At 63.2% G+C, this 54127-nt stretch carries 61 protein-coding genes and 5 tRNA genes (2 of these 66 only partly in view); 58 read left to right on the top strand and 8 right to left on the bottom strand.

All coding sequences use genetic code 11. From position 1 onward, the window contains the following. Nucleotides 1-206 carry the 5' portion of a GNAT family N-acetyltransferase gene (locus C8J98_RS08280; RefSeq protein WP_107912727.1) on the bottom strand. The gene continues 391 nt to the left of window position 1, outside the view, so 206 of the gene's 597 nt are visible here — the first part of the coding sequence; the start codon lies at nt 204-206; its stop codon lies beyond the left edge, outside the window. A gap of 204 nt (nt 207-410) precedes the next feature. Here C8J98_RS08280 and C8J98_RS08275 point away from each other — a divergent pair, with 204 nt between their 5' ends. From C8J98_RS08275 to C8J98_RS08245, 7 genes are all read left to right on the top strand, one after another. Beyond that, nucleotides 411-1652 carry a sensor histidine kinase gene (locus C8J98_RS08275; protein WP_107913048.1) on the top strand — a complete coding sequence of 414 codons (1242 nt, stop codon included), beginning with the start codon at nt 411-413 and terminating at the stop codon, nt 1650-1652. Continuing rightward, the gene (locus tag C8J98_RS08270) at nt 1649-2290 is read left to right on the top strand and encodes a response regulator transcription factor (RefSeq protein ID WP_107912726.1); all 642 of its coding nucleotides are present in this window, start codon (nt 1649-1651) and stop codon (nt 2288-2290) included. The genes C8J98_RS08275 and C8J98_RS08270 overlap by 4 nt, the downstream gene beginning before the upstream one ends. Nucleotides 2291-2517: 227 nt before the next feature. Next, nucleotides 2518-3906: a polyketide cyclase gene (locus tag C8J98_RS08265; protein ID WP_107912725.1), complete on the top strand. Its 1389-nt coding sequence runs from the start codon at nt 2518-2520 to the stop codon at nt 3904-3906. Between the two features lie 209 nt (nt 3907-4115). Continuing rightward, nucleotides 4116-5051 carry an ABC transporter ATP-binding protein gene (locus C8J98_RS08260; protein ID WP_107912724.1) on the top strand — a complete coding sequence of 312 codons (936 nt, stop codon included), beginning with the start codon at nt 4116-4118 and terminating at the stop codon, nt 5049-5051. Next, on the top strand, nt 5048-5782 hold the full coding sequence (locus tag C8J98_RS08255; protein WP_107912723.1) for an ABC transporter permease subunit: 735 nt from the start codon (nt 5048-5050) through the stop codon (nt 5780-5782). Before C8J98_RS08260 ends, C8J98_RS08255 begins: the two co-directional genes overlap by 4 nt. Nucleotides 5783-5784: 2 nt before the next feature. After that, nucleotides 5785-7641, top strand: a complete 1857-nt coding sequence (locus C8J98_RS08250; RefSeq protein ID WP_107913047.1) for a Gldg family protein — start codon at nt 5785-5787, stop codon at nt 7639-7641. A 4-nt stretch (nt 7642-7645) separates the two neighbouring features. Next, on the top strand, nt 7646-8497 hold the full coding sequence (locus C8J98_RS08245) for a cytochrome c oxidase assembly protein (RefSeq protein WP_107912722.1): 852 nt from the start codon (nt 7646-7648) through the stop codon (nt 8495-8497). On the opposite strand, the gene ppk2 is transcribed toward C8J98_RS08245, so the two are convergent. The 3 genes from ppk2 to hemA form a co-directional block, all read right to left on the bottom strand. Then, the gene (gene ppk2 / locus C8J98_RS08240; protein WP_107912721.1) at nt 8491-9267 is read right to left on the bottom strand and encodes a polyphosphate kinase 2; all 777 of its coding nucleotides are present in this window, start codon (nt 9265-9267) and stop codon (nt 8491-8493) included. The two genes, C8J98_RS08245 and ppk2, sit on opposite strands and share 7 nt — an antisense overlap. 231 nt (nt 9268-9498) lie before the next feature. Further along, on the bottom strand, nt 9499-10581 hold the full coding sequence (prfA, locus tag C8J98_RS08235) for a peptide chain release factor 1 (protein WP_107912720.1): 1083 nt from the start codon (nt 10579-10581) through the stop codon (nt 9499-9501). 31 nt (nt 10582-10612) lie between these two features. Then, the gene (gene hemA, locus C8J98_RS08230) at nt 10613-11884 is read right to left on the bottom strand and encodes a glutamyl-tRNA reductase (protein ID WP_107912719.1); all 1272 of its coding nucleotides are present in this window, start codon (nt 11882-11884) and stop codon (nt 10613-10615) included. A gap of 254 nt (nt 11885-12138) precedes the next feature. On the opposite strand from hemA, the gene C8J98_RS08225 reads away from it, so the two are divergent. From C8J98_RS08225 to ychF, 8 genes are all read left to right on the top strand, one after another. Next, the gene (locus C8J98_RS08225; RefSeq protein WP_233260168.1) at nt 12139-13731 is read left to right on the top strand and encodes a tetratricopeptide repeat protein; all 1593 of its coding nucleotides are present in this window, start codon (nt 12139-12141) and stop codon (nt 13729-13731) included. Nucleotides 13732-13841: 110 nt separating this feature from the next. Beyond that, complete coding sequence (gene lolB, locus C8J98_RS08220) at nt 13842-14459, top strand: lipoprotein insertase outer membrane protein LolB (RefSeq protein ID WP_107912717.1); 618 nt, start codon at nt 13842-13844, stop codon at nt 14457-14459. A gap of 43 nt (nt 14460-14502) precedes the next feature. Beyond that, entirely contained in the window at nt 14503-15888 is a 1386-nt protein-coding gene (ispE, locus tag C8J98_RS08215) for a 4-(cytidine 5'-diphospho)-2-C-methyl-D-erythritol kinase (protein ID WP_107913046.1), read from the top strand. A 40-nt stretch (nt 15889-15928) separates the two neighbouring features. After that, a tRNA-Gln gene (locus C8J98_RS08210) sits at nt 15929-16005 on the top strand. 71 nt (nt 16006-16076) lie between these two features. Then, nucleotides 16077-17015 carry a ribose-phosphate diphosphokinase gene (locus tag C8J98_RS08205; RefSeq protein ID WP_107912716.1) on the top strand — a complete coding sequence of 313 codons (939 nt, stop codon included), beginning with the start codon at nt 16077-16079 and terminating at the stop codon, nt 17013-17015. A gap of 84 nt (nt 17016-17099) precedes the next feature. Further along, a complete protein-coding gene (locus C8J98_RS08200; protein WP_107912715.1) occupies nt 17100-17753 on the top strand; it encodes a 50S ribosomal protein L25/general stress protein Ctc in 654 nt (217 codons plus the stop codon). Nucleotides 17754-17857: 104 nt separating this feature from the next. Next, nucleotides 17858-18436, top strand: coding sequence for an aminoacyl-tRNA hydrolase (gene pth / locus C8J98_RS08195; RefSeq protein WP_107912714.1), 579 nt, complete (start codon nt 17858-17860; stop codon nt 18434-18436). Nucleotides 18437-18470: 34 nt separating this feature from the next. Next, nucleotides 18471-19562 (top strand): redox-regulated ATPase YchF, encoded by a 1092-nt coding sequence (ychF, locus tag C8J98_RS08190; RefSeq protein WP_107912713.1) that lies wholly within the window; start codon nt 18471-18473, stop codon nt 19560-19562. Between the two features lie 197 nt (nt 19563-19759). Here the strand turns inward: ychF and C8J98_RS08185 are convergent, their stop codons facing one another. Continuing rightward, nucleotides 19760-20068 carry a hypothetical protein gene (locus tag C8J98_RS08185; RefSeq protein WP_107912712.1) on the bottom strand — a complete coding sequence of 103 codons (309 nt, stop codon included), beginning with the start codon at nt 20066-20068 and terminating at the stop codon, nt 19760-19762. A 108-nt stretch (nt 20069-20176) separates the two neighbouring features. On the opposite strand from C8J98_RS08185, the gene C8J98_RS08180 reads away from it, so the two are divergent. Then, a complete protein-coding gene (locus C8J98_RS08180; RefSeq protein WP_107912711.1) occupies nt 20177-20644 on the top strand; it encodes a MarR family transcriptional regulator in 468 nt (155 codons plus the stop codon). Between the two features lie 14 nt (nt 20645-20658). Here C8J98_RS08180 and C8J98_RS08175 read toward each other — a convergent pair whose 3' ends face one another. From C8J98_RS08175 to C8J98_RS08165, 3 genes are read right to left on the bottom strand one after another with little or no spacing between them, the layout of a single operon-like run. Beyond that, a complete protein-coding gene (locus C8J98_RS08175; RefSeq protein ID WP_107912710.1) occupies nt 20659-21033 on the bottom strand; it encodes an STAS domain-containing protein in 375 nt (124 codons plus the stop codon). After that, a complete protein-coding gene (locus C8J98_RS08170; RefSeq protein ID WP_107912709.1) occupies nt 21030-21455 on the bottom strand; it encodes an ATP-binding protein in 426 nt (141 codons plus the stop codon). The genes C8J98_RS08175 and C8J98_RS08170 overlap by 4 nt, the downstream gene beginning before the upstream one ends. After that, nucleotides 21436-23349 (bottom strand): SpoIIE family protein phosphatase, encoded by a 1914-nt coding sequence (locus C8J98_RS08165; RefSeq protein ID WP_107912708.1) that lies wholly within the window; start codon nt 23347-23349, stop codon nt 21436-21438. Before C8J98_RS08165 ends, C8J98_RS08170 begins: the two co-directional genes overlap by 20 nt. 101 nt (nt 23350-23450) lie before the next feature. On the opposite strand from C8J98_RS08165, the gene C8J98_RS08160 reads away from it, so the two are divergent. The 42 genes from C8J98_RS08160 to rpsK all read left to right on the top strand — a co-directional run. Next, entirely contained in the window at nt 23451-23936 is a 486-nt protein-coding gene (locus C8J98_RS08160) for an acyl-CoA thioesterase (protein ID WP_107912707.1), read from the top strand. Between the two features lie 166 nt (nt 23937-24102). Beyond that, nucleotides 24103-24188 (top strand) — tRNA-Tyr (locus tag C8J98_RS08155). Nucleotides 24189-24205: 17 nt separating this feature from the next. Next, nucleotides 24206-24279: transfer RNA gene (locus C8J98_RS08150), tRNA-Gly, on the top strand. Between the two features lie 27 nt (nt 24280-24306). Then, nucleotides 24307-24382 (top strand) — tRNA-Thr (locus C8J98_RS08145). A 63-nt stretch (nt 24383-24445) separates the two neighbouring features. Next, nucleotides 24446-25636 (top strand): elongation factor Tu, encoded by a 1191-nt coding sequence (gene tuf, locus C8J98_RS08140; RefSeq protein WP_107912700.1) that lies wholly within the window; start codon nt 24446-24448, stop codon nt 25634-25636. 51 nt (nt 25637-25687) lie between these two features. Further along, a tRNA-Trp gene (locus tag C8J98_RS08135) sits at nt 25688-25763 on the top strand. Nucleotides 25764-25776: 13 nt separating this feature from the next. Next, nucleotides 25777-26172 (top strand): preprotein translocase subunit SecE, encoded by a 396-nt coding sequence (secE, locus tag C8J98_RS08130; protein WP_107912706.1) that lies wholly within the window; start codon nt 25777-25779, stop codon nt 26170-26172. Between the two features lie 8 nt (nt 26173-26180). Continuing rightward, the gene (nusG, locus tag C8J98_RS08125; RefSeq protein ID WP_046969513.1) at nt 26181-26741 is read left to right on the top strand and encodes a transcription termination/antitermination protein NusG; all 561 of its coding nucleotides are present in this window, start codon (nt 26181-26183) and stop codon (nt 26739-26741) included. Between the two features lie 202 nt (nt 26742-26943). After that, nucleotides 26944-27372: a 50S ribosomal protein L11 gene (gene rplK / locus C8J98_RS08120; protein WP_046969514.1), complete on the top strand. Its 429-nt coding sequence runs from the start codon at nt 26944-26946 to the stop codon at nt 27370-27372. A 3-nt stretch (nt 27373-27375) separates the two neighbouring features. Next, on the top strand, nt 27376-28083 hold the full coding sequence (gene rplA, locus C8J98_RS08115) for a 50S ribosomal protein L1 (protein WP_107912705.1): 708 nt from the start codon (nt 27376-27378) through the stop codon (nt 28081-28083). Nucleotides 28084-28427: 344 nt separating this feature from the next. Further along, nucleotides 28428-28958, top strand: a complete 531-nt coding sequence (rplJ, locus tag C8J98_RS08110) for a 50S ribosomal protein L10 (protein ID WP_107912704.1) — start codon at nt 28428-28430, stop codon at nt 28956-28958. Between the two features lie 47 nt (nt 28959-29005). Then, nucleotides 29006-29374 carry a 50S ribosomal protein L7/L12 gene (rplL, locus tag C8J98_RS08105; protein ID WP_107912703.1) on the top strand — a complete coding sequence of 123 codons (369 nt, stop codon included), beginning with the start codon at nt 29006-29008 and terminating at the stop codon, nt 29372-29374. A gap of 235 nt (nt 29375-29609) precedes the next feature. After that, nucleotides 29610-33779 carry a DNA-directed RNA polymerase subunit beta gene (gene rpoB / locus C8J98_RS08100; protein ID WP_063570530.1) on the top strand — a complete coding sequence of 1390 codons (4170 nt, stop codon included), beginning with the start codon at nt 29610-29612 and terminating at the stop codon, nt 33777-33779. A 25-nt stretch (nt 33780-33804) separates the two neighbouring features. Then, nucleotides 33805-38019, top strand: coding sequence for a DNA-directed RNA polymerase subunit beta' (gene rpoC, locus C8J98_RS08095; RefSeq protein ID WP_107912702.1), 4215 nt, complete (start codon nt 33805-33807; stop codon nt 38017-38019). Nucleotides 38020-38192: 173 nt separating this feature from the next. Further along, a complete protein-coding gene (rpsL, locus tag C8J98_RS08090) occupies nt 38193-38567 on the top strand; it encodes a 30S ribosomal protein S12 (RefSeq protein ID WP_046969520.1) in 375 nt (124 codons plus the stop codon). 16 nt (nt 38568-38583) lie between these two features. After that, nucleotides 38584-39051 carry a 30S ribosomal protein S7 gene (rpsG, locus tag C8J98_RS08085; RefSeq protein WP_046969521.1) on the top strand — a complete coding sequence of 156 codons (468 nt, stop codon included), beginning with the start codon at nt 38584-38586 and terminating at the stop codon, nt 39049-39051. Nucleotides 39052-39080: 29 nt separating this feature from the next. Further along, nucleotides 39081-41204, top strand: coding sequence for an elongation factor G (gene fusA / locus C8J98_RS08080; RefSeq protein ID WP_107912701.1), 2124 nt, complete (start codon nt 39081-39083; stop codon nt 41202-41204). A 51-nt stretch (nt 41205-41255) separates the two neighbouring features. Next, nucleotides 41256-42446, top strand: a complete 1191-nt coding sequence (gene tuf / locus C8J98_RS08075) for an elongation factor Tu (RefSeq protein WP_107912700.1) — start codon at nt 41256-41258, stop codon at nt 42444-42446. 566 nt (nt 42447-43012) lie between these two features. Beyond that, nucleotides 43013-43324, top strand: a complete 312-nt coding sequence (rpsJ, locus tag C8J98_RS08070; RefSeq protein ID WP_036140140.1) for a 30S ribosomal protein S10 — start codon at nt 43013-43015, stop codon at nt 43322-43324. A gap of 20 nt (nt 43325-43344) precedes the next feature. Continuing rightward, the gene (gene rplC / locus C8J98_RS08065) at nt 43345-43986 is read left to right on the top strand and encodes a 50S ribosomal protein L3 (RefSeq protein ID WP_107912699.1); all 642 of its coding nucleotides are present in this window, start codon (nt 43345-43347) and stop codon (nt 43984-43986) included. 11 nt (nt 43987-43997) lie between these two features. Continuing rightward, nucleotides 43998-44600 (top strand): 50S ribosomal protein L4, encoded by a 603-nt coding sequence (gene rplD / locus C8J98_RS08060; protein ID WP_107912698.1) that lies wholly within the window; start codon nt 43998-44000, stop codon nt 44598-44600. After that, complete coding sequence (rplW, locus tag C8J98_RS08055) at nt 44597-44890, top strand: 50S ribosomal protein L23 (RefSeq protein WP_046967254.1); 294 nt, start codon at nt 44597-44599, stop codon at nt 44888-44890. Before rplD ends, rplW begins: the two co-directional genes overlap by 4 nt. A gap of 18 nt (nt 44891-44908) precedes the next feature. Further along, nucleotides 44909-45730, top strand: coding sequence for a 50S ribosomal protein L2 (gene rplB, locus C8J98_RS08050; RefSeq protein WP_046967253.1), 822 nt, complete (start codon nt 44909-44911; stop codon nt 45728-45730). 13 nt (nt 45731-45743) lie between these two features. Further along, the gene (gene rpsS / locus C8J98_RS08045) at nt 45744-46016 is read left to right on the top strand and encodes a 30S ribosomal protein S19 (protein ID WP_029213892.1); all 273 of its coding nucleotides are present in this window, start codon (nt 45744-45746) and stop codon (nt 46014-46016) included. Next, complete coding sequence (rplV, locus tag C8J98_RS08040) at nt 46016-46351, top strand: 50S ribosomal protein L22 (protein ID WP_046967252.1); 336 nt, start codon at nt 46016-46018, stop codon at nt 46349-46351. Before rpsS ends, rplV begins: the two co-directional genes overlap by 1 nt. A 15-nt stretch (nt 46352-46366) precedes the next feature. Continuing rightward, a complete protein-coding gene (rpsC, locus tag C8J98_RS08035; RefSeq protein ID WP_063570882.1) occupies nt 46367-47089 on the top strand; it encodes a 30S ribosomal protein S3 in 723 nt (240 codons plus the stop codon). Nucleotides 47090-47100: 11 nt separating this feature from the next. Continuing rightward, complete coding sequence (gene rplP, locus C8J98_RS08030) at nt 47101-47514, top strand: 50S ribosomal protein L16 (protein WP_046967250.1); 414 nt, start codon at nt 47101-47103, stop codon at nt 47512-47514. Next, complete coding sequence (gene rpmC / locus C8J98_RS08025) at nt 47514-47699, top strand: 50S ribosomal protein L29 (protein ID WP_046967249.1); 186 nt, start codon at nt 47514-47516, stop codon at nt 47697-47699. The genes rplP and rpmC overlap by 1 nt, the downstream gene beginning before the upstream one ends. Before the next feature lie 11 nt (nt 47700-47710). Then, nucleotides 47711-47971: a 30S ribosomal protein S17 gene (gene rpsQ, locus C8J98_RS08020; RefSeq protein ID WP_063570883.1), complete on the top strand. Its 261-nt coding sequence runs from the start codon at nt 47711-47713 to the stop codon at nt 47969-47971. 11 nt (nt 47972-47982) lie between these two features. Continuing rightward, a complete protein-coding gene (rplN, locus tag C8J98_RS08015) occupies nt 47983-48351 on the top strand; it encodes a 50S ribosomal protein L14 (protein ID WP_063570884.1) in 369 nt (122 codons plus the stop codon). A 13-nt stretch (nt 48352-48364) separates the two neighbouring features. After that, the gene (gene rplX / locus C8J98_RS08010; RefSeq protein WP_063570885.1) at nt 48365-48676 is read left to right on the top strand and encodes a 50S ribosomal protein L24; all 312 of its coding nucleotides are present in this window, start codon (nt 48365-48367) and stop codon (nt 48674-48676) included. Between the two features lie 12 nt (nt 48677-48688). After that, entirely contained in the window at nt 48689-49228 is a 540-nt protein-coding gene (rplE, locus tag C8J98_RS08005) for a 50S ribosomal protein L5 (protein ID WP_046967245.1), read from the top strand. Between the two features lie 13 nt (nt 49229-49241). Then, nucleotides 49242-49547, top strand: a complete 306-nt coding sequence (gene rpsN / locus C8J98_RS08000; RefSeq protein ID WP_063570886.1) for a 30S ribosomal protein S14 — start codon at nt 49242-49244, stop codon at nt 49545-49547. Nucleotides 49548-49675: 128 nt separating this feature from the next. Continuing rightward, nucleotides 49676-50071 (top strand): 30S ribosomal protein S8, encoded by a 396-nt coding sequence (gene rpsH / locus C8J98_RS07995; RefSeq protein WP_063570887.1) that lies wholly within the window; start codon nt 49676-49678, stop codon nt 50069-50071. A gap of 10 nt (nt 50072-50081) precedes the next feature. Beyond that, nucleotides 50082-50609 (top strand): 50S ribosomal protein L6, encoded by a 528-nt coding sequence (gene rplF / locus C8J98_RS07990; protein WP_063570888.1) that lies wholly within the window; start codon nt 50082-50084, stop codon nt 50607-50609. Nucleotides 50610-50638: 29 nt separating this feature from the next. Beyond that, nucleotides 50639-50989: a 50S ribosomal protein L18 gene (rplR, locus tag C8J98_RS07985; RefSeq protein ID WP_063570889.1), complete on the top strand. Its 351-nt coding sequence runs from the start codon at nt 50639-50641 to the stop codon at nt 50987-50989. A gap of 130 nt (nt 50990-51119) precedes the next feature. Further along, nucleotides 51120-51629, top strand: a complete 510-nt coding sequence (rpsE, locus tag C8J98_RS07980; protein ID WP_046967240.1) for a 30S ribosomal protein S5 — start codon at nt 51120-51122, stop codon at nt 51627-51629. Beyond that, nucleotides 51622-51825, top strand: coding sequence for a 50S ribosomal protein L30 (gene rpmD / locus C8J98_RS07975; RefSeq protein ID WP_063570890.1), 204 nt, complete (start codon nt 51622-51624; stop codon nt 51823-51825). The genes rpsE and rpmD overlap by 8 nt, the downstream gene beginning before the upstream one ends. Before the next feature lie 5 nt (nt 51826-51830). Beyond that, the gene (gene rplO / locus C8J98_RS07970) at nt 51831-52262 is read left to right on the top strand and encodes a 50S ribosomal protein L15 (RefSeq protein ID WP_107912697.1); all 432 of its coding nucleotides are present in this window, start codon (nt 51831-51833) and stop codon (nt 52260-52262) included. 4 nt (nt 52263-52266) lie between these two features. Next, nucleotides 52267-53586, top strand: coding sequence for a preprotein translocase subunit SecY (gene secY / locus C8J98_RS07965; RefSeq protein WP_046967237.1), 1320 nt, complete (start codon nt 52267-52269; stop codon nt 53584-53586). Nucleotides 53587-53711: 125 nt separating this feature from the next. After that, a complete protein-coding gene (rpsM, locus tag C8J98_RS07960) occupies nt 53712-54068 on the top strand; it encodes a 30S ribosomal protein S13 (protein ID WP_046967236.1) in 357 nt (118 codons plus the stop codon). A gap of 12 nt (nt 54069-54080) precedes the next feature. Further along, nucleotides 54081-54127: the beginning of a 30S ribosomal protein S11 gene (gene rpsK, locus C8J98_RS07955; protein WP_007513384.1), read on the top strand. Its footprint extends 340 nt past the window's final position; the window shows 47 of its 387 coding nt (coding positions 1-47); the start codon lies at nt 54081-54083; its stop codon lies off the right edge, out of view.

The raw sequence follows: 54127 nt of genomic DNA, 5'->3' as shown, positions 1-54127 counted from the left end.
CTGCTGTATTCGGCGTCCGGGCGCATGGCGATAAGAAAGCCGAGGATGCGGCCGTCCTGTTCGGCGACGCGAAAGTAGTGCGCGATCTCGTACAGGTGACGCAGGCGGCTGCGGTCCGTGGCGAGGATACCGGTGCCTGCCTCGTTATTGAGTGCCAGCACGGCATCCAGGTCGTGCTCGCGCACGTCGCGGATGGCAAGGGCCATTCGTTGCTCCGCTAATGGTTCTGGAATGATTCGTTCGAAAACGGGCGACCCCCGGGCCGCCGAATGCGCGGCATTATGGCACGCCGGCCGCCCCTGTGGCGCGCCGTTGCACATGTAAAACCGTTGTAAAGCCAGCGCTTGCCGTGCGCCGGAGCGTGACTTCTATCAGGTGGTGCGGTGGGCGCGAAGCCCTATGATGCGGCCATGTCGAAGGTTCAGTTCAATAACGTCCGCCTCCTCAAGTACGCCACGTACTTCGTCTTCCTGTGCGTGGGATTGCCGCTGTCGGTGCAGCGGGCCGGCAACGGCCCGGGGACCATTGGCGACATGGCCCTGCTGGGCTGGACGGCCTGTTATCTCGTTTTCGGCCTGGTGTACTGGCTGCTGACCCGCAATCTCGGGCTGCGCGTGGACGGATTCACCCGCATCGCGGTGCTCCTCATCCTCACCGGCACGGCGCTGGCGATCGGCGTGTTCAGCAAGAGCGGCGTGGCGGCGCTGCTGCTGATCATCGTGGCGACCGTGGTGCCATGGCTGGTCACCTTGCCCATCGGCATTGCCTGGATGGTGCTGGCGCACCTGCTGTTGATCCCGGTATTCCTTGAGATTCCGTCCACCCTTGTCGCCTCGGCCATGCAGGCATGCCTGTATTTCGGCTTTTCCGCGCTGGTGTTCATTGCCTCGATGGTGGCGAGCCAGCAGGCCGACGAACGCGAGGAGCTACGTCAGCTGAACTCCGAGCTACGCGCCACCCGTGCCCTGCTGGCCGAATCCACCCGTATTGCCGAGCGCATGCGTATCGCGCGCGATCTTCACGATCTGGTCGGGCATCACCTCACGGCACTGAGCCTCAACCTCGAGGTGGCCAGCCATCTCACCAACGACACCGCCCGGGAACACGTCCTGAAGGCGCAGCGCACCGCCAAGCAATTGCTGGCCGACGTGCGCGAGGTGGTCAGTGAGCTGCGCCAGGACGATGCCATCGATCTCACCCAGGCCGTGCGTAGCCTGATCGAGGGCGTGCCGGGGCTGCAGGTGCAGTTGAGCGTGCCGCCGCGCTTCGGCGTGGAAGATCCGCGCCGTGCGCAGATGCTGCTGCGCTGCGTGCAGGAAATCCTTACCAACACCGTACGTCACGCGCACGCACGGCACCTGTGGCTCACCTTCCGTCACACCGGCCCCGATGAACTCTGCCTTGAGGCGCACGACGATGGTCGCGGCGATGGCAGTGGGTCGTTCCGTCCGGGCAACGGCCTGAACGGCATGCGTGAGCGCCTGGCCGAGTTTGGCGGCACCGTGGACTTCCGCAGTGGGGCGGAGGGCGGCTTCGCCCTGACCGCACGCCTTCCCCTGGGTGAGGAGCCGACGCTGGCCCACACCCCGGCATGGCCCGCTTCCCTCCCGCCCCATGCCACAATTCCTCTTCCTTCCGAGGGTCATCCATGATCTCCGTCTGTCTCGTTGACGATCAGAACCTGGTTCGCCAGGGCATTCGCTCGCTGCTCGATCTCGCCGGGGACATCCGTGTGGTGGCCGAGTGCGCGGATGGCGCCCAGGCCGTGCAGACCATTCCGCAGATTCGCCCGGACGTCGTGCTGCTCGACCTGCGTATGCCGAACATGAGTGGCCTGGACGTGCTCCAGACCCTCGGTGGGCGCAACGAATTGCCGCCGACGATCATCCTGACCACCTTCGACGACGACCAGCTCGTGCTGGCCGGGCTCAAGGCGGGGGCGCGCGGTTACCTGCTCAAGGACGTCTCGCTCGACCAGTTGGTCGAAGCGGTGCGTACCGTGGCCGCGGGCGGCTCGCTGGTCGCCCCGATGGTTACCCAACGACTGCTGGCCGGGGTGGGGCGTATCCAGAACCAGTTCTCCAGCCTGGAACAGCCCGATCCGCTGACCGAGCGCGAAACCGAGATCCTGCGCCTGCTCTCGGGCGGATACAGCAACAAGGAGATCGCCAATTCCCTCCGCGTGGCCGAGGGAACGGTGAAGAACCACGTCTCCAATATCCTTTCCAAGCTTGGCGTACGCGACCGTACACGCGCCGTTCTGAAGGCTCTGGAACTGGGTATCGTCTGACCCGACGCGGATTGGCGGCCCCCGCCGGGCCGCTGCGGCCGAATATCGCCTTGTACCAGCTTGCGAAAAAGGGCAGGGGACCCAATGGCGTTCCCCGCCGCGAGCAAGTACCATCGGCTCTTTCGGCGCGGGCGAACCCCTGCCACGGGCCGATTCTTCAGGGGTGAGCGTATGGCGTCCATGGCTGTGCGTAAAACCCGTTCGTAAGACGTTCGGAGAACCGTGGAATGACGCGTCTGTTAGAATTTATTGTCGCCCTCGTCATCGTCGCCGTACTCGGTGTCGTGGTCGGCGTTGCTATGCCCTCAACCGGACATGTTGAGCGCGAAATGCTGATCAGCAAGGATCTGCGTCAGGTTTACGACGTTTTCAGCAACTTCCGTCGCTTCCCCGACTACACCGTGCTGCGCTCCTTCGATTCGAAGGTGCAGTTCGAGCTGTCGGGTAAGGCGTACGGCCCGGGTGCAAAGATTTCCTGGAAGGCTTCCGACCCGAAGGTCGGTGATGGCGCCCTCGAGATCGCCTCTATCGATCCGGGCTTCGCCCAGATCGCCGATGCCGGCAAGGGCACCATTGTCTGGAACCTGGACAACGGCTGGCGCGGTTCCGACAAGAAGTTCACGATCACGCTGGAGCGCACCGGTCGCAGCCAGAAGCTGGTCAAGGTCAACTGGGCGTATGACGTCTCGTACGGCTTCAACCTGGTCAACCGCTTCTCGAACCTCTACATCCATGGCGATCCGGACGCGCTGATCCAGTTCAGCCTGTCCAATCTGCAGAACCTGATGGCGTCGATCCCCAATATCGACTACAGCAAGATGGTTCCGTCGATCGTCGAGCAGCCGGCCAAGCCGATCCTGTTTGTCTCCACCACCGCCCCACGCACCCTCGACGACGTCGATACCGCGTCGGACAAGGCGATGGCCGAGATCCAGGCAGCCGCCAAGAAGCTGGGCGTGAACATCACCAGCCCGCGCATCACGATCACCACGAACTGGGGCGATCAGAACTACACCTTCGACGTGGCCGCCGAGATCGACGCCACCACGCTGAAGATCAACGGCCAGGACGTCGAGCTCACCGCCGCCCAGCGCCCGTCGCTGGACCCGGCCGAAGCGTCGACCTCCGCCGCTCCGGCCGCTGGCGACAACGCAGCTCCGGGCAGCAAGGACAAGCTCGGTCGCGTCGTCGTCGACGGCAACGTCAAGGCTGTGCTCGCCTTCGGTGGCAAGGCCCTCAAGGCCGATTGGGCCGGCACCGGCGCCGGCCTGCCGCAGACGCGTCAGATGCTGGAAGCCTATTCGCAGACCCACGGCTATAAGTACGACGACGTGGTGTTCCGCGCTTACGACATCCAGACGAAGGCTCCGACCAATAACCACGGCACCATCGAGGGTTACGACGAGCAGAAGTTCGAGATCTACCTGCCGCTGCAGGGCGACAACCTCCCGGAGCAGACCCCGGAGCAGGAAGCCGGCCTGAAGCCGCAGACGCTGGACGACGCGGCTCCGGCCGGCTCGTCCACCGCGCCGGCCGCCGCAGGCACGGCCCCGGCCCCGGCAGGCACCGCTGCGGCTCCGGCCGAGGCAGCCTCCGCGCCGACGCTCTCGAAGTAAGTTTCGCTCCAGGCAACACCCGAAAGCCCCGCCCGAAACGGCGGGGCTTTTTTTTGTTGCTCCGCTCTGTGTGGGAGCCGCTTCAGCGGCGAACCCTCAGGCTGTCCAGTTTGCGAATGAGGCCTTTCGCCGATGAATCGGCTCCCACAATGGACACACGAGCTAGCGCAGCGAGCTATCCGCTGGGCCGCTCGCTACACTGCGAAGTAATGATCGAGACCGACCGACTTACTCGTTGTTATGGGCCGCTGATTGCGGTGGACGCCCTGACCCTGCGCGCCGAGCCGGGCCAGGTGCTTGGGCTGTTGGGGCCCAATGGCGCGGGCAAGTCGACCGCCATGCGCATGATTGCCGGCTTCCTAGCGCCCACGTCGGGTACGGCCCGGGTTTGTGGACACGATGTACGCAAGGAACCCCTCGCCGCCAAACGGGCCCTGGGCTACCTGCCCGAGGGTGCGCCCAGCTATGGCGAGATGACCATCCGGGAGTTCCTGGTCTTCATGGTTCGCGTGCGCGGCCTGGACCGGGACATCGCCTTCCGTCGTTTCGACGAAGTAGTGATGCGGCTCGAACTGGAAGACGTGCTCGAGCAGACCATTGGCACCTTGTCGAAGGGGCTGCGCCGGCGCGTGGGCCTTGCACAGGCGATCCTGCACGACCCGCCGGTGCTGATGCTGGACGAGCCGACGGACGGCCTCGATCCGAACCAGAAGCACTCGGTGCGCATGCTTATCGACGCGATGGCGCGCGAACGCACCATCCTGATCTCCACCCATCTGCTCGAAGAAGTGCACGCGCTGTGCAATCGCGTGGCGATCATCGCCAACGGTCGCCTGCTCGCCGACGCGACCCCTGCCGAGCTGGAAGCGCGCTCGCGCTACCACGGCGCCGTGTCGTTCAGTGCCGCGGGCAGCGGCGTGTCCCGGGAAATGCTGGCGCGCATCCCGAACGTTGCATCGGTGGAAGTGGATCCGCTCGACGGCCGCGTCACGGTGTTCCCCAGGAACAGTCAGCCGATCCTCGAAGAAGTGCAGGCCTTGTTGCGTACGCAGAACCTCGAAGTGTCGGAAATCCAGCTCGAGCAGGGACGCCTCGACGAGGTGTTCCGGCAGATCACCACGCAGCCGCGCGGGGCACAGGCATGAGCGGCGTAACGGCGATCATGCGCCGCGAGCTGTGGAGCTACTTCGTTACGCCGGTGGCCTACGTGTTCATGGTGATCTTCCTGGTCATGGCCGGGGTTCTCACGTTCTACACGGGCGACTTTTACGACCGCGGTCTTGCCGACCTGCAGCCCTTCTTCGACATGCATCCGTGGCTCTATCTCGTGCTCGTACCCGCGGTGACGATGTCGATGTGGGCCGAGGAGCGCGCCTCGGGCACGCTGGAACTGCTGTTTTCCCTGCCAGTGTCGATATCGCAGGCCGTGCTCGGCAAGTTCCTTGCCGCCTGGGCCTTCATCGGTATCTGCCTGCTGTTGACCTTTCCGATCTGGATCACGGTGAACTACCTCGGTGACCCCGACAACGGCGTGATCCTCGCCGGCTACGTGGGTAGCTGGCTCATGGCTGGCGCCTTCATCGCCATTGGCACCTGCATGTCCACGGCGACGCGCAGCCAGATCATCGCCTTCATTCTTACCGCGGCAGTGTGCTTCCTGCTGTTGCTCGCCGGCCAGCCGCAGGTGCTCGATTTCTTCCAGGATGCCGTGCCACCGAGGGCCATCGGTGCGCTCGGCCAGATCAGTATCTCGCGCCACGCCAATGCGATCGCGCGGGGCGTGCTCGACCTGCGTGACCTGGTCTACTTCTTCGCGACCATCGTGGCGTGGCTGGCTGCGAGCGTCGTGGTCCTCGACCTGAAGAGGACGCGATGAAGATGTCGCGTCATCTGCATCTCTCCCGTCCCTTCCTGCTGCGGCTTTCGCTGCTCGGCATCGTCGTGCTTTTCCTGGTGACGGTTGCGATCAGTTCGCTGTCACTGCGCACGGCGCGCGTCGACCTCACATCCGACCGCATCTACACGCTCACCCCGGGTACCCTGGATATCGTCGACGGCTTGCGCAAGCCGCTCACGATCACGCTGTATTTCTCCGATCACGCCACGCGCGATCTTGCACAGCTGCGCAGTTACGAGCAGCGCGTGCACGAGATGCTTCGCGAGATTGCCGTCCGTGCGCACGGACGGATCCGTCTGCGGGTGATCGATCCGGTGCCCTACTCGGACGACGAAGACGCTGCCGAAAGTTATGGCCTCACTCCCGCCAGCGGCGGCAGCAACGGCGAGCGCGTTTTCTTCGGCCTGGTCGGTAGTGGTGGGCCCGGCGATACCGCACCGCAGGCGATTCCCTTCTTCGATCCGGCGCGCGAGGCCTTTGTCGAGTACGACATCGCCAAGCTGCTCTACGAGTTGGGTATGCCCAGGAAGCCGCGGCTGGGTGTGATGAGTTCCCTGCCCGTGGAAGGCAACCTGGTGATCGGCGAGGCGCCCTGGACGCTGATGCGTCAGCTCGACCAGCTGGCCGACGTCACGGCGATCGACCCCGATAGCGTCACCCACATCGATCCTTCGATCAGTGTGCTGCTGCTCATCCATCCGAAACACCTTTCGGAGGACGCGCAGTATGCGATCGACCAGTTCGTGCTGCGTGGCGGTCATCTGGTTGTTTTCGTCGATCCCGATGCGGAGATGGACGCCACGCCGCTGGTCGACTCGCACGGTACGGTCGACGATCACGACTCCAATCTGCCGCGTCTGTTCCAGAACTGGGGGGTCGTCTTCGACCCGACCCGTGTGGTGCTGGATCGCTCGCAGGCGCTGACCATCGAACTCAATGGCAACAGCATCGGCCATCCGGCCATGCTCGGGCTGGGCGCGCAGGATCTGAACCATGACGACGTGGTGACGGCGAGCCTGCAGCGGATCAACTTCTCGACGGCCGGCTTCTTCGAACTCGCGCAGGACACGAAGGCCCGGCTGATCCCGTTGGTGCAGACATCGGACGAAGCGGCCATCGTGCCGGCCCAGCGCGTGCGCGATTCGGCGGGCGACCCGACCAGCCTCCTCGACAACTACGAGCCGACCCACGAGCGCTACCTTCTCGCCGCGCGTTTGCGCGATACCTTCCATACCGCTTTTCCGGAACGTCGCGAGAAGGGTCACCTCGCGGTCGCCAATGGTCCGGGCGAGGTGGTGCTGGTGGCGGACACGGACCTGCTGTCAGATCGCCTTTGGATCGACGTGCAGCCCCTGCTCGGACAGCAGCAGCTGACGCCGTTTGCCAACAACGGCGATTTCGTGGCGAATCTGGTCGACAACCTGGGTGGCTCGACGGCCTTGCTGTCGATCCGGGGACGGGTGAATTCGCAACGGCCGTTTACCCGGGTCAAGGCCCTTCAGGCAGCGGCGGATCGCAAGTTCCTGGTCAAGAAACGCGAGCTCGAGAACGAGCTCTACGAAACCCAGCGGCGGCTCGCGGAACTGCAGCCGGCGAAAGGGGTGGCGGGGCCGGCCACCGCGACGCCGGAGCAACGTCGCGAAGTGGAGCAGTACCTGCAGCGCAAGCTCGCCATCGGCAAGGAGCTGCGCGACGTGCAACACCAGCTCAACGCCGAGATCGACGCCCTGGGCCTGCGCCTGAAGTTCATCAATATCGTGCTGGTGCCGGGCCTTGTCGCCTTGCTCGGCCTGATCTACGGGTGGCGTCGCACGCGTCGCGCCCGACGCGTCGTCTGAGCGGATGGGTGCCGGCATCATGAAATGGATCGTGCCCTGGGAGTTTTCCTGGGTATTCCTTGTGGTCTTCCTCGCCACGGCCATGACGTACATCGCCGGAAGTCGGCGCCTGAGCGTGACGCCCCTGCGTCAGGCGGCGTTCTGGATCGGTATGGCGATCATCTACGTGGCGCTGCACACGTATTTCGATTATTACGCCGAGCATGAGTTCTTCATGCATCGGATCCAGCAGGTATTGCTGCATCATCTTGCGCCGTTGCTGCTCATCGCGGCGTATCCGGGGACGGTACTGCGCGCTGGTTTGCCGTTTTGGCTGCGTGTGCGCCTGCGTCGTGCCGGACAATCGCTTGCGTGGCGGATCGTTGCCGCGTGCCTGTTCAATCCGGCGTTCGTCACCGCGCTCTTCGTCGCGCTGATCCTGGTCTGGCTCATTCCCGACATGCAGACCATGGCGATGCTGGACTGGCGGATCTACCGCGCCATGAACTGGTCGATGGTGCTCTCGGGGCTGACGTACTGGTGGATCGTGCTCGATCACCGGCCGAAGCCACCGGGAAGGATGTCACCCGGCATTCGCGTGTTGTCGCCAGCGATAACCATGACGCCGCAGATCGTCGCCGGGGCCATCGTCACGTTCTCGAAAACCGATCTCTACCCGATCTTCGAGATATGCGGCCGCGCCTTCACTCTCAACGTACTCACCGGCCAGCTGATCGGCGGCGTGATCATGTGGGTGCCCGCGGCGATGATCGAATCCGCTGGCGGCCTGCTGGCCTTGCGCCAGTGGCTGAGGCTTTCGCGCAACGGGCGCCTGCCGCGCAGGACACCCGTACGGCGCGCCGCGGCGCGTCAGTAGACCTTCGGCACCTTCTCCGCCTTGGCGGTGACCTTGTCCTTCTTTGGCTTGCCCTTCAGTGGCGGCAGGTCGAATTCCTTGTCGGGCGTGAGTTTGTCGGGCACCTGGTCGAGCAGGTGGCGGATCAGGTTGAGCCGGCCTTCTTTCTGGTCGTTGAAGTCGGCGACGAACCACGGCGCATCGGCGGTATGGGTGTGCTGGATCATCGCGTCGCGCAGGTCGCCCATCTCGACGTATTTCTCCCGGGCCTTGAGGTCTACGGGAGAAAGTTTCCAGCGTTTCAGCGGATCAGCCGCGCGCTCGGCGAAGCGTTCTTCCTGGAGGTCCTGGTCGACCGAGAGCCAGTACTTCAACAGGATAATGCCGTCGTCGGCGAGCAACTTTTCGAAGGCCGGGCAGGCCTTCATGAAGGCGTCGTACTGGTCGTCAGTGCAGAAGCCCATGGCTGGTTCGACGACGGCGCGGTTGTACCAGCTGCGGTCGAACAGCACGAGCTCACCAGCGGTTGGAAGCTGCGTCACGTAGCGCTGGAAGAACCACTGGCCGTCTTCGGTCTGCGATGGCTTGCCCAGGGCAACCACGCGTGCGGCGCGGGTGTCGAGCTTGTCCGTGATGGCCTTGATGGTGCCGCCCTTGCCGGCGGCGTCTCGCCCTTCGAGGATCACCAGCATGCGCTTGCCGGTAGCGCGCAGCCAGCGCGTAAGGCCGACCAGTTCAATCTGCAGTGCCTCGAGGTCTTGCTCGTAGGCTTTCTTTTTCTTCTTGCCCATCGGTTCGCCGTCCACAGGGAGAGGTGGTCGGCATTGTGAAGCAGGAAGTGTAAGTTTTGCGCGAGCACCCATCGCCGATGAATCGGCTCCTACACGAAGCTATCGCCGCTGAAGCGGCTCCCACAGGGGGATCGCAGCTTCTTGTGGGGGCCGCTTCAGCGGCAATGCTCTTTGTGGGAGCCGCTTCAGCGGCGATGCTCTTTGTGGGAGCCGCTTCAGCGGCGATGCTCTTCAGCTTGCCGCAATCAGGTTCTGCAGCTCGTCCGCCTGATGCTCCCGCGTGAGCGTATCGATCAGCTCATCGAGGTCGCCCTGCATCGTCTCGAGGAGACGATAGAGCGTGAGGTTCACGCGGTGGTCGGTGATCCGTCCCTGCGGGTAGCTGTAGGTGCGGATACGCTGGCTGCGGTCGCCCGAGCCGACCTGCAGGCGCCGTGACTCGGCCTGGGCGGCGCTCTGCTTGCTGCGCTCTGCATCCAGCAACCGCGCCTTGAGCAGGCTCATCGCGCGGGCGCGGTTCTTGTGCTGACTGCGTTCGTCCTGGCACTCGACGACGGTGCCGGTTGGCAGGTGGGTGATGCGGATGGCCGAATCGGTCTTGTTCACGTGCTGGCCGCCCGCACCCGAAGCGCGGAAGGTGTCGACCTTCAGGTCGCCGTCGCGGATCTCGATGTCGTTGACCTCGTCCTGCTCGGGCAGGATCGCGACGGTAGCTGCCGAGGTGTGGATGCGACCCTGCGATTCGGTTTCCGGCACGCGCTGCACGCGATGCGTACCCGACTCGAACTTCAGTTTCGAGTACGCGCCGCGGCCTTCGATGCGCGCGACGACTTCCTTGTACCCGCCGTGCTCGCCTTCGTTGGCATGCAGGATTTCCACGTGCCAGCGCTGTCGCTCGGCGTAGCGTGCATACATGCGGAAGAGGTCGCCCGCGAAGATGGCGGCTTCATCGCCGCCCGTGCCGGCACGGACCTCGAGGAACAGGTTGCCATCATCACGCGGGTCCTTCGGGAGCAGGAGCAGCTGGAGGTCGGCGTCGAGCGCGCGCAGGTGGTTTTCGATGCGCGCGATGTCATCGGCCGCCATCTCGCGCATTTCGGCGTCGTCGAGCATGGCCCTGGACTCGGCCAGCTCGCGCTCGGCCGTGTCGTGGTCTTTCAGCGACAGCGTCACCGGTTCCAGTTGCGCGTATTCGCGCGACAGATCACGGAAGCGCTGGCCATCGGCGAGCACGTCCGGCTGTGCGAGGAGCAGGCCGATTTCTTCGTACCGTTCGGCCAGGGCTTCGAGTTTGCGGCGGATCGAGGGGGTCATTCGGGGCACGGGATGTGGCAGGAGCCGCACATCATGCGGAAACGTCGTCGTCCGGGTCCAGTCCATAAAGCCGGCCGGCCGCGTGGAGGAGGTCGAGATCGCCGGAAAGCGCGGCATCGCGCAGGCGCGCACTGGGTGCGTGGAGCAGCTTGTTGGTCAGGGTATTGGCAAGGAACGCGAGCGCTTCGTCCGGCGACCGACCCCGGGCCACCATGGCCTGGGCCTTGGCCAACACCTCGTCGCGCTGCGCCTCGGCCGCGACGCGCATGTCCACGGCGGGATTGCGCAGGCTCAGTGCGCGGCGCCACGCCATGTAGCGATCGACCTGGAGGTCGATGATGGCGTCGGCCTCGCGGGCCGCCAGCTCGCGTGAGCGGCGGTTCTCGTCGATCACCTGCTTGAGGTCGTCGATGCCATAGAGGTAGACGTCGTCGAGATGGGCGACCTCTGGCTCGATGTCGCGCGGCACGGCGATGTCCACCATGAACATCGGGCGGCGGCGCCGTGCGGCGATGGCGTCGGCCACCATCTGTCTGGTGACCACCGGCAGGCGCGAGGCGGTGGAGGTGATCACGATGTCGGCTTCGGCGAGATGCCGGGGCAGGTCGGCGAGCGCGATGGCGTAGCCGCTGTAGCGGCCGGCCAGCTCCTGGGCGTTCTCCAGCGTGCGGTTGGCCACGATCAGCCGGCGGACTTTCTTGTCGGACAGATGCCGGGCGGCCAGCTCGATCGTCTCGCCGGCGCCGATCAACAGCACGCAGGCCTGGCGCAGGTCGGTGAACACCTGCTCGGCAAGGCGAACGGCCGTGTAGGCGACGGAGACGGTATGCGCGCCGATGCGTGTATCGGTACGGACCCGCTTGGCCACCGCGAAGGTGTGCTGGAGCAGGCGTTCCATCGGCGCGCGAAGGCTCTGCGCCGAGCGGGCCTGCTGGTAGGCGTCCTTCACCTGGCCGAGGATCTGCGGTTCGCCCAGCACCATGGAGTCCAGCCCCGTGGCGACACGGAACATGTGACGCACCGCTTCCTGCTCGTCATGCCGGTAAAGGAACTCGTCCAGCCGTTGCGGGGTCAATCGATGCTGACGCGACAACCACTGGCGCGGCACGGCCTCGAACCCTTCGGTCACACTGCAGTACAACTCGGTGCGGTTGCAGGTGGAGAGGATCATCGCCTCTTCGACACCCGGTTGACGGACAAGGTCGTCCAGCGCCTGCGGAGCCACCGTGGCATCGAATGCCACCTGTTCACGCAGGCTGACCGGCGCGGAGAGGTGATTGAGCCCGAGGGCGATGAGTGGCATGACGGGCGTGAGTCGGCTTCGGTGGCGTCGGCTAAGCTAAGGGCGCATTGTGCGCTCACAAGGCGCCTGGCTCTTGCAGCGCCCTATCGATGATGACGGAGACTAGTGTGCTGAGCGGTCGGTCCAAGTTCAAGCAAGTGCGGCATCTTGTGGTTCTGGTCAGCCTGGCGGCCGTCGCTACCGGCTGTGCCATGGCGCCCCCCGAGGCGCCCAGGGCGACCCGAACGGGCGTCCAGCCACTCGATCGGCTTCAGGTGGCCATTCTGCCCCCCGAGCGCGACGTCCAGGCCCAACTCATGGCGGGTGATTTTGCGTTGGCTGCCAACGATCTCAAGGCCGCCGCCGAGGCTTATGGCAACGCGGCGCAGCTGAGCGACGACCCCCGGGTTGCCGGACGGGCGACCGAGCTGGCTCTGGCGGTGCACGACCAGGCCGCCGCCACCAAGGCGCTTGACCGCTGGGCCGCGCTCCACGGCAAGCCGCTGGATCTGGCCGAGGGCAGGGCGCGGGTGGCCCTGGATCGGGGCGATACCGTGGAAGCGGAGCGTCAGCTCAATGCCATGATCGCCACCGGCGACCCGGACGCCTGGCGCGAGATCGGCCGCACCCTGATGAGTGCACGCGACGCTGCCCAGGCGGGTGTCCTGCTCGAGCGGGTCGCTACGCCGCAGCGCTTGCCCAACGATTCCAGCGCATGGCTGGCCATGAGCGAGCTGGGCGAGAACCTGGGTCGGCACGACTACGCAAAATCCGTCGGTGACGGAGCCATGGCGCGTTTCCACGACGGCACCACGTACGCCTGGGCCGCGCAGCAGAAATTCCGCGCTGGCGACAAGGAGGGCGCGAAGAAGCTCTTCGCCAAGGCGGTCGCCAAGGACCCCCGGAACACCCGTCTGCGCCTGGCCTATGCCAGCGTACTGGCGCAGGGAGGCGACGAAAAGGCGGCCGCGAAGCTGCTCTCCACCGGGGCCCAGGACAGCGACACCTATACGATGCGGATGACGCTGGCCGCCCGCGCCGACGACAAGGCGGCCGTGGGTCGCCTCTATGAAGAGATCCGCCACCAGCCGGACAGCGTCCAGTCGGACAACGCTTTTACCCTGGGCCAGTTGGCTGAGCTGCTTGGCAAACAGGAAGATGCGCTCGACTGGTATGCGGCGGTCAGCGACGACGATCCGCACATCTACGACGCCTCGGTGCGCAGCGCCGTCGTGCTGCACCTGCAAGGCAAGGACGACGACGCACACGAAGTCGTCGCCGAGCTGCAGACGACCTATGCGGATCGCCCCGAGCAGTTGCTCAAGGCGTTTGCACTCGACGGCGAGCTGTACATGGATGCCCGCCAGTTCGACGCCGCCGCGGCTTCATATGACAAGGCGCTGCGCGTCAAGCCCGACGACACCGACATGCTCTACGGCCGCGGTCTCGCCTACGCGGAAGCCGGAAAGATCGACCAGTCCGTGGCGGACTTCCGCAAGGTGCTTGAGATCAAACCGGGTGACATCGAGGCGAGCAATGCGCTCGGGTACACGCTGGCCGACAACGATCGCGACCTCGGCGAGGCGCAGAGCCTGATCCAGGCCGCTCGCAGCGCGCGTCCAGACGACCCGTCGGTCGCGGATTCCTGGGGTTGGCTGAAGTTTCGCCAGGGTCAGCTCGACCAGGCCGAAAGCACCCTGCGAAGCGCCTGGCTCAGGCGCAAGGATGCCGACATTGGCGTCCACCTCGCCGAAGTGCTGTGGAACCGCGGCGAGCAGGACGAAGCCCGCAAGGTGCTCAACGAAGTGCGTCGCATCGATCCGAAGAACGCTTCCCTGGAGCGGACCGAGCGGAAGCTCAAGCCTTGAGGGGCCTTCATCCTGGAACCCCTGTGGGAGCCGCTTCAGCGGCGAATGGGCGTCACCGCTCCGTTGGCTTTTCGCCGATGAACCGGCTCCTACAGGTACCTTTTTCGCCGATGAATCGGCTCCTGCAGAAAAACGTCGTCCTGCTTTCGGTGCTGTTGCTTGCCGCCTGCGCCACCACGAGGGCGCCGGTGCGCCTGCAGGGCGATTCCACCACCCTCGGCATGCAGGAGCAGCGCGAACGCAGCCTCGCCGATGCGGACCACTGGACCCTCGAAGGCAAACTGTCCGTCAGTGACGGCAAGGACAGCAACTCCGGCACGTTGACCTGGCGACAGGACGGCGAGCGCTACGAATTCACCGTGCGCGGGCCGATCACCGGGCGTACGTTCCGGCTTACCGGTGGTCCTGACGGTGCCGAGCTGGAAGGCCTCGATGGCGGCCCGCGCCGCGGAGCCGACGCCGAATCCCTGATGGCCAGCACCGTGGGCTGGCAAATTCCGCTGGCTGAGCTGAAGCGCTGGGCCCTGGGCCTGCGTGCCGACACCGGTCCGGCGGACATCGCCTTCGGCACCGATCGTCTGCCATCGCGTCTGATCCAGGACGGCTGGACCGTCGACTACAAGCAATGGGACGCCACGCGGCAGCCGGCCATGCCGACCCGTGTTTTCGCCGAGAAAGCGCCCTACAAGGTCAGGCTGTCCGTCGAGAACTGGTCGTTCGGTCGATAGCGCGCCGCTATACTCCGACCCTGTCGAAGCCCCCCGGTCCATGATGAATTTTCAGATCTCCCGCGCCCGCGCGGATGACGCCGAGCGCCTTTGTGCCATCGAGCGGGCCGCCGTCGAGCTGTTTCGTGGGCACGAGGCGTGGCACGCCTATTCGTCGATGGCCCTGCCGGGCGATATCGTGCGTGAGCTGATCGTCCGGGGGCTCGTGTGGGCTGCCACGGTGGACGAAGAGATCGTGGGTTTCGTCTGCCTCGATACCGAGGGGCCGCCCGACGTGATCGGCGTCGCGGAGATCGACGTGCTTCCGGCCTTTGGTGGCAAGGGCATCGGCGCGGCCCTGCTCGAACATGCCTGCCAGTGGGCACGCGAGGCGGGGTATCGCCGGGTCGACCTGGGTACCCTGGCCGACGTCCCGTGGAATGCGCCGTTCTATGCGAAGCACGGCTTCAGCGTGGTCGACAAGCACGGACCCGCCTTTGCCCGGGCCCTTGAGCGCGATCGCGAAAACGGCTTCCCCGATCACCTTCGGGTGTTCATGAGTCGCCCGCTGGCACCCCTGGAAGAGGGTGACTGGACTGCGTGGCCCGCCCCGGCAAAGCTCAATCTCTTCCTTCGCATCGTCGGCCGCCGTGACGATGGCTACCACGAGTTGCAGACGGTGTTCCGCCTGCTGGACTGGGGCGACGAAGTGCGCCTGCGGATTCGGGGGGACGGCGTGATCACCCGCCCGACGCCGATCAGCGGGGTTCCCGAAGAGGCGGACCTGACCATCCGCGCTGCCCGTCTTCTCGCCGCGGAGACGCGGACCGAGCTGGGCGCGGACATTGATGTGGCCAAGCGCATACCCATGGGCGGCGGCCTGGGTGGAGGCAGCTCTGACGCCGCGTCCGTCCTGGTAGGGCTGAATCTGCTCTGGCGTACCGGCCTGGACGAGGACGCCCTGGCCGCCCTCGGGGTCAAACTCGGCGCCGATGTCCCGGTTTTCGTCCGCGGCCGTTCGGCCTGGGCGGAAGGGGTGGGGGAGCAGCTGACCCCGATGCGCCTGCCCCGACGCTGGTACGTGGTCGTGGATCCCCGCGAGAACGTGCCCACGGCGGCACTATTCCGGGCTGTCGAATTGACACGAAATGCCCCGCGGGCGACAATTTCATCCTTTGTTTCCGGGGATTCCGCGGAGAACGCCTTCGAGCCGGTGGTTCGCGCGCGTCACCCGCGGGTAGCGGCTGCACTGGACTGGCTGGGCGGCTTCGGCCACGCGCGCCTGTCCGGTAGTGGTGGTTGCATCTTCCTGGAAACGAGAACCCACGAGGCGGCCCTTGCGGTCGCCTCGCGTTGTTCCGGGGGCTTCAGGGCCCACGTGGCAGCGGGTGTCGACCCTTCGCCGCTGCATGTCGCGCGGCAACGGATCGAAGCTTCGGGCATCGGGTAGTAAGGACGGTAGGGCCGCGGGCTGCGGCAAAACGAATTGTTGGGGCGTCGCCAAGCTGGTTAAGGCACGGGATTTTGATTCCCGCATGCGCAGGTTCGAATCCTGCCGCCCCAGCCACCGTTCGCGGTGGCAAAGCCGATCCAACCCTCTCTCATGCCAGGAGTTCCTACGTGGATACGTCCACCCCGATGCTGTTCAGTGGTAACGCGCACCGTCTGCTCGCCGACGATGTCGCCGCCCGTCTCGGTATTCCGCTTGGCAAGGCGCTTGTCGGCCGGTTCAGCGACGGCGAGGCCCAGGTCGAGATCGAGGAGAACGTTCGTAAGCAGGAGGTCTTCGTCATCCAGCCGACGGGTGCTCCCAGCGCAGAGAACCTGTTCGACCTGCTGGTGCTGATCGATGCGCTCAAGCGCGCATCGGCCGGTAGCGTGACCGCGGTGATGCCGTATTTCGGCTATGCCCGCCAGGATCGTCGCCCGCGCTCGGCGCGTGTGCCGATCACGGCGAAGCTGGCTGCCAAGATGATCGCGACGGCAGGTGCCGACCGCGTTCTGACGATCGACCTGCACGCCGACCAGATCCAGGGCTTTTTCGATATCCCGGTCGACAACGTGTACGCCTCGCCGGTGCTCCTGGCCGATATCTGGCGTCATCACAGCATGGACGACCTGATCGTGGTCAGTCCCGATGTCGGTGGCGTGGTACGTGCCCGTGCACTGGCCAAGCGTCTCGACGACGCGGACCTGGCGATCATCGACAAGCGCCGTCCGAAGGCGAACGTGGCCACGGTCATGAACATCATCGGCGACGTGGAAGGTAAGACCTGCGTACTGGTGGACGACATCGTCGACACCGCTGGCACGCTCTGCGCCGCCGCGGCGGCACTGAAGGAAAAGGGCGCCCGCAAGGTCGTCGCGTACTGCGTCCATCCGGTGCTCTCGGGTGCCGCGATCCAGAACATCGAAGGCTCCCAGCTCGACCAGCTGGTAGTCACCAATACGCTGCCGTTGCGCGACAACGCCCGCGACTGTGCGAAAATCCGCCAGTTGTCGGTTGCGGAACTGCTCGCGGAGACGATCCGCCGCATCGCCTTTGGCGAATCGGTAAGCTCGCTCTACATCGACTGACGTATCGTTTTTCGGGCTCCCCTGGTCGCGGAGGAGCCCTTTACCAGTCGCCGGAAGGCGGCTTTCAACACTGAGGCAACACCAATGGCAACGAATCATCAGCTCACGGCTACCAGCCGCAAGATCGAGGGGAAGGGTGCGAGCCGCCGCCTGCGTCTTGCCGGTTACGTGCCGGGTATCGTGTACGGCGCAGGCGATGCGCCGCAGGCGATCCAGGTCCTGCACAACGACGTCCTGCTCGGCTCGCGTTTCGAGTCGTTCTACTCCTCGGTCATCGACCTCACCGTCGACGGCAAGAAGCAGAAGGTCCTGATCAAGGACTGGCAGAAGCACCCGTTCAAGCAGCTCATGCTGCACATGGACTTCCTGCGCGTTAACGAGAACGAAGTCCTCAAGGTCGCCGTCCCGGTGCACTTCCTGAACCAGGAAAAGTCGCCCGCCGGCAAGACCGCCGGTCTGGTCATCTCGCACAACCTGACGGAAGTCACCGTCTCGTGCCTGCCGAAGGACCTCCCGGAGTTCATCGAACTCGACCTCGCCAAGCTCTCCGCCGGCGACATCGTCCACCTGTCCGACCTCAAGCTGCCGGCCGGTGTGGAAATCCCGGAACTGGGCCTGGGTAAGGAACACGACGTTGCCGTCGTGACCGTCGCCTCGGTCCAGGAAGAAGTCGATCCGGAACCGGCTGCAGGCGTGGAAGCGCCGGCTGCCGAAGACAAGCCGGCCGACAAGAAGTAATCGGCACTGTGTGGGAGCCGCTTCAGCGGCGAAAAGCCAACGAAGCGGTTTAGCCGAAGGCCCCATCGCCGATAAATCGGCTCCCACACAAGCCTGATGAAACAATGGCAACACTACGTCTCATCGTCGGCCTCGGTAACCCCGGGGCCGAATACGTCAGGACCCGGCACAACGCCGGGTTCTGGTGTGTCGACGCCCTGGCCATGGATCAGGGAGAGCGTTGGACCTTCGACGGCAAGCTGCATGGCGAAACCTGCAAGCTGCGCCTCGCTGGCGAGACCGTCTGGCTGCTCAAGCCCGCGACATTCATGAACAAGAGTGGCATCGCCGTCGCATCGGCGCTGCGCTACTACAAGATCGCGCCGGAAGAGTGTCTCGTCGCCCACGACGAGCTCGACCTTCCGCCCGGCACCGTCCGCATGAAGTTCGACGGTGGCCACGGCGGCCAGAACGGACTGCGCGACATCGTGGCCCATCTTGGCCACGGCAAGTTTCACCGCCTGCGGATCGGCATCGGCCATCCGGGGCACAAGGACAAGGTCACCCCGTGGGTGCTCGGCCGTCCTAATGCGGCCGACGAGGACGCCATCATGCACGGCATCGGGCGCGCGTTCGACGTGCTGCCGCTGGCGCTGGATGGCAAGTTCGAAGAGGCGATGAAACGCCTGCACACGGTCGCCTGACCGCACCAATCACTTCTATCGGACCTGAATCGCCATGGGCATCAAATGCGGCATCGTCGGCTTGCCTAACGTCGGCAAGTCCACCCTGTTCAACGCGCTGACGAAGGCGGGCATCGCCGCGGCGAATTTCCCGTTCTGCACCATCGAGCCGAACACCGGCATCGTTCCCGTGCCCGACCTGCGCCTGACACAGCTCGCGGACATCGTGAAGCCGCAGCGCGTGATTCCTACCACCATGGAATTCGTCGACATCGCAGGCCTGGTGGCCGGCGCGTCGAAGGGTGAAGGCCTGGGAAATAAGTTCCTCGCCCACATCCGCGAGACCGACGCCATTGCGCACGTAGTCCGCTGCTTCGTAGACGACAACGTCATCCACGTGGCGAACAAGGTCGATCCGATCTCCGACATCGAAACCATCGACACCGAACTGGCGCTGGCCGATCTCGAAGCCGTGCTGAAGGCGCTCGATCGCGCCACGCGTTCGGCCAAGGCCAACGACAAGGACGCACTGGCGAAGAAGCCGGTGCTCGAGAAGCTCGCGAAGGCACTCGACCAGGGCAGGTCGGCCCGTTCCGCTGGCCTCGACGCCGAAGAGAAGGCGCTCGTCCGTGACATGTTCCTGATCACGATGAAGCCCTTGATGTATATCGCCAACGTGGCGGAAGACGGCTTCGAGAACAATCCGCACCTGGACGCCGTGCGCGCCCACGCGCAGCTGGAAGGCGCCGAGGTGGTGCCGATCAGCGCGGCCATCGAGGAAGAGCTCTCCCAACTCGAAGATGCCGACCGCGACGAATTCCTCAAGGATCTCGGGTTCGACGAGCCGGGCCTGAACCGTCTGATTCGTGCCGGCTACCGCCTGCTCGGCCTGCAGACCTATTTCACTGCCGGCGAGAAGGAAGTTCGTGCCTGGCAGGTTCGTGCTGGTTCCACCGCGCCGCAGGCCGCTGGCGTGATTCACACCGATTTCGAGCGTGGCTTCATTCGCGCCGAGACGGTCGCCTTCGACGACTTCATCAAGTTCAAGGGCGAGCAGGGTGCCAAGGAAGCCGGGCGCCTGCGCCTGGAGGGCAAGGAATACCTGGTGAAGGAAGGCGACGTGCTCCACTTCCGCTTTAACGTCTGATCGTTGGCGTTGTTTCCGGATGGAAAAAGCCACGGCTCGGGCCGTGGCTTTTTTAATGAGTTCCGTGGATATCTCGGGCGTGGGGGCAACGTCAGGACGGCCGGATACTTTGCCTGCCAGGACCGAACGCCGCCGTTCATCCAAGCTCTGGACGAGACGCGGGTGGCTGCTGAAATACCTGTGCTTAAACGCTTGCCTTAGCGCTTTCGATGGCGTATCTCACGCGTCTTCTCGGCTAGCCACTTCCAGGCGACAAGCACGGTCGGCACACCGAGCGACCACCAAAGGCCCAGGCTATCGAGGAAGGCGCCGTGGACGAGTGCGCGAGCGGCGACCCCGTTACCCACGTCGACCGAGGCGTGGCAGGCCATGAGACCCTGCACCATGAGGAAGCCGAAGAGAAAGAGCAGGGTGTAAGGAATAACGCGGACGACATTTCCGATTAGTCCGATGATGTCCGCGATCCATCCTGATGTGAAGAAATCCCATAGGTGTTCCAGAATCACGACTCGCTCCCTATTGGCCGTGACCGGATCATACGTGGGCCCCACGGCCGCGCCAGCGGCACAATTCAATCGCTTGCAATTGAATATCCGCAACCCTACATTCCAGTGATGAGCAAGAACGCCCTCCCGCCAGGCATCGAAGCGCCGCGCACCCTCGACGGGCAGCTTTGCTTCGCGCTGTATTCGGCCAACCTGGCGATGGGCAAGCTCTACCGTCAGTTGCTGGCAGACCTGGAGCTGACCTATCCGCAGTACCTGGTCATGCTGGTGCTGTGGGAGGGCGATGGCATCACGGTTTCTGAGTTGGGCGAACGTCTGTTCCTTGATTCGGCCACCCTCACTCCGCTGCTGAAACGCCTGCAGACCGCCGGCCTGGTCCAGCGCACGCGTGGAACGCGCGACGAGCGCCAGGTCATTGTCACGCTGACGGATGAGGGCAGGGTACTGCGCGAAAAGGCGGGTCAGGTTCCCGTCGACGTCTTTTGCGCGACGGGTTGCGAGATCGATGAGGTTGTCGGCCTCAAGAGCCAACTGGAAAAGCTCCGCGCAGGCCTGATCGACACCAACAACGCCTGAGCGACGAGGCGAGATCAGCCGGTGATCTGCCGCTGCATGTGGTCCAGGTACTGATCGAGTTCCGCCACGCTGGCGAACACCTCGGCGATCGGCACCGCCTTCACGATGTCGAAGACCTTCTTCACCTGCGGCTGGGGGTTGAGCAGGAGCGTGCGGCCATCGCGGTCATGCATCTGCTTGCGTAGTTGCGCGAGGCTGCGCAGGCCGGCGCTGCTGATGTATTCGAGGCCGGAAAGATCCATGACCAGGGTGCCACCGTTGTCGACCAGCGGCGTGATGTCACGCAAGGCCGCGTCGAGATCGCCAAAGGTCTCCGCGTCGAGTCGCCCCTCGAGCCAGACGGTGGTGCGGGCGGGAATCGGGCTTTCGCTGCGAACGATCAGGGTCATGAGGAAGGCTCGTCGGACAAGGATGGATCGAAGCGGATAACGACACGGTTGCCGTGTGCGTCGCGTGCATATTCGAAGTCACTGGCGATGCTGCGCGCCAGGTGCAGTCCCAGCCCGCCGATCTCGCGATCCGCGATGTCGCCGGGCAGGTCGGGTGGATCGTGCAGGAGGGGGTCGAACGCTTCGGCGTCATCACGCAGTTCCAGGCGGACGATGTCGGCGCGGATCTCGAGGTGGATATCGATCTTGCCTTCGCGGCCGTCGGGATAACCGTGGCGCACGGTATTGACCAGCAGTTCCTCGAGCACGAGGCGGACGTCGGCGCGGCAGGCATTGTCCACGGCCGCACGGTCGAGCGTGAGCTCGGCCCGATCGAGGGCGAGGAATACATCTTCGAGGCGGTTAGGAATGCACAGCCGCATCGAGGCGGGCTCCCTCGGCACCGGTGTCGTGCCAGGTCAGGGCGAGCAGGGCGATATCGTCGTAGGCGGCAGCGCCCTCGACATAGGCATCGACGTCATCCAGCACGCGATCGACGAAGGCTTCCGGCGTGGCGCCTTCCTCGACGCGTGACACGCTTTCGAGTAGCGCGTGCGCGCCGTAAAGCTTCTGGTTTCCGGCATGCGCCTCGCTGACGCCGTCGGTGTACATGAGCACGGTGTCGCCCCCTAGCAACGTGAGTACACGTACAGGGTAGCGCGCTTCGCGGTCGAGGCCGAGCGCGGGGCCGGTTTCCACGTCGATCAGGATGGTGCTGCCGCCGGCGTGCAAGACTGGCTGTTCGTGTCCCGCGCTGGCGAGCGCGAGCAGTCCGGTTTCGGTCTCGACGACCCCGCAGAGCAGGGTGACGAACATGCAGGTGTCGTTGCCCTTGCACAGTTCGCGGTTGAGCGCGCCCAGGATATCGCTGGGCGAGCGCGCATGGGTGGCGATCGTGCGCGCGAGTGTGATCGTGCGCGCCATGAACAGTGCGGCAGGAATGCCCTTGTCCGAAACATCGCCGACCATCACGCAGACGTGTCGTGCGCCAAGGGCGAAGTAGGTGTACAGGTCGCCGCCGACCGCGCTGGCGGGCCGCAGCGCCGCATGCAGTTCGAGCCGGCCATCTTCGGCCAGCCAATGTGCCTCGGGAATCAGCGCGAGCTGGATCTGCCGGGCGATCTCCAGCTCGCTGGCCATGCGTTCCTGTTCGCGTGCCGTGCGCTTGGCCGTGTCGATATGGCCGGCGAGCTGGTGACGCATCTGGTCGAACGCGCGGGTGAGTCGGCCAACTTCGTCGTCACGGCGAACCACGGGCAGGGCGAAGTCGAGGTCGCCGCGCGACACGTTCTCCGCTCGCTCGGCGAGGACACCGAGAGGTGCCATCAAGCGGCGCGTCACTACCAGCGTGATCAGTGACACGCCGGCCAGGGCGAGTACGCCAAGCATGATGTCGACCATGTAGGTGTGGCGCAGGTCGGCCAGCACCTGTCGCTCCGGCATGCTCAGGCCGAAGGTCCAGCGCGTGCCGTTGATCGGTACGAAATACACCCAGACGGGCTCGCTCACGCGACCGCCTTCCTCGGGCGTGATGCGTACGGGGTTGCGGTTCTCGGCCACGGCGGAAAGCAGCGGCCGGCTACCCCGTGTTCCGATATACGACACCCAGTCGTGGGCGAGGAATTCGCCGTTGGTGTCGAGTACGAAGGCGGAGGCATGGTCGGGCTTGGTCAACCCGCCGAGCAGCTTCTGCAGCCAGTCAAGGCTGATGGTGGCGTCGGCGACGCCGATTACCGGAACATTCTTCCCCGGGATGGCCATGGAGAAGCCGACCAGGGTCTCGTTGCGCTCTTCCGAACGGAACGGCGGTTGCCAGCATCCGCGGTCGCAGTTCAGTCCGCGAATGAACCAGGGCGAGCTCCAGTAGGGCTCGGGATCGCTGAGGCGACTGCCCATGACGATGCCGCCATCCGGTTTTCGCCGGGCCACCGGGGCGTCGTCCTCGCGCAGGGACGATCGATCGCGGGGCACGAAGGCGGCGCTGATGTCCCCGATCTCAGGGTTGGCCACGAGGATGTCGTGGATGATCGCCGGCGCCTCGTCGCGCCGTGAGCTGAGCAGGCTCGCCAGCACCTGGTCGACCTTGGCGACGCCGTCGACGCGCGCCTGGATCCGGTTGGCGGCGGAAGAGGCGATGGCCGAGGCCTCTCGCTCGGTCTGCCTGAGGGTCTGCTCGCGGGTATGTGTCAGCAGCAGGCCGCCCGTGACGATCAGGACGATCGCCGACCCCAGCAGGACGGCCAGGGCGAGTCGGGAGGCGACGCTGCGAAGGACCATCAGGCATTCCTGGGGTGCGTAGGGTTGAATCTATGCCGGCCGGGGCGGCCGGACAAGCCGCCAGGAGGCCATAATGCGACTTTTCAGAGCAAGGTAATTGCATGCCCGGCACGCAACGTGAGGTCGAATTCCGTTTCCTGGCCCAGCCGACCGACGTGAACTTCGGTGGAAAGGTCCATGGAGGCATGGCGATGAAGTGGCTGGACCAGGCCGGCTACGCTTGTGCCGTGGGCTGGAGCGGCGCCTATTGCGTCACCGCCTCGGTCAGCGGCATCCAGTTCCTTGCGCCGATCCTGATCGGCGACCTGGTCACCGTGCGTGCCCGCCTTATTCACACGGGCACTTCGAGCATGCATCTGTCGGTGGATGTGCTCGCCCGCGACCTGCGCAGCGGCGAGCAGCGCCTGGCCACCAGCTGCGTCATGGTCTTCGTGGCGCTCGACAAGCCCGACGGTGGCAAGCCGACCCCCGTCCCGCCGTGGAAGCCGGTGGAGGAGAGGGATCTGCGCCTGCAGGAGTACGCCCTGAAGCTCATGGAGATGTCCCGGGCGATGGAACCGCTGGTTCTTGCTACCCGCGAGGCGTAAAAACGCTTCCCTTCACAGAGGCACCTCGCTACACTTCGCGGCCCACCCGTCGACGGCCCGTATCGACGGGGTGTCCGGGCCTCCGGAAGCCGTCATTGCACGCTGATTCGCCTGCAGAAGTTATTGACAGTTTCCGGGACGCTCGCGACAATAGGCGTTCTATGTTGGAGGAATACCCAAGCGGCCAACGGGGGCAGACTGTAAATCTGCTGGCTTACGCCTTCGGTGGTTCGAATCCACCTTCCTCCACCAGACGAGTTCCGCGCAGTGCGGGAGTAGTTCAATGGTAGAACTTCAGCCTTCCAAGCTGATTGTGCGGGTTCGATTCCCGTCTCCCGCTCCATTGTAACTTCGCGCGCTGCGTAATCGTGCTCATGTAGCTCAGTCGGTAGAGCACTTCCTTGGTAAGGAAGAGGTCGCTGGTTCGATTCCAGTCATGAGCACCATCTTCGTCGTCCGCGGCGGTTCCTTTTTTACTATCTCATTGGCTCCAGCGGAGTTTAGCGCTCATGGCAAAGGGTAAGTTCGAACGTAAGAAGCCGCACGTCAACGTCGGCACCATCGGTCATGTCGATCACGGCAAGACCACGCTGACCGCTGCGCTGACCAAGATCGGCGCCGAGCGTTTTGGCGGTGAATTCAAGGACTACGGTTCGATCGACGCTGCGCCGGAAGAGAAGGCACGCGGCATCACGATCTCGACCGCCCACGTCGAATACGAATCGCCGATGCGCCACTACGGCCACGTCGATTGCCCGGGACATGCTGACTACGTCAAGAACATGATCACCGGTGCGGCGCAGATGGACGGCGCGATCCTGGTGTGCTCGGCCGCTGACGGCCCGATGCCGCAGACCCGCGAGCACATCCTGCTCTCGCGTCAGGTCGGCGTGCCGTACATCGTCGTGTTCCTGAACAAGGCTGACATGGTCGACGACGCCGAGCTGCTCGAGCTGGTCGAGATGGAAGTGCGCGAGCTGCTGTCGAAGTACGAGTTCCCGGGCGACGACACCCCGATCATCCACGGTTCGGCCCGCCTTGCTCTTGATGGCGACCAGTCCGAGATCGGCGTGCCGTCGATCGTCAAGCTGGTCGACGCGCTCGACAGCTGGATCCCGGAGCCGGTGCGCGTGATCGACAAGCCGTTCCTGCTGCCGGTGGAAGACGTGTTCTCCATCTCCGGTCGCGGTACGGTGCTGACCGGTCGCGTCGAGCGCGGTATCGTCAAGGTCGGTGATGCGGCTGAAGTGGTTGGCCTGAAGGACACCCAGCAGACCACGGTCACGGGTGTGGAAATGTTCCGCAAGCTGCTCGACCAGGGTCAGGCCGGTGACAACGTCGGCGTGCTGGTCCGCGGTCTGAAGCGTGAAGACGTCGAGCGCGGCCAGGTGCTGGCAGCTCCGAAGTCGGTCACGCCGCATACCGAGTTCGAGGGTGAGGTGTACATCCTGTCGAAGGACGAGGGTGGCCGTCACACGCCGTTCTTCAGCAACTATCGTCCGCAGTTCTACTTCCGTACCACGGACGTGACCGGTTCGATCAAGCTGCCGGAAGGCGTCGAGATGGTGATGCCGGGCGACAACGTGAAGATCAACGTCACGCTGGGCTTCCCGATCGCCATGGACGAAGGCCTGCGTTTCGCGATCCGTGAAGGCGGTCGTACCGTCGGCGCCGGCGTCGTGGCGAAGATCAACAAGTAATACACGTGATGCCGGCCCTCCTGGGGCCGGCATCCCTACTGTTTCATTTGTACGCCAGTAGCTCAATTGGCAGAGCAGCGGTCTCCAAAACCGCAGGTTGGGGGTTCGAGTCCCTCCTGGCGTGCCATTCTTGAGCGCGCATGAACACGAAGGCAGAACAAGCCAAGGGTATGGGCCCGGCCGACATCGGCAAGCTAACGCTTGCTTCCATCGTGCTCATCGCCGGCATCGTCGGTTTCTACTATTTCAGCGATAACCCGAACGTGCCGTCTTTCGCGCGCGTTATCGGTGTTATTGCCGCTGTCGCCGCCGCCCTGGCGATCGGCGCTTTTACGGTCCCTGGCCGTAAGCTGCGCGGCTTCATCGCCGAGTCGCAGTTCGAGTTGCGCAAGGTCGTCTGGCCGTCGCGCGACGAAACGTTGAAGACCACCGGTATCATCATCGTGGTCGTCATCATTCTCTCGCTGCTAATGGGGCTGATCGACTGGTTGTTGAAGACGGTCGTGCTCGATTGGCTGCTTAAACTCGGACATTGAGGTAAGGCATGAGCAAACGCTGGTACGTGGTTCACGCCTATTCGGGTTTCGAACAGCAGGTTCGCAAGGCCCTGACCGAGCGCGTCGTGCGCGAGGGCATGGAAGAGAAGTTCGGTGAAATCCTGGTTCCGACTGAGGAAGTCATCGAAATGCGCGGCGGCCAGAAGCGTCGCAGCGAGCGCAAGTTCTTCCCCGGTTACGTCCTGGTGCAGATCGAAACCGATACCAACGGCAAGACGCCGCGTATCGACGACGAGTGCTGGCACCTGGTCAAGGAAACCCCGAAGGTCATGGGTTTCATCGGCGGCACTGCCGACCGTCCGCACCCGATCAAGGACACCGAGGCCGAGGCCATCCTCAGCCGGGTCCGCGAAGGTGTCGAGAAGCCCCGTCCGAAGGTCCTCTTCGAGCCGGGCGAAATGGTCCGTGTCACCGAAGGCCCGTTCAACGACTTCAATGGCGTCGTTGAGGAAGTCAATTACGAGAAGAGTCGCCTGCGCGTCGCGGTGCTCATTTTCGGTCGTTCTACCCCGGTCGAGCTCGAATTCGGCCAGGTGGAGAAGGCCTAAGGGCCTCCTGGTCGGTCGTCCCGACCCATCCGGCACGGGCGTTGCATAGCCCGCATCGGACGCCTATAATGCCCGGTCCACGCTGGAGCTTTATGCTCCGGCGTGTCCGTGTTTCAGGGGTTCGCATAGGCGAATCCATTCACCACCAGGGAAGGTCTACAGCGAGGAGCCGCAAGGCGCCAGCACTCGCGAGGAAAGTTAAATGGCAAAGAAAGTCATTGGTTACATCAAGTTGCAGGTGAAGGCCGGCCAGGCTAACCCCTCGCCGCCCGTGGGTCCGGCGCTCGGTCAGCGCGGCCTGAACATCATGGAGTTCTGCAAGGCGTTCAATGCCGCCACGCAGAAGCTCGAGCCGGGTCTCCCGATCCCGGTCGTGATCACGGCCTATTCGGACCGTACCTTCACCTTCATCACGAAGACCCCGCCGGCCTCGATCCTCCTCAAGAAGATCACGGGCGTGGCCAAGGGCTCGCCCAAGCCGAACACCGACAAGGTGGGCAAGGTCACCCGCGCCCAGCTCGAGGAAATCGCGAAGCAGAAGGAGCCGGATCTCACGGCTGCCGATCTGGATGCCGCCGTGCGTACGATCGCCGGCAGCGCGCGTTCCATGGGCCTGGTAGTGGAGGGTTAAGAAATGGCAAAGCTCACGAAGCGTATGAAGGCCGCTACGGCCGCCGTCCAGCCCGGCAAGACCTACGGTCTTGAAGAAGCGCTGAAGATCGTCAAGGACAACGCCAAGGCGAAGTTCGCCGAGTCGGTCGACGTCTCCGTCCGTCTGGGCATCGACGCGAAGAAGTCGGACCAGGGTGTTCGCGGCTCCTCGCTGCTGCCCCACGGCACCGGCAAGACCGTCCGCGTCGCCGTGTTCGTGCCGCCGGGTGAGAAGGCGGATGCCGCTCTCGCCGCCGGTGCCGACGCTGTCGGTATGGACGACCTCGCCGAGAAGATGGCCGCTGGCGATCTGAACTACGGCCGCGTCATTGCCACCCCGGACGCGATGCGCGTCGTCGGTAAGCTCGGTCAGGTCCTCGGTCCCCGTGGCCTGATGCCGAATCCGAAGGACGGCTCGGTCACCGCCGACGTCGCCACGGCCGTCAAGAACGCCAAGGCTGGCCAGGTCAAGTTCCGCAACGATAAGGGCGGCATCATCCACGCCACCATCGGCAAGGCCAGCTTCGACGCTGCCCAGCTCGCGGACAACCTGAACACACTGGTCGCCGACCTGCTCAAGGCCAAGCCGGCCGCGGCCAAGGGTCAGTACATCCAGCGCGTTGCGATCTCCAGCACCATGGGCGTGGGCGTGCCGGTCGATACCTCGACCGTGAACACCTCGGCCAAGTAATTCGTTTTACGGCCTCCGCCGGGTCTCCCGGCGGAGGAACGTTTTTGAAGGCAGCCCCGGTCGTAAGTCCGGTGCAGCCGTCAAAGACCGTAGGCGCGTTCAGCGCGCGACGGCGACGAGCAGGGAGCTCGTGTTGGCATGGAAACGCCGTCGTCGTTAGCGGGATCGCTTAATCGGATGCCTCCACGGGTCTGGCCTGCGTAGATGGTGCTGCCCCTTCTGGTATTCGTTTCGAATCTGGAAAGGCCACCACCCGGGACACCTCGTGTCCCCGACGTCAGGACGATGTCGCCCAGGACCGCAAGCGGCAGGAGCCGTGAGCGGAGTTCATTTGGAGGAGTGCAATGGCTCTCAATCTGTCCCAGAAGCAAGAAGTAGTCGCCGAGCTGGCAGAAGTCGCTGCGAAGGCTCACTCCTTGGTCGCCGCCGAGTACGCAGGCACCACGGTCTCTCAGATGACCGCGATGCGTAAGAAGGCTCGTGAGTCCGGTGTTTTCTTGAAAGTTGTCAAGAACACGCTGGCCGCACGCGCTGTAGCCGGTACCGAATTCGAGGTCGTCCAGGACGCTCTCGTCGGTCCGCTGCTGTATGCGTTCTCGCTCGAAGAACCCGGCGCTGCCGGGCGCGTGATCAAGGAATTCGCAAAGACCAACGACAAGCTGATCGCGAAGGTCGTGTCCGTGGAAGGCAAGCTGCTTCCCGCCGCCCACGTCGATGTGCTTGCCTCGCTGCCGACCCGTCAGGAAGCGCTCGCCATGCTGGCTCGCGTCCTTATCGAGCCGATCGCGATGTTTGCCCGCGCCGCCAAGGCCGTGGCCGACCAGCAGGGTGGTAGCGACGTCGTCGCCGCCGAAGAAGCCCCGGTCGAAGCCTGATCCCGTCGACTTTCCATACCGAAACCATTTCAGAAGGTAAGAAAACAATGTCCACCCTGACCACCGAACAGATCGTCGAAGCCATCAAGGCCAAGTCCCTGATGGAAATCATGGAACTCGTCAAGTCGATCGAAGAGACCTTCGGCGTCTCGGCCGCCGCTCCGGTTGCCGCTGCTGCCGGCCCGGCCGCTGCCGCTGTTGAAGAACAGACTGAATTCGACGTGATCCTGAAGTCCGCCGGCGAGAAGAAGGTCGACGTGATCAAGGCCGTTCGCGCCATCACCGGCCTCGGCCTGAAGGAAGCCAAGGACCTCACCGAGGCCGGTGGCGTCGTGAAGGAAGCTGCCTCGAAGGACGACGCTGCCAAGTTCAAGAAGGATCTGGAAGCTGCCGGCGCCACGGTCGAACTCAAGTAATCGGCGCTTTGCGCGCCAGTAGTTCGACATAGCGTCAAGTGAGCCTGGGGGCGTAAGCCCCCGGGCTTTGGCCGTTCCCGGCCTTGCTCTACCGATCGTGTTTGAAGATCCACGTTCCACGTTCCGTCCATCGGAAATGGGACATCGGGAGTTGAGGGCAGCGATGCCCTGCAGTCGAATCTCGATCTCCGATTTTCGATCTATTTTTTGCTACTGAACCGAGGCGGTACCCACCATGACCTACTCGTTTACCGAGAAGAAGCGCATCCGTAAGGATTTCGGCAAGCGTCCGCCCGTGCTGGGCGTGCCCAACCTGCTGACGATCCAGACCGACTCGTACAAGGAATTCCTGCAGGAGCAGGTCAGCTCCAAGCAGCGTGAGGAGAAGGGTCTCCACGCCGCGCTGAAGTCGGTGTTCCCGATTTCGAGCTACTCCGGCAACGCCGCCCTCGAATACGTCGACTATCGCCTCGGCGAGCCGGCGTTCGACGAACGTGAATGCCGCAACCGCGGCATGACCTTCGGCGCGCCACTGCGTACCACCGTGCGCCTGGTCATCTATGACAAGGACAGCCCGGCGTCGAAGAAGGCCGTGAAGTACGTGAAGGAGCAGGAGGTCTACATGGGCGAGATTCCGCTCATGACCGACACCGGCACCTTCATCATCAACGGCACCGAGCGCGTCATCGTCTCGCAGCTGCACCGTTCGCCGGGCGTGTTCTTCGATCACGACCGTGGCAAGACGCACAGCTCGGGCAAGCTCCTGTTCTCGGCCCGCGTGATTCCTTACCGTGGTTCGTGGCTCGATTTCGAGTTCGACCCGAAGGACGCGCTGTTCACCCGTATCGATCGTCGCCGCAAGTTGCCGGTGACGGTGCTGCTGCGCGCGCTCGGTTACAACAACGAAGAGATCCTCTCGATCTTCTTCGAGCACAACACGTTCCACCTGGGCAAGAAGGGCGGCGTCACGCTCGACCTCGTCGCCGAGCGCCTGCGCGGTGAAACCCTCTCGTTCGATCTCGTGATCGACGGCAAGGTGCTGGTCGAAGCCGGCAAGCGCATCACTGCGCGCCACGTTCGCCAGCTCGCCAGCGAGAAGATCACCACGCTCGAAGTGCCGGACGACTACCCGGTCGGCCGCATCGTGGCCGTCGACATGGTCGACAAGGACACCGGCGAGATCATCGCCGCGGCGAACGACGAGCTCACGCTCGACCACCTCGAGAAGTTCCGCAAGGGCGGTATCGAGACGGTGCCGACGCTGTACGTGAACGATCTCGATCGTGGTGCGTACATCTCGAACACGCTGCGCATCGACAACACGCGCACGCAGCTCGAGGCCCTGGTCGAAATCTACCGGATGATGCGTCCGGGCGAGCCGCCGACCAAGGATGCCGCGCAGAACCTGTTCTTCAACCTGTTCTTCACCTTCGACCGCTACGACCTCTCGGGCGTCGGCCGCATGAAGTTCAACCGCCGCGTCGGCCGCAAGGACGTCGTCGGTCCGGGCGTGCTGTACGACCACAAGTACTTCAGCGAGCGCAAGGAAGAAGAGTCGCAGCGTCTGGTCGCCGAGCAGGGCGAGACGTCGGACATCCTCGACGTGCTGCGCGTGCTCATCGACATCCGTAACGGTATCGGAACGGTCGACGATATCGACCATCTCGGTAACCGTCGCGTGCGTTCGGTCGGCGAAATGGCGGAGAACACCTTCCGCATCGGTCTCGTCCGCGTCGAGCGCGCGGTTCGCGAGCGTCTGTCGCTGGCTGAATCCGAAGGCCTGACCCCGCAGGAACTGATCAACGCCAAGCCGGTTGCGGCAGCGGTGAAGGAGTTCTTCGGTTCGTCGCAGCTCTCGCAGTTCATGGATCAGAACAACCCGCTGTCCGAAGTCACCCACAAGCGCCGCGTGTCGGCTCTTGGACCAGGCGGTCTGACCCGTGAGCGCGCCGGCTTCGAAGTGCGCGACGTGCACCCGACCCATTACGGTCGCGTCTGCACCATCGAAACGCCGGAAGGCCCGAACATCGGCCTGATCAACTCGCTGGCCGTGTACGCCCGCACCAACTCCTACGGCTTCCTCGAGACGCCGTACCGCAAGGTCGAAAGCGGCAAGGTCACCGACAAGGTCGATTACCTCTCCGCGATCGAAGAGGGTGACCACGTGATCGCGCAGGCGAACTCGCCCCTGACGAAGGAAGGCAAGTTCATCGAAGACTTCGTCTCCTGCCGCTTCCGCGGTGAGTCGGAGCTGCGTCCGTCGGCCGAGATCAACTACATGGACGTCTCGCCGATGCAGACCGTGTCGGTCGCAGCGGCGCTCGTGCCCTTCCTCGAGCACGACGATGCGAACCGCGCCCTCATGGGTGCGAACATGCAGCGTCAGGCCGTCCCGACGCTGCGCAGCCAGAAGCCGCTCGTCGGCACGGGCATCGAGCGCGCCGTGGCGCGCGACTCGGGCGTGACCGTGTCCGCCAAGCGCGGCGGTGTCATCGACCAGGTCGATGCCGCCCGTATCGTGGTGCGCGCGAACGAGTCGGAAGTGGACGAGAACGACGCCGGCGTCGATATCTACACGCTGACCAAGTACACCCGTTCCAACCAGAACACCAACCTCAACCAGCGTCCGCTGGTGAATGTCGGTGACGTGGTGGCAGTGGGCGACACCCTGGCGGACGGTTCCTCGACCGACCTCGGTGAGCTCGCGCTCGGCCAGAACATGCTCGTCGCGTTCATGCCGTGGAATGGCTACAACTTCGAAGACTCGATCCTCATCTCCGAGCGCGTGGTCCAGGAAGATCGTTACACCTCGATCCACATCGAGGAAATGACCTGCATCGCCCGTGACACCAAGCTCGGCGCTGAAGAAATCACCGCGGATATCCCGAACGTCGGCGAGCAGGCCCTGGCCCGTCTCGACGAGTCCGGCATCGTCTACATCGGTGCGGAAGTGAAGGCTGGCGACATCCTCGTGGGCAAGGTCACGCCGAAGGGCGAGAGCCAGCTCACGCCGGAAGAAAAGCTCCTCCGCGCCATCTTCGGCGAGAAGGCCTCGGACGTTAAGGACAGCTCGCTGCGCGTGCCCCCGGGCATGGACGGCAATGTCATCGACGTGCAGGTCTTCACCCGCGACGGCATCGAGAAGGACAAGCGCGCCAAGCAGATCGAAGAGACCGAACTGAAGCGTATCCGCAAGGATCTCGACGACCAGTTCCGCATCCTCGAAGGCGCGATCTACGCCCGTATGCGTTCGCAGCTCGTCGGCAAGTCCGCGATGAGCGGCCCGGGTGGCCTCAAGCGCGGCACCGTCATCGACGACGCCTACCTCGATACGCTCAAGAAAGACGACTGGTTCAAGATCAACGTCAAGGAAGAGGAAGTCTCGGAGTTCCTCGAGCGCGCGGCCGACCAGGTCAAGCGTCATCGCGAGGCCTTCGACAAGCGCTTCAAGGAGAAGCAGGGCAAGATCACCCAGGGCGACGACCTCGCACCGGGCGTGCTCAAGATGGTCAAGGTCTACCTGGCTGTTAAGCGCCGCATCCAGCCGGGCGACAAGATGGCCGGCCGTCACGGTAACAAGGGTGTCGTGTCGATGATCGTTCCGGTCGAGGACATGCCGTTCTCCGCCGACGGTCGTCCGGTCGACATCTGCCTGAACCCGCTGGGCGTGCCTTCGCGTATGAACATCGGTCAGATTCTCGAGGTTCACCTGGGCTGGGCCGCCAAGGGCCTGGGCCACAAGATCTCGGCCATGATCGAAGCCAACGAGAAGCCGGCCAAGCTGCGCGAGTTCCTCGACGAGATCTACAACCACGGCAATGCCGGTGCGGAAGGTGCGGTGCGCCACGTCGACCTCAAGTCGATGACGGACGCCGAGATCATCCAGCTGGCGGATAACCTGCGTGACGGCGTGCCCATGGCAACGCCGGTGTTCGACGGTGCCGAAGAGTCCGAGATCAAGCACATGCTGAAGCTCGCCGATCTGCCGGAATCCGGCCAGACCATGCTCTACGACGGCCGTACCGGCGAGGCGTTCGATCGCCCGGTCACCGTGGGCTACATGCACATGCTGAAGCTGAACCATCTCGTCGACGACAAGATGCACGCGCGTTCGACGGGTCCGTACTCGCTCGTTACCCAGCAGCCGCTGGGCGGCAAGGCGCAGTTCGGCGGTCAGCGCTTCGGCGAAATGGAAGTCTGGGCGCTGGAAGCTTACGGCGCGGCGTATACGCTGCAGGAAATGCTCACTGTCAAGTCCGACGATGTGCAGGGCCGCAACCAGATGTACAAGAACATTGTCGACGGCAACCACGAAATGGCGGCAGGCATGCCGGAATCCTTCAACGTGCTCGTGAAGGAAATCCGCTCGCTCGCCATCGATATCGAGTTGGAAGAGATCAAGTGATCGTCGCGGCTACCGGAGATTACGCATGAAAGACCTGCTCAATCTGTTCAACCAGCAGCGACAGACGCTGGACTTCGACGCGATCAAGATCGCCCTGGCTTCGCCGGAGCTGATCCGGTCGTGGTCGTACGGTGAAGTCAAGAAGCCGGAAACCATCAACTACCGCACGTTCAAGCCTGAGCGTGACGGTCTGTTCTGCGCGGCCATTTTTGGTCCGATCAAGGACTACGAGTGCCTGTGCGGCAAGTACAAGCGCATGAAGCACCGTGGCGTGGTCTGCGAAAAGTGCGGCACCGAGGTCACCCTGGCCAAGGTCCGTCGCGAGCGCATGGGCCACATCGAGCTGGCCAGCCCGACCGCGCACATCTGGTTCCTGAAGTCGCTGCCTTCGCGCATCGGCCTCATGCTGGATATGACGCTGCGTGACATCGAGCGCATCCTGTACTTCGAAGCGTTCGTCGTGATCGATCCAGGCCTGACCGCGCTCGAGCGCGGCCAGCTGCTCAGCGAAGACCAGTACCTGGAAGCGACCGAAGAGCACGGTGACGAGTTCGACGCCCGCATGGGTGCCGAGGCCGTCTACGAGCTGCTGAAGAGCCTCGACCTGCCGGGCGAAGTCATTCGCCTGAAGGAAGAGATCACGTCGACCAACTCCGAGACCAAGCTGAAGCGCCTCACCAAGCGCGTGAAGCTGATCGAGGCGTTCCTCGAGTCTGGCAACAAGCCGGAATGGATGGTCATGACCGTCCTTCCCGTGCTGCCGCCGGACCTGCGTCCGCTCGTGCCGCTGGACGGCGGTCGCTTCGCGACCTCCGACCTCAACGACCTGTACCGCCGCGTCATCAACCGTAACAACCGCCTGAAGCGCCTGCTCGAACTCGCTGCGCCGGACATCATCGTCCGCAACGAGAAGCGCATGCTGCAGGAATCGGTCGATGCGCTGCTCGACAACGGCCGTCGCGGTCGTGCCATCACCGGCACGAACAAGCGCGCGCTGAAGTCGCTGGCTGACATGATCAAGGGCAAGCAGGGTCGCTTCCGCCAGAACCTGCTCGGCAAGCGCGTCGACTACTCGGGCCGTTCGGTCATCGTGGTCGGCCCGACGCTGCGCCTGCACCAGTGCGGCCTGCCGAAGAAGATGGCGCTTGAGCTGTTCAAGCCCTTCATCTTCGCCAAGCTGCAGGCTCGTGGTGAAGCCACGACCATCAAGGCCGCGAAGAAGCTCGTCGAGCGCGAAGAGGCCCAGGTGTGGGACATCCTGGAAGACGTGATCCGCGAACATCCGGTCATGCTCAACCGTGCCCCGACCCTGCATCGCCTGGGTATCCAGGCGTTCGAGCCGGTCCTCATCGAAGGTAAGGCGATCCAGCTGCATCCGCTCGTGTGTACGGCATTCAACGCCGACTTCGACGGTGACCAGATGGCCGTCCACGTGCCGCTGTCGATCGAGGCACAGCTCGAAGCCCGCGCCCTGATGATGTCGTCGAACAACATCCTGTCGCCGGCCAACGGCGAGCCGATCATCGTGCCGTCGCAGGACGTCGTGCTCGGCCTGTACTACATGACGCGCGAGCTGATCAACGTGAAGGGCGCCGGCATGGTGTTCGCGAACGTCGCCGAAGTGCGTCGTGCGTACGATAACCGCGCCGTCGAGCTGCACGCCAAGGTCAAGGTCCGCATCCACATCACCGAGCAGGACGAAGAGGGTGCAACCTCCTCGCGTACCGCCATCGTCGATACGACGGTCGGCCGTGCCCTGCTGATGGAAATCATCCCGGAGGGCCTGCCGTTCGCGCTGGTCAATACCGAGCTGACCAAGAAGAACATCTCGCGCCTGATCAACCAGAGCTACCGTCTGCTCGGCCTGAAGGAATCGGTGGTGTTCGCCGACAAGCTGATGTACACCGGCTTCCGTTTCGCGACGCGCGCCGGTATCTCCATCGGTATCGACGACATGAAGATCCCGGCTGAGAAGAAGGGCATCCTCGAGGAAGCCGAGAAGGAAGTCGTCGAGATCCAGGAGCAGTACCAGTCGGGTCTCGTGACCGCCGGCGAACGCTACAACAAGGTCGTCGACATCTGGTCCCGTACCAACGAACTCGTCGCCAAGGCGATGATCGACGGTATCGGTACCGAGAAGGTGCAGGACGCCGACGGCAAGACGGTCAACCAGAAGTCCATGAACTCGCTGTACATCATGGCGGACTCCGGCGCGCGTGGTAGCGCGGCGCAGATTCGTCAGCTGGCGGGTATGCGTGGCCTGATGGCTCGCCCGGACGGCTCGATCATCGAGACGCCCATCAAGGCGAACTTCCGTGAAGGCCTGAACGTGCTGCAGTACTTCAACTCCACCCACGGTGCCCGTAAGGGTCTCGCGGATACGGCGCTGAAGACCGCGAACTCCGGTTACCTCACCCGTCGTCTCGTCGACGTGGCGCAGGACGTCGTCATCACCGAGCACGATTGCGGCACGGAAGACGGCGTCATGATGTCCCCGATCGTCGAAGGCGGTGACGTGGTCGAGCCGTTGCGCGAGCGCGTGCTCGGTCGCGTCGTGGTCGAGGACGTCTACGCCCCCGGCGACGACGACCAGGCCATCGTGACCCGCGACACCCTGCTCGACGAGTACCTGGTCGACAAGCTCGACAAGGCCAGCGTGCAGCTGATCAAGGTGCGTTCGCCGATCACCTGCCGCGCCAGCCATGGCGTGTGCGCCCTGTGCTACGGCCGCGATCTTGCTCGCGGTCACCTGGTCAACATGGGTGAGGCCGTGGGTGTGGTCGCCGCTCAGTCGATCGGTGAGCCGGGTACCCAGCTCACGATGCGCACGTTCCACATCGGTGGTGCGGCGTCCCGTGCGGCGGCAGTGGATAACGTCACGATCCGTACGACCGGTGCGCTGAAGTTCAACAACCTGAAGTCGGTCGAGCACAGCCAGGGTCACCTGGTCGCCGTCTCGCGTTCGGGCGAAGTCAGCGTCATCGACTCGAACGGTCGCGAGCGCGAGCGTTACAAGGTGCCTTACGGCGCGACCATCGCGGTGAAGGATGGCGACCCGGTCAAGTCCGGCCAGACCGTGGCCAACTGGGATCCGCATACCCATCCGATCGTCACGGAAGTGGCGGGCGTGGTGCGCTTCATCGACTTCATCGATGGCATCACCGTCCAGTCGCAGACCGACGAACTGACCGGCCTCGAGTCGGCGGTAGTCACCGATCCGAAGCGTCGTGGTACGCAGGCCAAGGATCTGCGCCCGATCGTCCGCCTGGAAGACAGCAAGGGCCGTGAGCTCAAGCTGCCGGGTACGGACATCGCGGCCCAGTACTTCCTGCCGGCCGGCGCGATCGTGTCGATCCAGAACGGTACCGAAGTGGGCGTGGGTGACGTCGTCGCCCGTATCCCGCAGGAAACCTCGAAGACCCGCGACATCACCGGTGGTCTGCCGCGCGTTGCCGATCTGTTCGAAGCCCGCAAGCCGAAGGAGCCGGCGATCCTCGCGGAGCGCTCGGGTATCGTCAGCTTCGGCAAGGACACCAAGGGCAAGCAGCGTCTGATCATCAAGGATGTGGACGGCAACGAGCACGAGGAGCTGATTCCCAAGTGGCGTCAGGTCATCGTGTTCGAAGGCGAGCACGTGGAGAAGGGCGAAACCGTCGTCGACGGCGAGCCGAATCCGCACGATATCCTGCGTTTGCTGGGTGTCGAGCCGCTGGCCTCGTACCTGGTCAAGGAAATCCAGGACGTCTACCGCCTGCAGGGCGTGAAGATCAACGACAAGCACATCGAAGCGATCATTCGCCAGATGCTGCGCAAGGTCGAGATCACCGAGGCGGGTGACAGCACCTACCTGCGCGGTGAGCAGATCGAGCGGGTCCGGATCAACGAGGAAAACGATCGCGCCGAAAAGCGGGGCGAGCGTCGGGCCGGGTTCGAGTCGATCCTGCTGGGTATCACCAAGGCGTCGCTGGCCACCGAATCGTTCATTTCGGCGGCTTCGTTCCAGGAAACCACCCGCGTCCTCACGGAAGCGGCGGTTCGTGGCACCCGCGACACGTTGCGTGGCCTTAAGGAAAATGTTATTGTTGGACGGCTAATCCCTGCGGGTACGGGTCTGGCATACCACGCCTCGCGTCGTAGCCAGGGCGGTCTGACGGCCTCGGAGCTCGAAACCCTCTCGGGTTCGACCCCGGTCGTCACGTTCGAAGAGGCCTCCGCCGGGTCCAACGATAGCGCCGAGTAAGGCCCGATCCGGGTTTTGCTTGTACATACGAAATGAGGCGCAAGGATGCGCCTCGTGTTCGGAATCACGGACGATGGGTGCCAACCCCGCTTAGCGGGAGGCACACGTCAACAACGCTTATCTGGCGGGCCGATCATTCGGTCTGCCTTTATGTTTCTCAGGAATAGCTTCGCATGACGACAGTCAACCAGTTGGTTCGCAAAGCCCGCAGCCCGAAGGCGTACAAGAGCGCGTCGCCGGCCCTGCAGAGCAGCCCGCAGCGTCGCGGCGTCTGCACGCGCGTTTACACGACCACCCCGAAGAAGCCGAACTCGGCGCTGCGTAAGGTTGCCAAGGTGCGCCTCACCAACGGTTTCGAAGTCATCAGCTACATCGGTGGCGAAGGTCATAATCTCCAGGAGCACTCGGTGGTCCTGATCCGTGGCGGTCGCGTCAAGGATCTCCCGGGTGTGCGTTACCACACGGTTCGCGGCAGTCTCGACTGCGCCGGCGTGACCAAGCGTCGCAAGTCGCGCTCGAAGTACGGCGCCAAGCGCCCGAAGAGCTGAGCAAAGGACAAGAATTATGTCGCGTAAAGGTTCCCATCCCGCCCGTGTGGTCCTCCCGGACCCGAAGCACGGAAGCCAGCTGATTGCCCGCTTCATCAATATGGTGATGAAGTCCGGTAAGAAGTCCGTTGCCGAAGCCATTGTCTACGGCGCCCTCCAGCACATCAGCGAAAAGCATGGTGAGCCGGTGCAGCTCGTCGAGAAGGCCCTGGGCAACATCGCCCCGGCCGTCGAGGTGAAGTCGCGTCGCGTTGGCGGTGCCACGTACCAGGTGCCGGTCGAAGTCCGTCCGGGCCGTCGTATGGCGCTTGCCATGCGTTGGGTGATCGACGCAGCGCGCAAGCGCGGCGAGACGTCCATGCCGCGCAAGCTGGCCGCCGAACTGCTCGAAGCCTCGGAATCCCGCGGCGGCGCCGTCAAGAAGCGCGAAGAAACGCATCGTATGGCAGAGGCCAACAAGGCCTTCTCGCATTACCGCTGGTAATTACTACAGCTTCAGATTGAGGAAAGACCGTGGCACGCACCACTCCCATCGAGCGCTACCGCAACTTCGGCATCATGGCTCACATCGATGCCGGCAAGACCACGACCACGGAGCGCATCCTGTTCTACACCGGTGTCAGTCATAAGATTGGCGAGGTGCATGACGGTGCGGCGACGATGGACTGGATGGAGCAGGAGCAGGAGCGCGGCATTACCATCACTTCCGCTGCCACCACGGCATTCTGGAAGGGCATGGATCGTTCGCTGCCCGAGCACCGCTTCAACATCATCGACACCCCGGGACACGTCGACTTCACCATCGAAGTGGAGCGTTCGCTCCGCGTGCTCGACGGTGCGGTGTTCGTGCTCTGTGCCGTGGGTGGTGTGCAGCCGCAGTCCGAGACCGTCTGGCGTCAGGCCAACCGGTACAAGGTTCCGCGTATCGCGTTCGTCAACAAGATGGACCGCACCGGCGCGAACTTTGACAAGGTCGTTGGCCAGCTGAAGTCCCGCCTTGGCGCCCATCCGGTGCCGATGCAGGTGCCGATCGGTGCCGAAGACAACTTCGACGGCGTCGTCGATCTCCTCAAGATGAAGGCGATCAACTGGGACATGGAATCCCAGGGCATGAAGTTCGAGTACAAGGAAATTCCGGCTGAGCTCCTCGAGCAGTCGCAGAAGGCCCGTACCGAGATGATCGAAGCCGCCGCGGAAGCGTCGGAAGAGTACATGGACAAGTACCTTGGCGGCGAAGAGCTGACCGAGCTGGAGATCATCGAAGGTCTGCGTCTGCGCACCCTGCGCAGCGAGATCATTCCGGTCCTCTGCGGCACGGCGTTCAAGAACAAGGGCGTCCAGGCCATGCTCGACGCAGTGGTCAACCTGCTGCCGTCGCCGCTCGATCGTCCGCCGGTCGAAGGTGTCGACGAAGACGAGAAGCCGGACACCCGCGAAGCGAAGGACGATGCTCCGTTCTCGGCACTGGCGTTCAAGATCATGACCGACCCGTTCGTCGGCGCGCTGACGTTCTTCCGTGTCTATTCGGGCACGCTGAACGCCGGTGACCCGGTGTACAACCCGGTCAAGTCGAAGAAAGAGCGCATCGGCCGCATGCTGCAGATGCACGCCAACGAGCGTCACGAACTGAAGGAAGTCCGCGCTGGCGATATCGCCGCAGCGGTCGGCCTCAAGGACGTCACGACCGGTGACACGCTCTGCGCACAGGATCACATCATCACCCTGGAGCGTATGACGTTCCCGGAACCGGTGATCTCGATGGCGGTCGAGCCGAAGACCAAGTCGGACCAGGAAAAGATGGGTGTCGCCCTCGGCCGTCTGGCCGCGGAAGATCCGTCGTTCCGCGTCAAGACGGACGAAGAGTCGGGCCAGACGATCATCTCGGGCATGGGCGAGCTTCACCTGGACATCCTGGTGGACCGCATGCGTCGCGAGTTCAACGTCGAAGCCAACGTCGGCAAGCCGCAGGTGGCTTATCGCGAAACGATTCAGCTGCAGGACGTCAAGTCGGATTACAAGCACGCCAAGCAGTCCGGTGGTAAGGGTCAGTACGGTCACGTCGTGATCGAACTGTCGCCGATCACCGATGCCGATCGTGCCGATCCGAAGCTCACGATCAAGGACGACTTCCTTTTCATCAACGACATCTCTGGTGGCGTGATTCCGAAGGAATTCATTCCCTCGGTCGAAAAGGGCCTGCGCGAGACGATCACGAGCGGTCCGCTCGCGGGCTTCCCGGTCGTCGGTGTGAAGGTGAAGCTCGTCTTCGGTTCGTACCATGACGTCGATTCGTCGGAAATGGCGTTCAAGCTCGCCTCGTCGATGGCGTTCAAGCAGGGCTTCGCGAAGGCCAAGCCGGTACTGCTCGAGCCGATCATGAAGGTCGAAGTTGTGACGCCGCCTGACTACGTCGGTGACGTGATGGGCGATATCTCGCGCCGTCGCGGCATGCTGACCGGTCAGGAAGAAACGCCGTCGGGCAATACGATCAATGCGATGATTCCGCTTGGTGAAATGTTCGGTTACGCGACTACGATTCGCTCGCTGTCGCAGGGTCGCGCCACGTTCACGATGGAATTCGACCATTACGATCCGGCGCCCAGCAATGTCGCCGATGAGGTCATGAAGAGGTCCTGATAAGGGCTTCTTCTCTTAAACTTATAACGTTTTTTTTCGAGGTTTCAGGTCATGGCAAAGGGTAAGTTCGAGCGCAAGAAGCCGCACGTCAACGTCGGCACCATCGGTCACGTCGATCACGGCAAGACCACGCTGACGGCAGCACTGACCAAGATCGGTGCCGAGCGTTTTGGCGGTGAATTCAAGGACTACGGTTCGATCGACGCTGCGCCGGAAGAGAAGGCACGCGGCATCACGATCTCGACCGCCCACGTCGAATACGAATCGCCGATGCGCCACTACGGCCACGTCGATTGCCCGGGACATGCTGACTACGTCAAGAACATGATCACCGGTGCGGCGCAGATGGACGGCGCGATCCTGGTGTGCTCGGCCGCTGACGGCCCGATGCCGCAGACCCGCGAGCACATCCTGCTCTCGCGTCAGGTCGGCGTGCCGTACATCGTCGTGTTCCTGAACAAGGCTGACATGGTCGACGACGCCGAGCTGCTCGAGCTGGTCGAGATGGAAGTGCGCGAACTGCTGTCGAAGTACGAGTTCCCGGGCGACGACACCCCGATCATCCACGGTTCGGCCCGCCTTGCTCTTGATGGCGACCAGTCCGAGATCGGCGTGCCGTCGATCGTCAAGCTGGTCGACGCACTCGACAGCTGGATCCCGGAGCCGGTGCGCGTGATCGACAAGCCGTTCCTGCTGCCGGTGGAAGACGTGTTCTCCATCTCCGGTCGCGGTACGGTGCTGACCGGTCGCGTCGAGCGCGGTATCGTCAAGGTCGGTGATGCGGCTGAAGTGGTTGGCCTGAAGGACACCCAGCAGACCACGGTCACGGGTGTGGAAATGTTCCGCAAGCTGCTCGACCAGGGTCAGGCCGGTGACAACGTCGGCGTGCTGGTCCGCGGTCTGAAGCGTGAAGACGTCGAGCGCGGCCAGGTGCTGGCAGCTCCGAAGTCGGTCACGCCGCACACCGAGTTCGAGGGTGAGGTGTACATCCTGTCGAAGGACGAGGGTGGCCGTCACACGCCGTTCTTCAGCAACTATCGTCCGCAGTTCTACTTCCGTACCACGGACGTGACCGGTTCGATCAAGCTGCCGGAAGGCGTCGAGATGGTGATGCCGGGCGACAACGTGAAGATCAACGTCACGCTGGGCTTCCCGATCGCCATGGACGAAGGCCTGCGTTTCGCGATCCGTGAAGGCGGTCGTACCGTCGGCGCCGGCGTCGTGGCGAAGATCAACAAGTAAGAACGATCGCCAAGGGCAGGGTGACCTGCCCGGGTATCGAAAACGGAGGCCTTCGGGCCTTCGTTTTTTTTTGGTTCTTTGTGGGAGCCGGCTTTGCCGGCGATGGGGGCAGCGACCTGGCTATCGCCGCTGAAGCGGCTCCCACATGTCGTTTTCGTCGATGAATCGGCTCCTACGCGTACATATGAAAAAAGGACTTCCTTTTTTCTTTCTGATCAGATATATTCGTCGGGTTATATCGGTCGAGTGCCTTCTGAAGGTGCCGACACACAGCGAAATGAGGTGCACGGAATGTGCTTCGAGTTCGCAGGCAAGGATGCCGGATAGAGTGCCAACGGGCCACGGGGCGGAAGCTCTGTTGACCCAATTCGTTGTGTATTCTATACTTTTCTGTCTGGGCAGGCCGATAACTCGGTCTGCCTGACTTTTTCGGGTCATTCCGGGCGGTTTTACCGTTCCAGGGTGGCCCGTTGCGGCACCCGTAGTTAGGTAAATGGGTTGTGCGGGGTGGCGAGAAGCCATTCCGAATCACAAGAACGTTCTTTCGATAACAGGACACGGTTTTTATGGCGAACCAAAAGATTCGCATTCGGCTCAAGGCGTTCGATCATCGTCTGATCGATCGTTCGGCCAGCGAGATCGTCGAGACGGCCAAGCGCACCGGCGCTACGGTCCTCGGCCCGATCCCCCTGCCGACCAAGATTGAGCGCTACACCATTCTGGTGTCGCCGCACGTCGATAAAGATGCCCGCGACCAGTACGAAACCCGTACTCACAAGCGCGTTCTTGACATCATCGACCCCAACGACAAAACCGTGGACGCGCTCATGAAGCTCGATCTTGCGGCTGGCGTTGACGTGCAGATCAAGCTCGGCTGAGCGGAATAAAGGATACGAAGATGAGTATCGGACTAGTTGGCCGCAAATGCGGCATGAGCCGGCTCTTCACCGAAGACGGCCGCTCGATTCCGGTGACGCTGATTGAAGCGACCCCGAATCGTGTGACGCAGGTGAAGACCGAAGAAAACGACGGCTACAGCGCGGTGCAGGTTACGACCGGCGTCAAGCGCGCGTCGCTGCTGACGGCCCCCGCAAAGGGTCACTACGCCAAGGCCAAGGTTGAGCCGGGTCGCGGCCTGTGGGAATTCCGCGTGTCCGCGGAAGACGCAGGCAAGTACGCGATCGGCACCGAGATCAAGGCTGACGACGTGTTCACCGTCGGTCAGACGGTCGACGTCGCAGGCGTGTCGAAGGGTAAGGGTTTCCAGGGCACCATCAAGCGTCACCATTTCAAGATGGGCGATGCTACTCACGGTAACTCGCTGTCGCATCGCGCCCCTGGCTCGATCGGTCAGCGCCAGACGCCGGGTCGCGTGTTTCCTGGTAAAAAGATGTCGGGCCACATGGGCGCGGTCAATCGCACCCAGCAGGGTCTCGAAGTTGTCAAGGTCGACGCCGAGCGCCACCTGATCGCAGTCAAGGGCGCAGTCCCTGGCGCGCCGGGCGGTGACGTCGTGATTCGTCCGACGACCAAGGGCTGAGGAGAGACGCCATGGAACTCAACGTTATTGGCGCCAAGGCGCTCACCGTGTCGGACGAAGTGTTCGGCGGCGAGTACAAGAAGGCCCTCGTGCACCAGGTTGTCACCGCCTATCAGGCGGCTGGCCGTGCCGGTACGAAGGCTCAGCTGTCTCGCGGTCAGATGTCCGGTACGACCAAGAAGTTCAAGAAGCAGAAGGGCGGCGGCGCTCGCCACGGCGATTACCGCGCTCCGATCTTTGTCGGTGGTGGTAGGACGTTCGCAGCGAAGCCGCGTAGCTTCGAGCAGAAGGTCAACCGCAAGGCTTATCGTGTGGCGATCCGTTCGATCGTTGCCGAGCTGACCCGTCAGGGTCGCCTGAAGGTTGTCCCCGAGCTGTCGATCGAAGCCCCGAGCACCAAGGGCATGATCGCCAAGCTGGCCCAGCTCGAAGTCAAGGGTCGTGTGCTGCTGGTGTCGGAAGATGCCACCGAAGCGCTCTACCTGTCCGCTCGCAATATTCCGTACATCCACGTCGTCGACGTTCTGGCCCTGAATCCGGTCAGCCTCGTCGGTAGCGACTTCGTCGTCATGACGGTGGACGCGGTCAAGAAAGTCGAGGAGTGGCTCGCATGAGCACTGAACGCACGCTCAATACGCTTCGCGCGCCGCACATCTCTGAGAAGTCGGCTCGCCTTGCTGAGAACAACCAGTACGTTTTCGTCGTGGCGCCTGAAGCGACCAAGGCCGATGTCCGTGCAGCGGTGGAACACCTCTTCGACGTCAAAGTCGTGGACGTGAACCTCGTCAACACAAAGGGCAAGGTCAAGTCGTTCCGCTTTCGCACTGGCAACCGCCAGGGCAAGCGCAAAGCCTACGTGCGCCTCGCCGACGGTCACACGATCGACGTGTCGGCCAAGGCCTGAGCCAGGAGTTGAATTGAGATGGCACTGATCACTCACAAGCCGACCTCCCCGGGACGCCGCGACGCTGTCAGCGTGCGGACCGAAGGTCTGCACAAGGGCGCACCTTACGCGCCCCTGACCGAATCGCAGTCGAAGACGGGTGGCCGCAACCACTACGGTCGCATCACCACGCGTCATCGCGGCGGCGGTCATAAGCAGGCATACCGCATCATCGATTTCAAGCGCGACAAGGAAGGCATTGCCGCCGTTGTCGAGCGTCTTGAATACGACCCGAACCGCACCGCGCACATCGCGCTGCTGTGCTACGCCGATGGCGAGCGCCGCTACATCATCGCGCCGAAGGGCGTGGCGGTGGGTGACCGTCTCGTGTCGGGCTCCGACTCCCCGATCAAGCCGGGCAACTGCCTGCCGCTTCGTTCGATCCCGGTCGGTTCGACGATCCACTGCATCGAGATGAAGCCGGGCAAGGGTGCGCAGATTGCGCGTTCCGCCGGTGCGTCGGTCCAGCTGGTCGCTCGTGAGCAGGGTTATGCAACGCTGCGTCTTCGCTCCGGCGAAATGCGTCGCGTCCCGGTTGAATGCCGCGCCACCATTGGTGAAGTCGGCAACTCGGAGCACAGCCTGCGCAAGCTCGGCAAGGCCGGTAAGAAGCGCTGGGCGGGTATCCGTCCGACGGTTCGCGGCGTGGTGATGAACCCGGTCGACCATCCGCATGGCGGTGGTGAAGGCAAGACCTCTGGCGGCCGTCACCCGGTCAGCCCGTGGGGTACCCCGACCAAGGGTTACAAGACGCGTAACAACAAGCGCACCCAGCAGTTCATCGTGCGTCGTCGCAAGTAATTAGGAAACGATCATGCCGCGCTCTCTAAAAAAAGGTCCGTTTGTCGACCTGCACCTCGTGAAAAAGGTGGAAGCCGCCGTTTCCGCCAATAACAAGCGTCCGATCAAGACCTGGTCGCGTCGTTCGATGATCCTGCCGGAGATGGTCGGTCTGACCATCGCCATCCACAACGGCCGCCAGCACGTGCCTGTGTTGATCAACGAGAACATGGTCGGGCATAAGCTCGGCGAGTTCGCGGTGACCCGCACGTACAAGGGCCACGCCGGCGACAAGAAGGGCAAGTGATGAGCACTGAAGCCAAAGCGATCCTGCGCAGCGCCCGCATTTCGGCGCAGAAGGCACGCCTGGTGGCTGACCTGGTCCGCGGTATGCCCGTGGGCCGAGCCAGCGACGTGCTCGCCTTTACCAACAAGAAGGCCGCTCACCTTGTTCGCAAGGTGCTGCTCTCCGCCGTCGCCAACGCCGAAAACAATCTCGGCGCCGACGTGGACGAGCTGAAGGTCGTCCGTATCTTCGTAGACGAAGGTCCGGCGATGAAGCGTATGTACGCCCGCGCCAAAGGCCGCGGTTCGCGCATCCTGAAGCGCACCAGCCACGTTACTGTGGTTGTTGGCAACTGACTGGGGTAAGACACGATGGGTCATAAAGTACATCCCACCGGTATCCGCCTCGGCATTGCCAAGGATTGGAACTCGAAGTGGTACGCCAATAAGGGCGAATATGCGGTCTATCTCGCAGCTGACCTCAAGGTCCGCGAGATGCTCCGCAAGAAGCTCGCCGCTGCCGGTATCTCGAAGATCCAGATCGAGCGTCCGGCCAAGACCGCCCGCGTGACGATTCACACCGCCCGTCCGGGCGTGGTGATCGGCAAGAAGGGCGAGGACATCGAGAAGCTGCGTAAGGAAGTCACCGACATGATGGGCGTTCCGACGCACATCAACGTCAGCGAAGTCCGTAAGCCGGAGCTCGACGCCCAGCTTGTAGCCGAGTCGATTGCTCAGCAGCTCGAGCGTCGCATCATGTTCCGCCGCGCCATGAAGCGCTCGGTCGGTAACGCGATGCGCCTCGGTGCCCTGGGCATCAAGATCAACGTCTCCGGCCGTCTGAATGGCGCCGAGATCGCCCGCTCCGAGTGGTCCCGTGAAGGTCGCGTTCCGCTGCACACCCTGCGTGCGGACATCGACTACGGCACCGCCGAAGCCAAGACCCAGTACGGCATCATCGGTGTCAAGGTATGGGTCTATAAGGGCGAGATCTTCGATCTGGCAGCAGCTACCGCCGAGTCGAAGGAAGAACAGCAGCCTCAGCAGTCGCGTCGCGATGGTGGTGAAAACCGCCGCGAGCGGACGGCCAAGTAAGGAGTGTTGCCATGTTGCAACCTAAGCGTACCAAGTACCGCAAGATGCATAAGGGTCGTAATGACGGCCTTGCATTCAACTCCAACCTCGTGAGCTTCGGCGAGTACGGCCTCAAGGCGACGACGCACGGTCAGTTGACCGCACGTCAGATCGAAGCGGCCCGTCGTTGCATTACGCGCTTCGTCAAGCGTGGCGGCAAGCTCTGGATCCGCGTGTTCCCGGACAAGCCGATCACCCGTAAGCCCATCGAAGTTCGAATGGGTGCGGGTAAGGGTAGCGTCGAGTTCTGGGTCGCCCCGATCCAGCCTGGCCGCATGCTTTATGAAATCGAAGGTGTCGACGAGACGACGGCACGCGAAGCGTTCCGCCTGGCGGCAGCCAAGCTGTCCGTGCAGACTCAGTTCGTCTCCAGGGCGGTGATGTAATGGCCAGCAAAGATATCAACCAGAAGTCGGCGGACGAGCTCAAGCAGGATCTGCTGGACCTTCGCAAGGAGCAGTTCAATCTGCGCATGCAGAAAGGCTCCGGTCAGCTCACCCAGCCGCACCAGCTGCGCCGCGTTCGGCGTGACATCGCCCGCACGAAGTTCGTGCTCGGCGCTAAGAAGTAAGGACGGCGGACATGAGCGAAATCAAGAAGACCGCGCGTACCCTTACGGGTCGCGTCATCAGCAACAAAATGAACCAGACCGTGACCGTGCTGATCGAGCGCCAGGTGCAGCATTGGCTGCTCGGCAAGATCATCCGTCGCTCCACGAAGCTTCACGCACATGACGAGACCGGTGCGAACGAAGGTGACCTGGTGCGCATCGCGGAATGCCGTCCGCTGTCGAAGACCAAGCATCACCGCGTGGTCGAAATCATCACGCGCGCTGAAGTCTAAGGAGAGCTGCCATGATTCAGGTACAGAGCACGCTTTCCGCAGCTGACAACAGCGGCGCGAAGGAAATGATGTGCATCAAGGTGCTCGGCGGCTCCAAGCGCCGTTACGCCAGCGTTGGTGATGTCATCAAGGTGACCATCAAGGACGCCATTCCTCGCGGTAAGGTCAAGAAGGGCGAGGTTTACAATGCCGTGGTGGTTCGTACCGCCAAGGGTGTTCGCCGCGCCGATGGCTCCGTTATCCGTTTCGACGGTAACGCAGCTGTCCTCCTCAACAATAAGCTCGAGCCGATCGGTACCCGTATTTTCGGGCCGGTCACCCGCGAGCTGCGCACCGAGAAGTTCATGAAGATCGTCTCGCTCGCGCCTGAAGTGCTCTGAGCGGAGGCCAGACATGAACCGTATCCGCAAGGGTGACAACGTCGTAGTCACCACCGGCAAGAACAAGGGACAGCGCGGCGACGTGCTGCGTGTCGACGGAGAGCGCGTTGTCGTCTCGAACGTCAACCTCGTCAAGCGTCACACCAAGCCGAACCCCCAGGCCAACCAGCCTGGCGGTATCGTCGAGCGTGAAGCTTCGATCCATATCTCCAACGTACAGCTCTTCAACTCCGCCACGAACAAGGGCGAGCGCGCTGGCACCAAGACGCTCGAGGACGGGCGCAAAGTGCGCGTGTTCCGTTCTGGCGAAGTCGTCGACGCGTAAGGAACCGAAGTCATGACCCGCCTTGAAACGTTTTACAAAGAGTCGGTAATGTCGAAGCTCACTGAGCGCTTCGGTTACCAGAACGTCATGGAAGTCCCGCGCATCTCGAAGATCACGCTCAACATGGGCGTCGGCGAAGCCGCCGGTAACAAGAAGATCCTCGAGAACGCGGTCGCCGATATGACCAAGATCGCCGGCCAGAAGCCGATCACGACGAAGGCCCGCGTGTCGGTCGCTTCGTTCAAGATCCGTGACGGTTGGCCGATCGGTTGCAAGGTCACGCTGCGTCGTGCCCAGATGTGGGAATTCCTGGATCGCCTGATCAACATCTCGCTGCCGCGTACGCGCGACTTCCGTGGTGTCTCGGGTCGTGCTTTCGATGGCCGTGGTAACTACAACTTCGGCATCAAGGAACAGATCATTTTCCCGGAAATCGACTTCGATCAGGTTGATGCGCTGCGCGGTATGGATATTTCCATCACCACCACCGCCAAGACCGACGAAGAAGCCAAGGCGCTGCTGGAAGCTTTCAGCTTCCCGTTCCGCAACTGATTACAGGTAGAACATGGCTAAGACCTCGATGATCCAGCGCGATGTTAAGCGCACCAAGCTCGTCAAGAAGTTCGCTACCAAGCGTGCCGAACTGAAGGCGGTCGTCCTGAGCTCCACTGCCTCGTATGAGGAAAAGATGGAAGCCCAGACGAAGCTGCAGAAGCTCCCGCGTGATGCCAGCCCGGCGCGCCAGCGTAACCGCTGCGCCCTGACCGGCCGCCCGCGTGGCGTCTACAGCAAGTTCGGCCTTGGTCGCAACAAGCTTCGTGAAGCCACCATGCGCGGCGATGTGCCGGGCCTGCGTAAGGCTAGCTGGTAAAAAACTCGCCATTGGCGGGGCAAGCTGTTATAGTCGTCGGTCTGCGCAACGCAGACCGACGTCTGTCGGCTTTACAATTTGAAGATTTCCGGTAATTCGGATATCGGTGCACTCTCAAGGGTTTTCTTATGAGCATGACTGATCCCATCGCCGATCTGTTTACGCGCATCCGTAATGGCCAGGCATCTGGCAAAGCGGTTGTACGTATGCCGTCGTCGAAAATGAAGCTGGCCCTCGCGCAGCTCCTGCAGAAAGAGGGTTATATCCTCGACGCCCGTTCCGCTGATGAAGCGGGCAAGCCGGTCCTCGAGATCAAGCTGAAGTACTTCGAAGGCCTCCCGGCCATCGAAACCATCTCCCGTGTCAGCCGTTCCGGTCTCCGCGTCTACCGCGGCAAGGACGAGCTGCCGAAGGTCCTCGGCGGCCTGGGCATCTCCATCATCTCGACTTCCGCCGGTCTCCTGACCGACGCTCAGGCCCGTGCTAAGGGTCTTGGCGGCGAAGTCATCGGCCAGGTGGCGTAAGGAGTCCCGTATGTCACGTGTAGCCAAGTTGCCTATCAATCTGCCGAAGGGCGTCGAGATCTCGATCGCCAACGGTACTGTCTCCGTCAAGGGCCCGAAGGGCACGCTGACGACCCACGAACTGCCGGGCGTTACGTTCCAGCAGGATAATGGCGTCGCCACCGTCGTTCTCGCCGAGGGCGCCGACGATAAGTTCGGTGGTACGGCTCGCGCCGTTGTCGCCAACATGGTCCAGGGCGTTACCGCGGGTTTCGAGAAGAAGCTCGAGCTGGTCGGCGTGGGTTACCGCGCACAGCTTGCCGGCAAGGCCGTCAACCTGTCGCTCGGCTTCTCGCACCCGGTCGTCTTCGAGGCGCCGGAAGGCATCACGATCGAAGTCCCGACGCAGACCGAAATCCTGATCAAGGGCGCTGACAAGCAGCTCGTCGGTCAGACGGCGGCGAAGATCCGTGCTTTCCGTTCGCCGGAGCCTTACAAGGGCAAGGGCGTCCGTTACGCGGGCGAGAAGATCATCCTGAAGGAAGCCAAGAAGGCCTAATCGGTCTATCCGCTTTCTGGAGTAATACGATGAACAAGAACGATTCCCGCCTGCGCCGCGCCAAGTCGACCCGCTCTCACATCCGTGAGCTCGCGGTTCATCGCCTGAGCGTGCATCGCACCGGTCAGCACATCTACGCCCAGGTCTTCGCACCGAACGGTACCGTCGTGGCAGCCGCCTCGACCGTACAGTCCGCGGTTGCCGAGGGTCTGAAGGGTACGAAGAACATGGAAGCCGCGACCACCGTTGGCCGCATCGTTGCCGAGCGCGCCAAGGCCGCCGGTATCGAAGCAGTCGCGTTCGATCGCTCGGGTTTCCGTTACCACGGTCGCATCAAGGCTCTGGCCGATGCGGCTCGTGAAGCCGGCCTCAAGTTCTAAGAGGCGTCAGGCAACGACATCGGCCTTTCGGGGTCGGTGTCGCCCGATTTAGCTCCTACAACTCCAAGCGGCGACCGAGCCGTAAACAGAAGTCCCGGCTAACTATCATTCCGGGCTATCAGGAAAAGAGATGTCCTCGACAGATCGCGAAAATTCGGACGGCATGCTTGAAAAGCTTATCGCCGTCAACCGCGTGGCCAAGACCGTCAAGGGTGGCCGCCAGATGAGCTTCACCGCGCTGACTGTTGTTGGCGACGGCGAAGGCCGCGTCGGTTTTGGTTATGGCAAGGCACGCGAAGTGCCGGTCGCCATTTCCAAGGCTATGGAACGCGCCCGTCGCAACATGGTCACGATTGAACTGAACCAGGGCACGCTGTGGTACGCCATCAAGGCCAACCACGGTGCTGCCCGCGTCTACATGCAGCCCGCTTCCCAGGGTACCGGCGTCATCGCCGGCGGCGCCATGCGCGCTGTCCTCGAAGTGGTCGGCGTGAAGGACGTGCTCGCCAAGGCCGTCGGCTCGCGTAACCCGATCAACCTCGTCCGCGCGACGATCAAGGGTCTGCAGGCCGTCGCATCGCCGAAGCGCATCGCCGCCAAGCGTGGCAAGACGATCGAAGAGGTCCTCGGCAATGGCTAAGAACACCGAAACCGCCGCTGGCGGTACCGTCCGCGTCCGCCTGGTCAAGGGCCTGCGCGGTGTGCAGGGTCGTCATCGTCTGAGTGTGAAGGCCCTGGGCCTGAGCCACATCAACGATGTGCGCGAACTGAAGGATAGCCCGCAGGTCCGTGGCCTTATCAATAAGGTCTACTACCTGGTTCGGGTCGAGGAGTAAGAATCATGCGTCTTAACGATCTACGTCCCGGTAAGGGCGCTCGCAAGGTCCGTACCCGCGTCGCGCGCGGTATCGGCTCCGGCCTCGGCAAGACGGCCGGCCGCGGCCATAAGGGCCAGCATGCACGTGCCGGTGGCACGCATCGCTACGGTTTCGAAGGCGGCCAGATGCCGCTGCAGCGTCGCCTGCCGAAGGTTGGCTTCCGCTCGCTGAAGAAGCGCGACACCGAAGAAGTGCGTCTGTACCAGCTGGCTGCCCTGAAGGTCGACACGATCGATCTGATCGCTCTCCACGCTGCCGGTCTCGTGACCAGCCGCGCGAAGAAGGTCAAGATCGTCCTCAAGGGTGAAATCACCCGTGCGATCAAGCTCACGGGCGTGCTTGCGACGGCCGGCGCCAAGGCGGCTATCGAAGCCGCCGGCGGCAGCGTGGAGTAATCAGGTGGCAGCAGCGCAGGGCACAACGCTCGGCTCGCTGGGCAAACTGACGGAACTTCGTCAGCGCATCTTCTTCTTGATTGGTGCGCTGGTGGTCTTCCGCCTCGGTTCGTTCATTCCCGTTCCGGGCGTGAATCCCGAGGCGATGACCAGCCTGGTTGAGGGTGGCGGCGGTCTGTTGAACATGGTCAACATGTTCTCGGGTGGCTCGCTTTCCCGATTCTCGGTGTTCGCTCTCGGTGTGGTGCCGTATATCTCGGCGTCGATCGTGGTGCAGATGATGGGCTCGGTCATTCCGTCGCTCATGGCTCTGCGCAAGGAAGGCGAGTCGGGTCGTCGCAAGATGACCATGTACACGCGCTTCGGCACGGTTGGCCTGGCGGCATTCCAGGCGTTCGGCATCGCGGTCGCCCTGCAGAAGCAGGTCGGCGCGAGCGGTCCGGTGGTCTATATGCCCGGTGCGGGCTTCGTCATGGCATCCGTCGTCGGTCTCACCGCCGGCACGATGTTCCTGATGTGGCTCGGCGAGCAGATCACGGAGCGTGGTATCGGCAACGGCATTTCGATGCTGATCTTCGCCGGTATCGTGGCCGGTCTCCCGGGTGCCATCGCGCACACGCTGACCATGGCGAACAACGGAGAGCTGTCGGTTCTGAAGCTGCTCATGGTGACCGCGCTGATCCTGGCGGTGACCGCTTTCGTGGTGTTCATGGAGCGCGCCCAACGGCGTATCACCGTGAACTACGCGAAGCAGGGCAGTCAGCGCCAGTTCCAGCGCCAGACTTCGCACCTGCCGCTGAAGATCAACATGGCGGGTGTCATTCCGCCGATCTTCGCGACCAGCCTCTTGCTCTTCCCCGCGACCGCGGCGACCTGGTTCGGCACTGCCCACCAGTCGCGTTGGTTGCAGTGGTTGACCACGGCGCTGAGCCCGGGTGAACCGGTGCACGACATCGTGTTTGCGGTGCTGGTGATCGGGTTCGCCTTCTTCTATACGGCGATCGTGTTCAACTCGCAGGAAACGGCCGATAACCTCAAGCGTTCGGGCGCGTTGATTCCGGGCATCCGTCCGGGTCGCGCCACGGCGGACTACATCGATGGCGTCATGACCCGGCTTACCGGTGTTGGCGCGGTTTACATCGTCCTGGTCTGCCTGGTGCCCACGTTCATGCAGAACGCCTGGCACGTACCGTTCTATTTCGGCGGCACTTCGCTGCTGATCGTGGTGGTGGTGGTGATGGACTTTACGGCTCAGGTCCAGGCCCATCTTGTCAGCCACCAGTACGAGAGTCTGCTTAAGAAGTCCAATCTCCGTCGCAGCTGAGACGCAGCGGAGATCCCCAAGTAGGGGAGGCCTTGGCGCCCAGCGCCGCAGGACTTCCCGTTTAGGTTAATTCAGGTTAGAATTGCGCGTTTACCGCGCACGAAACGCATCGGAGACAGTACATCATGGCGCGCATCGCGGGTGTCAATTTGCCGGTCCAGAAGCATGTCTGGGTCGGCCTGCAGAGCATTTATGGAATCGGCCGTTCGCGGGCGAAGAAGGTTTGCGTCGACTCGGGCGTGGTTCCGACCACTCCCATCAAGTCGCTTAGCGAAGGTGAGGTCGAGAAGATCCGTGCCGAAATCGCCAAGTACACGGTCGAGGGCGATCTTCGCCGCGAGATCGGTATGGCGGTCAAGCGCCTGATGGACCTCGGTTGCTATCGTGGCCTGCGCCACCGTCGCGGCCTGCCGGTGCGCGGCCAGCGCACGCGTACCAACGCCCGTACCCGCAAGGGTCCGCGTCGTCCGATCAAGAAGTAACGGATACCGATTATGGCTAAGCCGGTTAAAACCAAAAAGAAGATCAAGCGCGTTGTCAC

The organism is Luteibacter sp. OK325, assembly GCF_003050935.1.
In the GTDB taxonomy this organism is placed as follows: Bacteria; Pseudomonadota; Gammaproteobacteria; order Xanthomonadales; family Rhodanobacteraceae; genus Luteibacter.
Note: the sequence above shows the minus strand (reverse complement) of the source record. Positions and strands in the feature narration are given on the sequence as shown.

Excerpts from the sequence above, each read along its gene's own strand:
- C8J98_RS08275 (WP_107913048.1), top strand. The coding sequence starts at position 411 with ATGTCGAAGGTTCAGTTCAATAACGTCCGCCTCCTCAAGTACGCCACG.
- C8J98_RS08270 (WP_107912726.1), top strand. The coding sequence starts at position 1,649 with ATGATCTCCGTCTGTCTCGTTGACGATCAGAACCTGGTTCGCCAGGGC.
- C8J98_RS08265 (WP_107912725.1), top strand. The coding sequence starts at position 2,518 with ATGACGCGTCTGTTAGAATTTATTGTCGCCCTCGTCATCGTCGCCGTA.
- C8J98_RS08260 (WP_107912724.1), top strand. The coding sequence starts at position 4,116 with ATGATCGAGACCGACCGACTTACTCGTTGTTATGGGCCGCTGATTGCG.
- C8J98_RS08255 (WP_107912723.1), top strand. The coding sequence starts at position 5,048 with ATGAGCGGCGTAACGGCGATCATGCGCCGCGAGCTGTGGAGCTACTTC.
- C8J98_RS08250 (WP_107913047.1), top strand. The coding sequence starts at position 5,785 with ATGTCGCGTCATCTGCATCTCTCCCGTCCCTTCCTGCTGCGGCTTTCG.
- C8J98_RS08245 (WP_107912722.1), top strand. The coding sequence starts at position 7,646 with ATGGGTGCCGGCATCATGAAATGGATCGTGCCCTGGGAGTTTTCCTGG.
- ppk2 (WP_107912721.1), bottom strand. The coding sequence starts at position 9,267 with ATGGGCAAGAAGAAAAAGAAAGCCTACGAGCAAGACCTCGAGGCACTG.
- prfA (WP_107912720.1), bottom strand. The coding sequence starts at position 10,581 with ATGACCCCCTCGATCCGCCGCAAACTCGAAGCCCTGGCCGAACGGTAC.
- hemA (WP_107912719.1), bottom strand. The coding sequence starts at position 11,884 with ATGCCACTCATCGCCCTCGGGCTCAATCACCTCTCCGCGCCGGTCAGC.
- lolB (WP_107912717.1), top strand. The coding sequence starts at position 13,842 with ATGAATCGGCTCCTGCAGAAAAACGTCGTCCTGCTTTCGGTGCTGTTG.
- ispE (WP_107913046.1), top strand. The coding sequence starts at position 14,503 with ATGAATTTTCAGATCTCCCGCGCCCGCGCGGATGACGCCGAGCGCCTT.
- C8J98_RS08205 (WP_107912716.1), top strand. The coding sequence starts at position 16,077 with ATGCTGTTCAGTGGTAACGCGCACCGTCTGCTCGCCGACGATGTCGCC.
- C8J98_RS08200 (WP_107912715.1), top strand. The coding sequence starts at position 17,100 with ATGGCAACGAATCATCAGCTCACGGCTACCAGCCGCAAGATCGAGGGG.
- pth (WP_107912714.1), top strand. The coding sequence starts at position 17,858 with ATGGCAACACTACGTCTCATCGTCGGCCTCGGTAACCCCGGGGCCGAA.
- ychF (WP_107912713.1), top strand. The coding sequence starts at position 18,471 with ATGGGCATCAAATGCGGCATCGTCGGCTTGCCTAACGTCGGCAAGTCC.
- C8J98_RS08180 (WP_107912711.1), top strand. The coding sequence starts at position 20,177 with ATGAGCAAGAACGCCCTCCCGCCAGGCATCGAAGCGCCGCGCACCCTC.
- C8J98_RS08175 (WP_107912710.1), bottom strand. The coding sequence starts at position 21,033 with ATGACCCTGATCGTTCGCAGCGAAAGCCCGATTCCCGCCCGCACCACC.
- C8J98_RS08170 (WP_107912709.1), bottom strand. The coding sequence starts at position 21,455 with ATGCGGCTGTGCATTCCTAACCGCCTCGAAGATGTATTCCTCGCCCTC.
- C8J98_RS08165 (WP_107912708.1), bottom strand. The coding sequence starts at position 23,349 with ATGGTCCTTCGCAGCGTCGCCTCCCGACTCGCCCTGGCCGTCCTGCTG.
- C8J98_RS08160 (WP_107912707.1), top strand. The coding sequence starts at position 23,451 with ATGCCCGGCACGCAACGTGAGGTCGAATTCCGTTTCCTGGCCCAGCCG.
- tuf (WP_107912700.1), top strand. The coding sequence starts at position 24,446 with ATGGCAAAGGGTAAGTTCGAACGTAAGAAGCCGCACGTCAACGTCGGC.
- secE (WP_107912706.1), top strand. The coding sequence starts at position 25,777 with ATGAACACGAAGGCAGAACAAGCCAAGGGTATGGGCCCGGCCGACATC.
- nusG (WP_046969513.1), top strand. The coding sequence starts at position 26,181 with ATGAGCAAACGCTGGTACGTGGTTCACGCCTATTCGGGTTTCGAACAG.
- rplK (WP_046969514.1), top strand. The coding sequence starts at position 26,944 with ATGGCAAAGAAAGTCATTGGTTACATCAAGTTGCAGGTGAAGGCCGGC.
- rplA (WP_107912705.1), top strand. The coding sequence starts at position 27,376 with ATGGCAAAGCTCACGAAGCGTATGAAGGCCGCTACGGCCGCCGTCCAG.
- rplJ (WP_107912704.1), top strand. The coding sequence starts at position 28,428 with ATGGCTCTCAATCTGTCCCAGAAGCAAGAAGTAGTCGCCGAGCTGGCA.
- rplL (WP_107912703.1), top strand. The coding sequence starts at position 29,006 with ATGTCCACCCTGACCACCGAACAGATCGTCGAAGCCATCAAGGCCAAG.
- rpoB (WP_063570530.1), top strand. The coding sequence starts at position 29,610 with ATGACCTACTCGTTTACCGAGAAGAAGCGCATCCGTAAGGATTTCGGC.
- rpoC (WP_107912702.1), top strand. The coding sequence starts at position 33,805 with ATGAAAGACCTGCTCAATCTGTTCAACCAGCAGCGACAGACGCTGGAC.
- rpsL (WP_046969520.1), top strand. The coding sequence starts at position 38,193 with ATGACGACAGTCAACCAGTTGGTTCGCAAAGCCCGCAGCCCGAAGGCG.
- rpsG (WP_046969521.1), top strand. The coding sequence starts at position 38,584 with ATGTCGCGTAAAGGTTCCCATCCCGCCCGTGTGGTCCTCCCGGACCCG.
- tuf (WP_107912700.1), top strand. The coding sequence starts at position 41,256 with ATGGCAAAGGGTAAGTTCGAGCGCAAGAAGCCGCACGTCAACGTCGGC.
- rpsJ (WP_036140140.1), top strand. The coding sequence starts at position 43,013 with ATGGCGAACCAAAAGATTCGCATTCGGCTCAAGGCGTTCGATCATCGT.
- rplC (WP_107912699.1), top strand. The coding sequence starts at position 43,345 with ATGAGTATCGGACTAGTTGGCCGCAAATGCGGCATGAGCCGGCTCTTC.
- rplD (WP_107912698.1), top strand. The coding sequence starts at position 43,998 with ATGGAACTCAACGTTATTGGCGCCAAGGCGCTCACCGTGTCGGACGAA.
- rplW (WP_046967254.1), top strand. The coding sequence starts at position 44,597 with ATGAGCACTGAACGCACGCTCAATACGCTTCGCGCGCCGCACATCTCT.
- rplB (WP_046967253.1), top strand. The coding sequence starts at position 44,909 with ATGGCACTGATCACTCACAAGCCGACCTCCCCGGGACGCCGCGACGCT.
- rpsS (WP_029213892.1), top strand. The coding sequence starts at position 45,744 with ATGCCGCGCTCTCTAAAAAAAGGTCCGTTTGTCGACCTGCACCTCGTG.
- rplV (WP_046967252.1), top strand. The coding sequence starts at position 46,016 with ATGAGCACTGAAGCCAAAGCGATCCTGCGCAGCGCCCGCATTTCGGCG.
- rpsC (WP_063570882.1), top strand. The coding sequence starts at position 46,367 with ATGGGTCATAAAGTACATCCCACCGGTATCCGCCTCGGCATTGCCAAG.
- rplP (WP_046967250.1), top strand. The coding sequence starts at position 47,101 with ATGTTGCAACCTAAGCGTACCAAGTACCGCAAGATGCATAAGGGTCGT.
- rpmC (WP_046967249.1), top strand. The coding sequence starts at position 47,514 with ATGGCCAGCAAAGATATCAACCAGAAGTCGGCGGACGAGCTCAAGCAG.
- rpsQ (WP_063570883.1), top strand. The coding sequence starts at position 47,711 with ATGAGCGAAATCAAGAAGACCGCGCGTACCCTTACGGGTCGCGTCATC.
- rplN (WP_063570884.1), top strand. The coding sequence starts at position 47,983 with ATGATTCAGGTACAGAGCACGCTTTCCGCAGCTGACAACAGCGGCGCG.
- rplX (WP_063570885.1), top strand. The coding sequence starts at position 48,365 with ATGAACCGTATCCGCAAGGGTGACAACGTCGTAGTCACCACCGGCAAG.
- rplE (WP_046967245.1), top strand. The coding sequence starts at position 48,689 with ATGACCCGCCTTGAAACGTTTTACAAAGAGTCGGTAATGTCGAAGCTC.
- rpsN (WP_063570886.1), top strand. The coding sequence starts at position 49,242 with ATGGCTAAGACCTCGATGATCCAGCGCGATGTTAAGCGCACCAAGCTC.
- rpsH (WP_063570887.1), top strand. The coding sequence starts at position 49,676 with ATGAGCATGACTGATCCCATCGCCGATCTGTTTACGCGCATCCGTAAT.
- rplF (WP_063570888.1), top strand. The coding sequence starts at position 50,082 with ATGTCACGTGTAGCCAAGTTGCCTATCAATCTGCCGAAGGGCGTCGAG.
- rplR (WP_063570889.1), top strand. The coding sequence starts at position 50,639 with ATGAACAAGAACGATTCCCGCCTGCGCCGCGCCAAGTCGACCCGCTCT.
- rpsE (WP_046967240.1), top strand. The coding sequence starts at position 51,120 with ATGTCCTCGACAGATCGCGAAAATTCGGACGGCATGCTTGAAAAGCTT.
- rpmD (WP_063570890.1), top strand. The coding sequence starts at position 51,622 with ATGGCTAAGAACACCGAAACCGCCGCTGGCGGTACCGTCCGCGTCCGC.
- rplO (WP_107912697.1), top strand. The coding sequence starts at position 51,831 with ATGCGTCTTAACGATCTACGTCCCGGTAAGGGCGCTCGCAAGGTCCGT.
- rpsM (WP_046967236.1), top strand. The coding sequence starts at position 53,712 with ATGGCGCGCATCGCGGGTGTCAATTTGCCGGTCCAGAAGCATGTCTGG.